Source organism: Arthrobacter sp. KUASC02, assembly GCF_059739395.1.
The window spans coordinates 57672-113995 of sequence record NZ_AP046053.1 but is presented as its reverse complement, the minus strand read 5'-3'; the positions used below and the strand labels follow the sequence as shown (position 1 = coordinate 113995).

The window sequence follows — 56324 nt, the reverse complement described above, 5'->3', positions numbered from 1 at the left end:
CGGGCGGTTCTGGATGGCACCGGGAAGCGGTGAGAACATGAACGAGCACATTACGGGCGATGCGTGGCCGGCCAAGGAAACACGCCAGCAGCGCTTGGAGGAGTGCGTTGACATCATCCGCCGCCTGCACAACGGCGAGGAGGTGACGCACCACGGCCTGGTCACGGTGGAGCAGGCCCGCATCTGGGACGTCCCCGCGACCAAGCCGCCGCTGATCGCGCCGGCGATCAGCGTGCAGACCGCCCGGCGCGCCGCCACCTGGGCTGACGGCCTGGTCACGGTGAACCAGCCGCACGCGAAGCTGAAAGAGATGCTCGACGTCTACCGGGACAACGGCGGCCGGGGGAAGGCCGTGCTGCAGATCCACCTGTCCTGGGCGCCGCGGCAGGAGGATGCGGTTTCGATTGCCCTGGACCAGTGGCGGTCCAACGTTTTCGCCCCGCCCATACCCTGGGACCTGCCCACCGCGGCCCACTTTGACGGCGTCAGCACCGACGTCGGCGAGGACCAGGTCCGGAAGGCGGTCAACATTTCCGCCAGCCTGGACCAGCACGCCACATGGCTGCAGGAGTATGCGGACCTGGGCTTCGATGAGCTCTACCTGCACTTCGTCGGCCAGGAGCAGAAACCCTTCATCGAGGCGTTCGGCGAACACGTCCTGCCCCGGCTGCAGGCCGGCAGTGCGATCCGGGAGGTGACGGCATGAGGATTGCGGAGACGTCCGATCTGTGGTGGAAGAACGCCGTGATCTACTGCCTGGACCCGGAAACCTTTTTCGACGACGACGGCGACGGCACCGGGGATTTCGGCGGCCTGATCCAGCGCGTGGACTACCTGGCGGCCCTGGGGGTCACGTGCATCTGGCTCATGCCGTTCTACCCCTCGCCGGACCGGGACGACGGTTACGACATCACCGACATGTACGGAGTGGACCCGCGCCTCGGCACCATGGGCGATGTGGTGGAGTTTGTCCGGACGGCCAAGGACCGGGGAATGCGGGTGATCGCGGACTTTGTCATCAACCACACGTCGGACAAACACCCCTGGTTCAGGGAATCCCGGAAGTCCGTGGACAACCCCTACCGCGACTACTACGTGTGGCGGAAGGACACTCCCCCGGACACATCGGAGCAGGTGGTGTTTCCCGGCGAGGAAACGTCCATCTGGACCCAGGACAAGGCCACCGGCGAGTGGTATCTGCACATGTTCGCCAAGCATCAGCCGGACCTGAACGTCGCCAACCCGAAGGTCCGGGACGAGATCGCCAAGTCGATGGGTTTCTGGCTGCAGCTGGGGCTGGACGGTTTCCGGCTGGATGCCGTGCCGTTCTTCCTGGAGCTGCAGGGCGTGTCCAAGGAGGACGCGGCGAAGATCGATCCGCACGACTACCTGGCGGCGCTTCGCAGCTTCGTCAACAGGCGGAACGGGAGTGCCGTTCTCCTCGGCGAAGTAAACCTTCCCTATAAGGACCAGCTGAAATACTTCGGCGGCCCGGACGGCAATGAGCTGAACATGCAGTTCGACTTCCTGAGCATGCAAAACCTGTACCTGTCCCTGGCCAGGGAGGACGCCCGCCCGCTGGCCAAGAGCCTCGCCGGCAGGCCGGCGATCCATCCTGACAACCAGTGGGCCATGTTCGTCCGCAACCACGATGAGCTGACGCTGGACAAGCTCACGGACGAGGAAAGGGCCGAGGTCTTCGCGGCCTTCGGGCCGGACCCGGACATGCAGATGTACGGCCGGGGGCTGCGGCGCCGCCTGCCGACGATGCTCGACGGCGATCCCGCCCGGATCCGCATGGTCTATTCCCTGATGTTTTCCCTCCCGGGAACACCGGTCCTGTTCTACGGCGAGGAGATCGGGATGGGTGAGGATCTGCGTGCCAAGGGCCGCTCCGCTGTGCGCTCCCCCATGCAATGGAATGACACGGCTAACGGCGGATTCTCCACGGCGCCGGCGGACAAGCTGGTGGCCCAGGTGGTTGACGGCTACTTCGGGCCGAAGAACATCAACGCTGCCCACGCCAAGCGGGACCCCGACTCGTTGTGGAATTTCATCGCGGCGCTCATCCGAAGCTACCGCGAAAGCCCGGAGCTGGCCTGGGGCGACTTCGAACTCATTAAGCAGCCCCATCCCGGCGTGCTCCTGCACAGCTGCACCCGCGCCGGTTCCACACTGGTCCTGGCACACAACATGGCCGCACAGCCCGCGTCCGTCACAGCAAAAGTCTCGTCCCCGGAAGATCCTGCGGAGAACTTCGCGGGGGCCACCCTGCTGGACCTGCTCGACGGCGACAACGTTCCGCTGGCGGACGACGGCGGCTTCGAGCTGGAGCTGGAGCGCTACGGCTACCGCTGGTTCAGGATCCAGCACCCCGCCGACCGGCGGATATAGCACCGGCGGATAGGTGCCGGCGGATATAGCACCGGCGGATCTAGCGCCGCCGGATAGGTGCCGGTGGGTGCTTTCCGGGCGGAAACAGGGTGGGCGCGGAAAACTAACGCGCCCATTACCGGCATGAAACGCGGCGGCAACAATGGCGCAGGACACTGGATGTGCCGGCAATTGCAGGCAACAGCACAAGCTCCAGCTCAGGAGGCCCCGCCATGTTGAAGGAAGCCAAAACCCATGTAACCCGTGTTCGTGCCCTGGACCAGTTGCATCGCGGCGACGAGATTGAAGCCCGCCTGTCCGTGGGCCCCAGCTATGACGACGTGGTGATCCGCCGGGGCCGCGTGCAGGAAACTGCGCCGGGCATCGGCGTCGTGTGGATCATGGACCGTCAGACCGGGATGCGCAAAGCAATCAATACGGATGAATGCAGCGTTTGGCGAGTAGCCTGAGCCCTTCAGCCGCCCGCCACGGACTGGATGATCACCACTTCCTGGCCGGCAGCCACTTCAGTTTCCAATCCCCGCAAGCGCCGGACCTCGTCCCCGTTCACGTAAATATTCACGTAACGGCGCAGGGCACCGGTTTCATCTCTCAACCGCCTCGCAAGGACCGGATAATCACCGGCCAGCGAGTCCAGCAAGATCCCCACAGTCACCGCCCCGTCGGCGGGCGTAGTCAGGATGGACTGCCCGCCGGCGAGCGGCTGGAGGATGCTGGGAAGCACCACGCTGATGTCAGCCACAACGGACCCTTAAGCGGGTACCGGGGCGCCAGGCACCAGGGCCGCGGACACCACGGCCGCGCGGACACACAGGACGTCCGGCAGATGTGACGCCACTTCGGTGAAGTGCTCGCCCTCGTCCGGGCTGGCGTAGACCGAGCCACCGCGCGTTCCGAAGTACACCCCGGCCGGTTCCGCGGAATCCACCGAGGCAGCGTCACGGAGCACCGCGTTGTATTCGCCCTGCGGCAGCCCGGAATCAAGGCGCTTCCACGTCTTCCCGGCATCGTCCGTCCGGTGCACGGCCAGCTTGGCATCCGGCGGGATGCGTTCGCCGTCGGCTTTGAGCGGGACCACCCACGCGGTGCCTGCCCGCCGCGGATGCGTCAGCATCACAAACCCAAAATCTGCCGGAAGGCCTTCCGCGATCGACTCCCAGGTCTCGCCGTTGTCATCGGTGCGGTACACGCCGTGGTGGTTCTGCGCGTAAAGGCGGCCCTCGACGGCGGCATCCGCGGCGATCTTGTGCACGCACTGGCCGAACTCGGGGTTGGGATCCGGCATGAAGTAGGCCGAAATACCCCTGTTCCGGGGCTCCCAGGAGGTTCCGCCGTCGAGCGACCGGTACACGCCGCCCGTGCTCATCGCGACGTGCACGTTCTCCCCGGAGGGATTAACCACGATCGAGTGTGCGGCCGCGCCGCCGTACCCGGCACCCCATTCGCTGCGGTGCGGATGGTCCCAGAGCCCGCGGTTGAGTTCGAAGTGTTCGCCGCCGTCGGTCGATTTCCACACGGAAATGGGCTCGGCGCCGGCCCAGACCACGCCGGGGCGGTCTTCGGCGTCGGGGTAGATCTGCCAGATGCGTTCCACCGCGGCGTCAGTGCCCTCCGGGAACTTGATGGCACCCTGCTCCGGCTCGGTCCAGGTGGCACCGAGGTCATCCGAATGCGCAACGGTGGGTCCCCAGTGCTCGGAGCGGACGCCCACCATGATCCGGGTACGCCCGTTGCGGGTGTCGATGCCGATGCTGGGGACTTCGCTCATCAGAAAATGCGGGCCGGACATGGACCATGCCTGCCGGTCGTGGCTGGTCGCCAGCCACAGCCCTTTTTTGGTTCCGATCGCTAGGACATAACTCTCTTCGGTGGCCATGCACCCCATGCAACCACTCCCGCCCGGAGGCTGCAATGGTTTTGACGCGGGTTTATGCGTGCTGGCGGTCAGTCCACGAATTCAGACTGGGTCTCGATGAAGTCCCAATCCGCGTTCGTGAGGACTCCGGTTGCGGTGTCAGGGTGCGGGCCGCCGGCCTCGGCAATCCCCTGCAGCACAGGCAACGGCAATTCCTCCATCCGCAGGTTCTCGCGCAGCCACTCCTTGCTGGCCAAGTCCAGATCAAGCCACCACATGTAGATTTCCACCGTGGACCACCTCTCCCTATGCCTCAACGTTATTCCGCGGCAAAGGGGTGTACAAGGGCCCAACGGCCGTGGCGCCCGCCTCCCCGGACACGCAGCCGCGCACCCCTTGTGCCGGCAGTCCCGCTGCGCCAATCTTGTCTTGTAGGGCTGTCCGGCACCGGAACAACCGGCACCGAACGACCCGAACCGAACGTCCGCTGTGGGGATGCCGCACTGCGCTGAGAAGGTTGCCATGGACGGTGACATAGAACTCGAACTTGCATCAGGCTCCGAGCGGGGCGAGTACACAGTGCGCGTGGTTCAGGCGCCGGCCGGGGGAAACGCGTCGGGGGTGTTCAGGCTGGACGTGGACCGGATCCTGGCACGCCGCACCGAATTGGAGTCCACCGTCCTGGCTTCCGCCGTGGCTGCCCGGCGCACCACGCCGGTGGCAGAGCTGCCAGTGCGGGGAGTGGGGCAGGAACTCTTCCAGGCCCTGTTTACCCGTGAGGTCTATGGAACTTACCGGGCCAGCCTGGGCGCCGCCCAGCACAGCGGCCAGCAGCTGAGGGTGGTGTTGCGGCTCGCTGCTCCTGAACTGGCGGCGATGCCGTGGGAAATGTTGTTTGATCCGGAAACCGAAAGCTACCTATGCCAGACGGAGCCGCTGCTCCGCCATATTCCCGCACCGGACTATCACCTGAACCCGCTGGAAATCGTCCCTCCGCTGAGGATCCTTGGCCTCATAGCCTCCCCGCGCGACCTTCCGCCGCTGGACGTCGAAGCGGAACGCGACCATCTTGCGGCGGCCTTGGCGGGCCCGGTTTCCGAAGGCAGGATTGAACTCGTGTGGGCGCCGGGCGGTGCGTGGGACGAGATCCAGTCGATGCTGCTGGACGGACCCTGGCACGCAGTCCATTTCATCGGCCACGGTGACTACGACGCCAGGAACGATGAAGGCCGGGTTGCCCTGGTGGGGGCCGACGGCCGGGCCTCGATGGTGCGGGCCATCCGCCTGATGGCCCTGCTGAGTGTTGCCGTACCCCGCCCTCGCCTGGTGGTCCTGAATTCCTGCTCCTCCGGCGAAACCGGCCGGGAGGATCTCTTCTCCGGCACAGCTTCCACCCTGGTCCGCAGCGGAATCAGTGCGGTGGCAGCGATGCAGTTCGCCATCAGCGACGGCGCCGCGATCGCCTTTGCCCAGGGCTTCTATGCCGCGATCGCCAACGGACGCGGCGTGGACGAGGCCGCCCGCGTCGGGCGGATCTCGGTCATGGGAAGCCCTGACGGAACCCTGGAATGGGTGACGCCGGCGCTGTACGTCAGGGGCGGCGACACCGCCCCGTTCAACTTAAAGGCACCGCCCCGCCCCGCCGTGGGGGAAAAGGCAGCAGCGAAGGAGCCGGCCACGGGCACCTCCGCAAACAGCACGGCCGGATCAGCGGAGCCGTCCAGTGCCCGGATCCGGCAGGCGGAGCTCCGCGCGCTGTACGTGCAGGCCTGCGCGGAACTCAGGACCAAGCATTATCCGGTGGCCATCGAGTTGTTCGATGACCTGCTGACGCTTGACGGCAGTTACCGCGACGCGGCCCTGCTCCGCGCTTCCGCTGCGCAGCACCTGGAACATTCCGAGGCGTACCGCCACGCCAGGGAAGCCGAAGACGCCGGAGATTGGACGGCCGCTGCCGACGGTTACGCCGCAGTGCAGGAGGATCCCGACTTCCCCGACGCCGCCGCCCGGGCCCGGGAATGCGCCAAACGGCTGCGGACAGCCGACCTGCAGGGTGAGATGGAGTATCACGCAGGCAGCCGAAACTGGCAGGCCGTTGTGGACGTGGCGGCGGAACTGTATGCCCTGGATCCCGCCGCGTCAGATCCGGCCGGACTGGCGACGAAGGCGCGCAACGAACTGCGCCGCGAAAACGACGCTTTACGGGCCGCGGAGAAAACAGCCCAGCGGACCGCCCGCCAGGCTGCACCGGCCCCGGGCAGCGCAGCCGGCCCTGCACCGGCACCACAGTCGAGGCCCGCGCCGGCGGCCTTGGATTCCAGGTTCCTTGCGGCCGGCGGGATTGTCCTGGCCCTGGCCGGGGCACTCCTGGCAGTCTTCTTCGCCTACCTCAAATGGGTCGACATGGACTGGTGGTATTCCGGCGGGGAAGTCAGCGTGCGTTTCGTCTACGCAATACTGGCGCCAGCGGGTTACCTCCTGCTCCTGCTCGCCGGCCTGCCTGATCGGACCGAAAGGGGGCGCGTGACGCTGGCGGTAGCGGCCGGAGCCGGTGCGCTGCTTGGCGTGGTGGGCGTGGAATCGGACCTTCTATGGGCTGCAACGGCCGCCACGTTGTTCCAAGCACTTTTCGGCGCATGGGCAGGCATTCTGGCCATCCGCGCTGCCAACACACCGGCCCTGGCCGGCTGGCTTCTCCTGGTCTGCCTTGCCACGCTGCCGCTGATGTGGCTCCCGGGCGATGACCTGTCGGCCAGGGCGCTGGTGCTAATGGTGCAGAGCGCAACAGTCGCCGCCGGCGGTGTGATTTTCCTGGGACTGGCCCTCAGACAGAATTGGAAGGACGAGAGATGACGCGCCTGGTGGAATTTCCGACGAACGACGGCGGAACCGTGCTCCTGGAAGTTTCAGACAACACCGGCGGGCTGGTGACGCGCGGCGGCGGACAGAGCAGCGTTTTCGCCCGGGCACAGCAGACCTTTGAGCGCGCCCTCAGCAACATCCGGCCAGCGGTCCAAGGCGTCATTGATGAGCTCACAAGCCTTCCCGACAAACCGGACGAGGTCTCGGTCAAGTTCGGCCTGGACCTGCATGCCGAGGCCGGCGCTTTCATTGCCGCGGCCAGCACCAGCTCAAACTTCACGGTAACGCTCACCTGGCGCCGCCCTAAGCCGGCGCGGGAGGCTGCGGACGAGGACGAACCGGACTAAGACCGCCCGGACTGAGGCGGCCCGGACCGGGAACCGTCCGGTGACCCGGCGGCCGGGGATGCTGTTCAAGGGATGCCCCCAGGGTCACAATGGAGTATGTCTCCAGAGCGCTTCAGCGGACCGCCTCCCCTGGTGGTCGGCGTACTGCCGGGCCAGCACGCCGAAGTGCTGCAGTCGGCCACCGGCCTCGCACAAAAGTTGGGCGCCCCCCTGCTGTGCGCCTACGTGGACGAGGCGAGCTACCTCGTCGAGTGGGATCCGGCCCGGTCGGCGCACCGGCTGTCCCTGCACCCGGACAAGGACGACGCCGATGTCCGCGCCGTGAGCCAAGAGCTCCGCGGCCTCGTGGGCGCTGCCTGCGATGCGAAGTCGGTGGAGTGGACGCTGCGGATACTGGCTGGAGACCCTGCCCGCGCCCTGGGCCGCGTGGCAGCGGAGGCAAATGCTTCCATGATCATCGTGGGGACGCCGGAGCGCGGGCTGGGGCACCGGCTCTCGGCAGCCCTCAACGGTTCTGTGGCCGCATGGCTGACCCATCACCAGGACCGGCCCGTCCTGGTGGTACCGGCCCACATGGGCGCCCACCGGGATACGTCCGGGTGAGCGCGGCTCCCGGGACTGTCCAGCACGGTTACGAGCGCAACCTCACGGAACTTGAGCGATGGCTGGCGGATGCATCCGATTCCGATCTGCGCCGCCGCAGCTCGGGCACCCGCTGGACCAACGAGGAACTCCTGTTCCATATGGTTTTCGGCTACATGGTGGTGCAGGCCCTGCTTCCCATGGTCCGCTTGTTCGGAGTCCTGCCGGCTCCGTTCAGCCGCGCGTTTGCGCGGCTGCTTAACGCCGGAACCGCACCGTTCGACGTCGTCAATTACCTGGGCTCCAAGGCTGCGGCCCGCGTGTTCAACCGAAAGCGGATGGCGGCGAAACTCCGGCGGGTGACGCGCTCCCTGGAGCGTCGGATGGGCCGCGAGTCGGCCACCGCGATGGCCCGGGGCATGTCCTTTCCTGATCGCTGGGATCCGTTCTTCACGCCGTGGATGTCGCTGGCAGATGTCTACGCCTACCCCATCGAGCATTTCGACTTCCATGCCACCCAGCTCAGTATGGGCACCCGCGGGGCGTTGTAACCAACGGCGCTGTGCATTAACGACGCTATGAATTAACACTGTGAAAAGAGGGCCGAAAGACCCTGTGAAAGTAAAGTGAAAGTAGTTATTCAAGGTGGTGGCGCTCACCGCTACCGCCAAGTAAGCTGGTACTCGCAGGAAGAAGTTGAACCTGCCCCATAAGCTGCTCCGGAGTGCGTATCCCCCAATAACGCACTCCGGAGCTTTTTAATGTCCGGCCGTACGTCAGGAGCGAATTCCGTGACCACAGCGCCAACCCCCACCGCTACCGCCGCCGTCACCGCGCCTCTGTACGCAGCAGGCTTCGTGACAGCCTTCGGCGCGCACAGCATCGCGGCGGGCATGGGTGCCCACAGTGGTGACATCGGATTGAGCCTGCTGAATCTGGGCATCCTGCTGGCTGTTTACGACCTTGCCGAGGTGGTGCTGAAGCCGGTGTTCGGAGCGCTCAGTGACCGTATTGGCGCCAAGCCGGTGGTGGTGGCGGGGCTCCTCGCCTTTGCCCTGACGTCACTGATCGGGCTGTGGGGCGCGAACCCGCTGATGCTCGGCCTCGCCAGGATCGGCCAGGGTGCGGCCGCCTCTGCGTTTTCACCGGCGTCCTCGGCGATGGTGGCGCGGCTCGCGGGCCGCAACGCAGGCACGTACTTTGGCCGATATGGTTCGTGGAAGAGCCTGGGCTACGTTGGCGGTCCCCTGATCGGTGCGGCCCTGATCTTCCTGGGCGGCTTCGCCCTCCTCTTTGCCACCCTGGGCATCCTCGCGGCAGCCACGGCAGTGTGGGCCATGGTGGCCCTGCCGCGGCTGGCCCCCTTGCCACGGCCCCGCTACACGTTGCTGGACCTTTCCCGCCAAGTGACTCACCGCAGCTTCCTCGTTCCTACGCTCGTCCTGGCGGCTGCCACCGGAGCCTTGGGAACGGCAATTGGCTTCCTCCCTGCACTGGCCACCGGGCACGGCCTCGATCCCGTGGCGGCAGTGGCCGCCGTCAGCCTGCTCGCACTCGCATCCGCTGCGACCCAACCCTGGATCGGCCGCCTGCGTGACCGGGGCAGGATCCAGGACGGGCCCGGCATGACGGCCGGCCTGCTGCTGACGGCGGCCGGAATCACCTGCGTGGCGCTGTTTCCCGGGCCCGTCACCATCTTCGGCGCGGCGGCGGCGATCGGTGTGGGGATAGGCACGGCGACACCGCTGGGCTTCGCTCACTTAGCTGCCACCACGCCACCTGAGCGGCTGGGCCGAACCATGGGATCAGCCGAACTGGGACGGGAACTGGGCGATGCCGGCGGCCCCCTCCTGGTGGGTGCCGTGGCCACAGCTTCCGCACTGCCCCTGGGGCTTGGAGTCCTCGCCGCGGCCGTCGCGGCCACGTCCCTGCTCGGCATGGGCAGCGTCAGGCCCGGGCCTCCTTCCCCGGGGCAGCCCGGGGAACGGTAACCGGCACAAGGCAGATACCCCCTAGGGGTACTTGTTTTATACCCCATAGGGGTATAGGTTGGGGATATGGATTCGCCAACAGACGCTCCCCTGGCCGAGGACGCTGTAACCGCTCCCCGGCACGGTTACAGCTCGAACAAAGACGCATACCTGCGCAGGCTCAAACGCATCGAAGGCCAGGTGCGCGGCATCGCACGGATGGTGGACGAGGACAAGTACTGCATCGACATCCTCACCCAGGTCGCCGCGGTAAACAAAGCCCTCCACGCCGTAAGCCTGGGCCTGGTGGAAGAGCACATCGGCCATTGTGTCGTCGGGGCCGCCTCTGAGCCCGACCCGGCCCTACGCGCGGAAACCATCGATTTCAAAGTCAAAGAGGCTACCGATGCCATCGGGCGCCTGCTGCGGTAGCGGCAATCCCACGCACCACACCATTCAGATGATCCAACCGGATCAATCTGGCAAGATCGGCACCATCGGAACGCCGAAGATCAGGAGCAAACCATGAGCCCCGTATCCACCATCGTGAACGTGTCCGGCATGACCTGCGGACACTGCATTTCCTCCGTGAGCGAGGAACTCGAAGCCCTCGAAGGCGTTGAAGCGGTCGACGTCGACCTCAACGCCGGCGGCATTTCCACCGTCACCATCACCTCAGAAAAGAAGCTCTCCCGCTCCGAGATCGGAGAAGCAGTGGCGGAGGCCGGCTACCTGGTGGTGGCCAACGAAGCCTGAACTCGTCCGCCCTCCGCATCCAGGGGCGGACAGCCAGACCCGCACCATTGACACGCACACCAAGGACACTCCGTGAGTAACGAGCAACTGCTTCACCAGCCGGGAAGCCGGGTGATTGAACTCGACATCGAAGGCATGACGTGCGCTTCGTGCGTGGGCCGGGTGGAACGGAAACTCGGAAAGCTCGAGGGCGTGGAAGCCTCGGTGAACCTGCCCCTGGAGTCAGCCCACGTCACGGTCCCGGCGGGCATCACTGACGAACAGATCACCGCCACCGTGGAAGCGGCAGGCTACAAGGCCAAGGTCCGCCCTCCCCGCTACCCGAACCGGGATGGCGGCGCTGAGACTTCGACCGGCTCAGCCACCGGGTACGGCGAGCTGCCCACCAGCGGCGACGCCGGGGGCATGCGGCAGCAAGCGTCTAAGCGAGGTACGAGCGAGCATGCAGAGCATGTCCCCGGTGGCGCCGCGGCCAAGTTGCGCCCCAGGCTCATCGTCGCTGCCATTCTGACCGTCCCGGTATTCGCAATTTCGATGCTTCCCTCCTTCCAGTTCCCCGACTGGGGCTGGGTGGCGGGGGTTCTTGCCTTGCCGGTGGTCACGTGGGCGGCCTGGCCGTTCCACCGGGCCGCGGCAGTCAACGCCCGGCACTTCGCCTCAACGATGGACACTTTGGTTTCCATCGGCGTTATTGCCGCGTATCTTTTCTCGGCCTGGCAGTTGTTCGCCGATCCCCGCATGACCCAACACCCCGGCATGGAGATGGGCAGCGGGGGCCTCTACTTCGAGGTGGCCGCGGTGGTCACCACCTTCCTGCTGCTGGGCCGCTACCTTGAGGCCAACGCCAAGCAGAAGGCGGGCGACGCCCTGAAGGCGCTGCTTGACCTGGGCGCAAAGGATGCCACTGTCCTGTCCGGCGGAACAGAGGTAAGGATTCCCGCCGATCAGCTGGCGGTTGGCGACGTTCTGGTGGTCCGCCCCGGGGAGAAGATCGCCACGGACGGCGTGGTGATCGACGGCGCATCGGCCGTTGACGCCTCCCTGGTCACGGGCGAATCGGTCCCTGTTGAGGTGGGTCCGGACAGCTTCGTCATAGGCGCCACCATCAACACTTCCGGCCGCCTGCTGGTTCGCGCCACCCGGGTTGGCTCCGAAACCACGTTGGCCCAGATGGCCCGGCTGGTTTCCCAGGCGCAGACCGGCAAGGCTCCCATCGCCCGGCTCGCGGACCGCATCAGCGCAGTGTTCGTTCCGATTGTGCTCGCGATCGCCGTTGCCACTTTCGCACTCTGGACCATCGTCAGCGGCCCGGTGATTGAGGCTGCCGAAATCCGGGCGGCCTTCACCGCCGCGGTGGCGGTGCTGGTCATCGCCTGCCCCTGCGCCCTGGGACTGGCAACTCCCGTCGGCCTCCTCACCGGCACGGGCCGCGGCGCCCAACTCGGGATCCTGATCAAGGGACCGCAGGTCCTTGAAGACACCCGCACCGTGGACACCATCCTGCTGGACAAGACCGGTACGGTGACCACCGGACACCTTGCCGTGGACAGCACCAGAGCCTTCGGCACGCACACCGACGCCGACGTGCTGCGGCTCGCCGGGGCGGTTGAGGCCGGTTCGGAACACCCCATCGCCCACGCCATTGCGGCCGCCGCGCTGTCCGCAGAGCGCCGGAACGACGACGGCGGGCGGCTGCCCGCCGTCGAACAGTTCCGTTCGGCGCCGGGCGGCGGAGTTTCCGGACACGTCGCCGGCCGGTACGTCCTCGCCGGACGGACGGGCTGGCTACGGGAAAACGGCATAAGTGTCACGCCGGAACAGGAGCAGGCGCTCCAGTCCGCCGAAGAATCCGGTGCCACCGCGATCTGGGTTGCCGTGGACGGCGCGCCGGCAGGCATCGTCTCTCTGCGGGACACCCTCAAGCCGGGTTCGGCTGCCGCGATTTCGCGGCTGAAGCAGCTTGGCCTCCGGCCGATCCTCCTGACCGGGGACAACGCCGCGGTGGCCGCGCAGGTGGCCGCCGCCGTCGGCATTGCGCCGGAAGACGTGTTCGCCGGCGTATTGCCGGAAGGCAAGGTGGAGGCAGTCCGGAAACTGCAGGCAGGCGGCGCCACGGTGGCCATGGCGGGCGACGGCGTGAATGACGCGGCCGCCCTGGCCCAGGCCGATCTTGGCATCGCCATGGGGTCGGGCACGGATGTTGCCATCGAGGCCGCGGACCTGACCGTGATGGGCAACGACCTGGGGCAGGTGGCCCAGGCCATCGAGCTGTCCCGGCGCACGCTGGCCACCATCAAGACCAACCTGTTCTGGGCCTTCTTTTACAACGCGGTCGGAATTCCCGTGGCGGCGCTCGGGTTGCTGAACCCCATGATCGCCGGCGCTGCCATGGCCGCCAGTTCGGTGCTGGTGGTTGCCAATTCGCTGCGGCTGCGAAGCTTCGGCAAGCCTGCCCCCGCTAGCCGGGCGGCCTAAGCGGCGCCGAACCGGACGGCGGCCTTCGCCCGGGCCTTGGCTGCTTCCTCGTCCCGGTCCTTGGCCGGGGCATGCGTCACCAACGAATCGAGCAGATGCTGGGTGGCATGGGCAATCTCATGCACGGCGCGGTTGAACGCCTCCTCGTTAGCCTTGGACGGCTTGGTGCTGCCGCTGATTTTGCGCACATACTGCAGTGCAGCGGCTTCCACCTCGGCCGTCGTGGCATGGGGCTCAAAATTATGCAGGGTCCTAATGTTGCGGCACATATTCCCATGCTAGGCTCTGGACCGCCTGGGATCGAGGCTCGAAGCCCGTCCGGTCACCGACACCCTGCAACTGTCCTGCCGTCCTTGCAAGGCAGCGGTGCATGGGGAGCGGTGCCCATCGACGGAACGTCGGGCCGCGGGATAGTTTCTAGGTAATGGATCTTCCGGATGAGCCGGGGGCCGCTGGGGATGCCGATCGGATCGGATCCGTTGACTGAAGGAGAAAACTAATGGCTATTTGGGGTGCAGACATTGTTCAGCTCAAGGCGCTCGGAACCAAGCTTCAGGCTGGTTCGTCGGAGATTGAGAAGCAGAAGTCGCTGCTGACGAAGGCTCTCAACGGCACGGACTGGAAGGGCCCGGATGCGGAGAAGTTCCGCAGCGAATGGTCCGGTTCGCACGTGACGGCGCTGGCCAAGGTGGCGCAGGCGCTGGAGGAAGCCGGCAAGCAGGCAACCAAGAACGCCGCCCAGCAGGAAGAGGCTTCCCGCTAGGAAGGCCGCCTGCCCGCCAGGGATGGACTTCGGGAAACCACCGTTTCCTGCCGGATGCCCCGGACGCAACCATGCGTCCGGGGCATCCGCGTGTCAACCGGTTATACGGGAATCGTGCGTCCGCTTAGGGAACGGGCTCGACGTAGTTGGCATGGTCCAGCGGCGCCCGCACCGGCACTGCCGGAATGCCGGCGCCGCGAAGCTCGTCCACCCGGACCAGCACCACGCCGCCCACAATCAGCACCCCGCCGAGCAACTGGACGGGACCGGGCAGTTCGCCGAGCAGGAGCCACGCCCAGATGACGGCGAAGAGCACCTCGGTGAGCGACACAAAGGATGCCACCTTTGAACCAAGTGCGCGGGCGGCCACAATGCCGGAAACATAGGCCAGCACCGTGGCCAGCACAATCAGTCCGCCCAGCGAGACCCACCATGGGGTGACCCATGGCCCCAGTTTGGTGTCCGTGGTGCTGAACGCCATGGGCAGGAGCCCCGTGGCGGCCGCCAGCCACATCACTGCGGCACCCACCATCAGGCCGCCGGACGCCAGGACGATCGGCGGCAGGCTGTCATTTTCCTTGGCGGTGATAAAGAAGTAGATCGCCAGACAGACCGCGGCGGCGATTCCCCACAGGACGCCGACGAAATCGATCTTCACGGCACCCGTCAGGTCGAGCACCAGGACGAGTCCGCCAAGCGACAGCAGCGTTCCGGCAATGGTGAGCGGCCGGGGACGCCTGCGGCTCGCGGCCCAGAGCCAGAGGACGATGATTACCGGGGCCAGATATTCCAGCAGCAGGGCAACGCCGACGGACAGGCGCTCGACGGCGTTGAAGTAGAAGAGCTGGCACGCCGCCACACCGATGAGGCCGAAGAGCAGGATGGTCAGCCAGTTGTTCTTCAATTGGCTCCAGCGGCCGCGCAAGGCAGGAATCGCAGGGATGGCGAGGATTATGGCCGCACCGGTGAGGCGGGCGGTCACCGCCGCGCCGGGTGTCCAGCCGGTTTCGAGCAGGGATTTGGCGAAGGATCCGGAAAGGCCGAAGACCGCCGAGGAAAACAGCGCCACGCCCAGCCCGGACGCCATGAAGCCTGCAGCGGACCGGCGGGCGAAGCCCTGCCGGGAAGCGGCGCCCGGGACGGACGCTTCGGCGCGTTTGCTTACGGCAGGCACGGCTGCCTCCTGTCAGGAGTAAAGTGGGGTAATGGTCATGACATTACGCCCGGACCCTGTAAGGAGTCAAGATGGTTTTTGCCCCTGACACTGAAGTTGCCCTTCGCACCGTGGTGGGGCTGATCAACAGCGCGGCTAACGGCGAGGAGCATCTGGCCACTATGGCGGACCTGGACCGCTTCCTCGAGACGGAAGGCTTCTCGGGCGCACGGTCGCGGGACGCGGCCGAACTGGCCAGCGTCCACAAACTGCGGAGCCAGCTTACTGAGCTGTGGACCATGGACGAGGACTCCGCCGTCGATACGGTGAACCGCCTGCTCCGCGACGCAAATGCACTTCCGCAGCTGATCAAGCACGACGAATGGGACTGGCACCTGCACGCCACCACCCGGGACGCTCCGCTGGCGGACAGAATGGGAACCGAGGCTGCCATGGCACTCGTGGACGTGATCCGAAGCAAGGAAATGGACCGGATGCTGGTGTGCGCGGCAGAGGATTGTGATGCCGTGGTGCTGGACCTTAGCCGGAACCGGTCCAAGCGCTATTGCGACACTGGAAACTGCGCAAACCGGGCCCACGTGGCCGCCTACCGCGCGCGGAAAGCCGCCTCATAGGAGCGATCTGCGGAAGTTTGGCCCAGGGGGAAGTGGCGCCGGGGGAAGCGGTGCGGGGAACCAGCGCCGGGGAAACGCGGAACCGGTCCGGCGGATCTAGCGGGAGTCGCCGGGGGCGGAATCCGGGGCGTCGGGAGCCTGGGCGTCGGGGCGTCCCGCCTCCGGCCGGGCTGAATATCCGCCGTGCCCGGAGGACCTCTTGGAACTCAGATTGACGCCGGACCCCTTGCCGAGGTGGTCTGCATTTTCCTTGTGGCTCATCGAGAGCATCGCCGCGATGACCAGCGTCACGATGAACGCTATTCCGGCCCCCGTGAGGGCGAGGTCGAAGCGCGGCGTCCGGGAGCTGCCGCCGGAGGCGAAAATGAGCACGGCGAAAAAGGCCAGGACAGCCCAGAATGCGGAGAACATCAGGGGTCCCTTGACCGAGGTCCGCAGCTTGCGCGGTTCTCCTGGTTTCCGTTGTGCCAAGGTGTTTCCTCCCATGCAGCGCGGCCGGGGCCGGGCAGCTTAAGTAAAGCCATTGTTCTACACGAAGTAGAACCGTTCCCTACTAGTTTACGGCCTCGCTGGAAACGGTCCGCGCATCGTGCCGCAGCGTCAGGGCGGCCAGGATCCAGAGGACGCCGGAAATGATCGCCCCGCCGCCCGCAACGCCGAGCAGGGCGTGCGCTCCGAGGCTAATGAAGAGGGGCAGCGCCACGGCAGTTCCCAGGCCGATGACACCCGAGGCCAGCCAGTCGCGCGCCAGGACGCTGCGGCCGCGGAAAAGGACTCCGAGGTAGAGTTCCGCCGCCCCCAGGAGTCCCAGGCCCAGGGCCGCCAGGACACCGAAGACCAGTTCACTGCCCAGGAACACAACCGCCACGCCGGCTCCGGTCATGATGGCCCCGGCCGCGGCCAGGACCTTGCCTGCAGGCGTTTTGGCGTCAAGGCCGAACTTTCCGATTCCGCGGAGCAGGGTCACGCCCACAGCGAGCAGGTACAGCCCGCCCGCCCAGCCCATTTCAGAGGCCGACGGCGACGCCCAGAAAACTGTCACCGCGCCGAAAGCGAGGGCAAGGACTGCCCTGGTGAGCACCGGTTTCCACAGGTCCGCGGCAGGAGCGGTCAGGGGAGCAGAATTGGGAGGAGATGCTGGGAGGGTCACGGGTCCAGTTTAGTGCGCAGCCGATTCGACGCGAACCGGCCGGCTTAAGGCCGGCCAGACCTGTTGGCCGGGCCTGAACGCCGACTACGTCGAACCAAGGACCATCCACCGGTCCGTTCTCGCTCGCAAACCTAGTGTCACCGCCCGGGCGCACATGTAGCCCAGCGAGAAGGCCGCCCACAGCCAGGTGAGCCCAGCTACTCCGTCGACGCCGGAGATCCGGACAGCGGCCAGCAGGGGCAGATACACCGCGAGGTTTACGACGCCGGCGATGGCTAGGTACTTGGCGTCGCCGGCGCCGATGAGGACGCCGTCCAGCACAAACACATAGCCGGCCACGGGCTGTCCGGCTGCCAGCACCCACAGGGCGAGCGTCAGCGCGGCCTGGACACCGGCGTCGGACGTGAACAAGGCGCCCGCCCACGGGGCCGCAACGGCCAGCAGCGCTCCGGTGACCACGCCGAATCCCGCTCCCCAGCGGATCATGGTCCGGGTCAGCTCACGGGCCGTGGCGGGATTGGCCGCCCCCAGTTCTTTGCCGATCAGGGCCTGGGCGGCGATGGCCAAAGCGTCCAGGGCGAATGCCAGGAAGGTGAAGATGGTCATGGCCAGCTGATGGGCTGCCAGGTTCACCGGCCCCTGGGCTGTGACCACCAGCACGGTTGCCAGGATCGCAATCCGCAGGCTCAGCGTCCGGAGCATGAGCCACGAACCCACCTTGGTCATGGAACGCACGCCGTGCCAGTCCGGCCGGAGGGAAACTCCGTGGTCGCGCGCATTTCGCCGGACGATCACCAGATACACCAGGGCCATCGCCCACTGGGCAATGCTGGTGCCCACAGCCGAGCCGGTCACGGACCAGCCCATGCCGTAAACCAGCGCCAGGTTGAGGAGGATGTTCAGGGTGAACCCCGCCGAGGCCACGGCCAGCGGGGTCCGGGTGTCCTGGAGGCCCCGCAGCACCCCGGTGCCGGCGAAAATCAGGAGCATGGCCACGAGCCCTGGCATGGACCAGCGGAGATAGTCGACGGCGAACTGGCGGACATCGCCCGTGGCGCCCATCAGATCGACCAGGAGCTCGGCGCCGGCGAACCCGGCCGCGGCGAGGACCAGGCCCAGCCCCAGTGCCAGCCAGACGCCGTCCCGGCCTGCCGCGAGGGCTTTGGAAAGGCTGCCTTCGCCAATAGCCCGGGCCACTGCCGGGGTGGTGGAGTACGCGAGGAACACCATAAGGCCCACGGCCGTGTGGAGTACCGCGGAAGCCAGGCCGACGCCGGCGAGCTGGGAAACGCCGAGGTGGCCCACTATGGCCGAATCCGCCAGCAGGAAAAGCGGTTCTGCGATGAGCGCGCCAAATGCCGGAACGGCGAGACGGAGGATTTCCCGGGAGTTCCTGCCGGGGGGAACAGTCCGGGCGGCGGCGCGTGATTCTGGCACGGAGCCAGCCTAACCGGAGAGAACCGTCACATGCCGCCATAATTAGTTGACTCTTCAAGTAATGAGATGGCAAGGTTAAGACTGAATCCTCAACCGCGCTGCTCCCGACGCGCGGTGACGTCCCACGATCCGAATGGCGAACCCCCATGAACCAGTCCACACTGACCACCACAGCACTCACCGTCCTCCGCGTCATTGCCGGATTCCTCTTTGCAGCCCACGGCTGGCAGAAGTTCAACGAGTGGACCATTGCCGGCACGCAGGCCGCGTTTAGCAAGATGGGCATCCCGGCAGCCGAACTGGCAGCCCCGGCAGTAGCCACCCTTGAGCTTGTTGGCGGCATCGCCCTGATCCTCGGTGTGCTGACCCGCGTCTTCGCACTCCTGCTCGCCCTGGACATGCTCGGCGCCCTGTTCCTGGTGCACGCCTCCGCGGGCGTTTTCGCGGCCACCGGCGGCTACGAACTGGTGCTGCTCCTGGCAGCGGGCGCCCTGGCCATTGCCCTGACCGGCGCCGGCAAGGTGGCCGTGGACAGGGCACTGTTCGGCCGCAGCAACTCCAAGCTCAGCGCCCTCGCCTAAAGCGAACACCAATACCCCGCGACGCCGGGCCGGTCACGCGAGTGGCCGGCCCGGCGTCGTCATATGCGTGGCTGGAAGTATTCCCAGTGGGGAATATTAACCGGAAACTCCGGTCAGTTCATTGGGTACGTGCCGGAGATCAGCGGATTTGGCCACCTTGCCTGAGGCAAGGTCCACTGCGTGGATCGCGCTGCTTGAGGGCTCGGTGACGTAGGCGGTGGCCCCCTGCACAAACAGCGCGGGGCGCGGGTCCTGCCATGTTTCGGATTCCTCCCAGGCAGCAACCACTGGAATCGTCGACGTGATGCTACCGGTCAGCGGGTCGATGATCCGCAAGGAACCATCGGTTCCCAGAACCAGGGCTTCGCCTGAGGGCCCCCTCCCCAGCGACCGAAACGAATAGCTTGTGCCAAGTTCAACGAGCCGAAGCGCCGCCGTCTCTGTGTTCACCAGGGAGACCCGAGTGGGCCGCTCCAGGATTGCATCCCTGTCCACCTTGTAGTCGCCCAGGACGACTGGCGATTCGGGCGTACCGGCCTGGTTGCCCATGCGTCCGTACGCATCGGGGCTGGGCACTTTGGTAATCCGCCCGTCCCGGTAGACAAGCATGCCGTCTTCGCAGCCCACCACAACAGCATCCGGCCCGGCCACCGCCTCTCCGTGCACACCCGGGCAGTCTTCATTGCGCAGCAGCTCCGCCCGGTCCTGCCCGGTTCCGGCAGCCAGCACGGCGAATCCCCGCCGGGACTCGTCGTTACCGAGGGTGACGAGCAGCTTTCCCTCCTCCAGCGGCACCGCCACGCCATGGTGGGCTTCCGGCGCAGTGTAGACGTCGCTTTCGGGACGTGCCGCTTCCGACGCCAGCCCGGACGGCTCGAAAATTTCGACCTGTCCGGAACCATCGCTGAACAGCGCGGTCCTGCCGGCATGGAAGACCGCGTGGCCGGACTTGCTGGCTTGGAACCCAACATCCGTCAGTGCGGGCCGGGCGGCGTAGGAGTGCCCGTGATCGCCATGTTTTTCGGTCCACACTCCGGCATCAAAGACCTTGAACTCGCTTCCGGTGGAGACCAGGACATGCCGGCCATCCCCCGCGGGGTTGAGCCTGTTGAAGCCGTCAAGGTCCGCCTCCCCCACCACTTCCAGCGAGGCGGCGTCGAGCACCGTGATCCCGCCGGCGTGCGTCAGCACCAGCCTGGGGGCGGGCCCCTGGATTTCCCGGGCCGCATCGGGCGAGGCCGCCGGATGCCCGCCGGCTTGCGGGTCGGTTTCTGCGCCCGGGGCGCCACCGCCCCGCCCGGGATCGGAGGCACAGCCGCTCAGCATGAGCGCGGCCACGGCGATTACCGCCACCCCTGACAGACGCATCGGGGTTGCCCGCGGGCTGGGGCTCCCCGCCGGATTCAGGGTTCCAGTGGAGGGCTTGAGGCAACGCAAAGCGTTAGTTCGAATCATCATAGGCTAAATGATAGTGATTCTCATTAGCTTGGCAAACCCGGCGACTCGCCAATGACAGCCATATGACTAAGTTGTGACATTGCATAACAAAATCTCACAGAAATGAAACAAAATCCTTGACCTTTGAAACGATCCACTGATAAACCTGTTCCGTACAACACGGATATACAGGCCTGACCGTGATGTAACTTCTGTAACATCGAACCGCTCACCGGGGCACCCCTCGCAGCCCAGGTTTGGCATTGCGCGGATCAGGTAAGGGGTGTCCACGATCGGACACCCCGGCCCGCCATCGGTTCACTGCACCCACTCGCTCCACGCCGACATGCCCGGCACCCCAGAAATTGAAACGATACAAGTTCACTTCGACCTGGTTGGTATGTCCACAGCTCATCAAAGGAGATGTTCGTGAGTTATCCCCCTCAAAGAAGCACCCCTCAAAGAGGCACCCGGCAGGACACCGGCTCCGGTGCCCCGCCAAGCGGAAAATCCGGGATAGGCGACGTCCGCGCCGCCAACGAAACCCGGTTGGCCGGCGTACGGTCGTCCTCCGGCGTCCGATTTCCCGGCGTACGGTCGTCCTCCGGCGTCCGATTTCCCGGCGCAAAGGCAGTCACGGCAGCAGTCGCCGCGGCTGCGGTGGCCTTCACCGGCCTGCCGGCGGTGCACGCCGAAACTGCCCTCCCGCCAGCCGGTTCGGGCTTCCGCTTCGACTTCGGCCCGGGTGCTACCGCCGACGGCTACACCCAGGTGAATGCCTCCCAGGCATACAGCGCCGCGGCGAGGTTCGGCTTCACTGACACCACCCTGACGTCCGGCGAAGACCGCGGCACCGCCGACCCGCTGCGGTCCGACTTCGTCCAGGCCCAGGGTGGAAGTTTCCTCGTTGATCTTCCCAACGGCGACTACACCGTCAAGCTCATTGCAGGCGACGCCGTCGCTGCCACCAATATCGCGATCACCGCCGAGAAGATCGCCAAGGTCCAGCTCACGGACAAGCCCGCGGGACAGTACCTGGAAATGGAATTCCCCATCTCCCTCGTGGACGGCCAGCTGAATCTTGATTTCAGCGGCACAGCGGCCAAGATCAACTCCCTGGTTATCGCTGCGCGTGCACCGAGGTCCGCCACTGCGGATCCCGCCGTCTACCTCGCCGGCGATTCCACTGTCCAGACCTATGACGCCGGCTACATCCCGCAGGCCGGTTGGGGCCAGATGATCGAACGGTACTTTGATGAGAAGGTCTCCTTCTTCAACCACGCGATCGGAGGACGCAGCTCCAAGAACTTCATCAGCCAGGGACGGCTGGATGAGATTCTCCGCGTCATCAACCCCGGCGACTACCTGATGGTGCAGTTCGGCCACAACGACGCCACCGTGGGCGTTGACGACCGGTACGCCTCCCCCGCCGACTACAAGGAATACCTGCGCACCTACGTCAACGGGACCCGCCAGCGCGGAGCCACCCCGGTGCTGGTCACACCGGTGGGGCGGCGTGATTTTGACGAAACCACCGGGAAATTCAACGTCAGCTTCCCCGAATACGTGGACAAGATGAAGGAACTGGCCGCCGAAGAAAACGTGGCACTGGTGGATCTGTCGGCGCTGAGCCGGGCCTACTTTGACGAAATCGGCCCCGAAGACACCAAGTCGGTCTTCCTCCACGTCGATGCCGGGGTCTACCCCAACCGTCCCACCGGAACCGTGGACAACACCCACTTCCAGGAGTACGGCGCCATCCAGATGGCACGCCTGCTGGCGGGCGGCATAAAGCAGCTCAACATCCCGCTGGCCGCACGCGCCAAAGAGATCGTCCCGCCGTCGGCCGTTCCTGCGAAGCCCCAGGGCCTGGTGGCCGGCAGCATCTCCAACGCCGGCGCGCTCCTGAAATGGCAGCCCACCGAGGGCGCGGACATCTACAAGGTATACCGGAAGCTGTTGTCCGAGCCGGACACCGCCTACAAGCTGGCCACCACGGCAACCGTCCCCACGGCAAACCTGGCGGGCCTTTCCGAAGGCACCGCCTACAGCGTGCGGATCGCAGCAATGAACGGCAAAGGCCTTTCCGAACCGGGCGACGCACTGTCCCTGACCACCAAGGAAGCCAAGTACAAGTTCGACTTCGGCCCGGTGGGTGCACCGGTTGAAGCCGGCTACGCCGAGGTCAACCGCACCATGGCATACAGCAAGGAACGCGGTTACGGCTTCAAGGACCTCTCCGTCCTCAGCGACCGGGACCGCGGCGCCGTCACCACCAACCTGCTTCGCGACTTCGTGCTCAGCGGCTCCAGTTTCGAATTCCAGCTGGACGTGCCCAACGGCACCTACGCGCTGAAGACTTACCACAGCGACTGGATCGGCTCCACGCGGACGGACGTGGCAGTAGAAGGCAAGGGCTATGGGCAGGTTTCTTCCGGCAAAGCCTCCTCGGCGGAAAAGATCGTCAACCAGGTCCTGGTGACCGACGGCCAGCTCAACGTGACCATCAGCGGTTCCGGCCAGCGGCTCAACGGCCTGGAAGTCACTCCACTCCTTGTGGGCCCCACCACCCTGCGCACCACCGCAGTGGACGCTTCGGCTGAACCGGCGGTGGTGGAACTCGCCTGGGACGCCGTGGCCGACGCCGCCAGCTACAAGGTGTTCCGGCAGGCAAACTTCGAGCCGCAGCCGCAGCTCGTTGCTGAGCACATCACGGAAACAACGTTCAAGGACACCACAGCGTTCGCAGGGCTGCCCTACAAGTACCACGTGGTTGCAGTGGACAGCACCGGCCTTGAGTCAGTACCTTCCAACACCGCGGAGGTCTCCCTCACGGACCCGAACACACCCGTACCCGCGGCACCTTCCAAGGTGGACGTCAAGGCAATCGAGAAGAGCAGCGTTAGCCTCAAGTGGCAGAAAGTCGGCGGCGCATCCGCCTACCACGTGTACCGCTCGACGTCGGCAGACGGCACCTTCTCCTACGCCGGGCGCGCCACCGAGGTGACGTTCACGGACACCACCGTGCCGACCACCATCAGGTACTACTACCGCGTCACTGCCATCAACAAGGGCGGGGAATCAGCAGCGTCGGCCGTGATCGGAACTGACAGGGTCACCGTGGTGAACCGGCAGGTGGAGAAGCTGGACCGCGCCCCCGTGGCCCTGCTCACCGGAGAAGGCGTCCGCGTGGGCTGGCGCATGCTGGGCCTGGATCCCGAACAGATCGGCTTCCATGTCATCCGCGACGGCGTTCAGCTCACCGTGGATCCGATCAGGAACAGCACGTCCTACCTCGATGCCGGCGGAACGGCCTCGTCCAAATACGTGATCAAGGCGGTGGGTGCCGGCGCAGACCAACTGACGGCCGAGTTCACGCCGATGTCCCGCAACTACCTGGCGATCAAGCTCGACAAGCCGGCGGACGACTACACCAAGGACGGACAGCCCTACAGCTACTCCGCCGGAGATGCGAGCGTGGCAGACGTCGACGGCGACGGCACGTACGAAATCATCCAGATGTGGTCCCCGTCCAACTCCAAGGACAACTCGCAGGCCGGTTACACCGGCACTGTCTACGTCGACGCCTACAGGACGGACGGCACCAAGCTCTGGCGCATCAACATGGGCCCGAACATCCGTGCCGGCGCCCACTACACCCAGCTGCTTGCGTACGACTTCGATGGCGACGGCAAGGCCGAGGTCGCTATGAAGACGGCGGACGGCACCCGGGACGCGGCCGGGACGGTGATCGGCAACCCGAACGCTGACTACCGGACCAGCAGCGGCTACGTCCTGACCGGCGATGAGTTCCTCACCGTCTTCCACGGCCTGACGGGCACCATCATGGACACCGTGAAGTACGATCCGCCGCGCGGCGACGTGGCGGCCTGGGGCGACGGCTACGGTAACCGCGTGGACCGCTTCCTCGGAGCGGTGGCCTACCTGGACGGCGAACACCCGTCCATGATGTTCAGCCGCGGCTACTACACCCGTGCCGTGCTGGCGACGTATGACCTCGTGGCGGGCAAGATCGTCAAGCGCTGGATCTTCGACTCCGACGTGTCCGGCACGCGGTACCGCGGGCAAGGCAACCACAACCTCTCTGTGGCGGACGTGGACGCCGACGGCAAGGACGAGTTCATTTTCGGGTCCATGACCATCGATGACAACGGCCAGCCGCTCTACACCACCGGGCTGGGCCACGGCGACGCGATCCACACCAGCGACCTCGATCCGTCGAGGCCCGGACTGGAGACCTTCGCGGTACACGAGGACATGGGCTCCAGCGGAAACCGCGGAGCGACGTTCCGCGATTCCCGGACCGGTGAGGTGCTGTGGAGCATTCCGGCGGTCAAGGACACCGGGCGCGGCGCGGCCGGGGACATCGACCCCCGCTACGCGGGGGCCGAAGGCTGGGCAATCGGCGGCACCGCAGCATGGAACTCGCCCGTGGGCCAGCTGATGTCCGCCAAGGGCGAGCTGATCGCTGAGAAGATCCCGGCCGCCAACTTCCTGGCCTGGTGGGACGGCGACCTGCTGCGCGAAATCGTAGACCACGATTTCGACGACGCCACGTACAGCGGGGTGCCGACCATCAGTAAGTGGAACTGGAACACCGAGTCCAGCGACAAGCTGCTGACAGCCACGGGCGCCAAATCCAATAACGGCACCAAGGGCACGCCTGCCATCCAGGCCGACCTCCTGGGTGACTGGCGCGAGGAAATCGCCTGGCCGTCGTCGGACAGCACGGAACTGCGGATCTACACCACCACAGCTTCCACCGACGTCCGGCTGCGGACCCTGATGCACGATTCCGTGTACCGGCTCTCGGTGGCCCGCGAGAACATCTCGTACAACCAGCCGCCGCACCCGGGCTTCTTCATCGGTGAGGGCATGGAGATGCCGTCCCAGCCGGACATCGTGTACACCGGGGCCCGCTAAGGATTCCGGACCCCCGGCGACGGACGCCGCCCCACCCCATATGGCGGGTGGGGCGGCGTTTGTGTCATCCGGACCCGTTAGTGCGCCCGGTGGTCAGTAAACTCTCAGCATGAGCGAGTCTGCCGCCAATTCAGTGACCCTCCGCTTCCTTGCGGCCCCCATGGACGTCGGCCACAGCGGTTCCGTGGACGCCGGAACCGTGCTCGAGTGGGTGGACAAGGCGGCCTATGCCGCAGCAGTCGGCTGGGCAAAGTCCTACTGCGTCACGGCTTACGTGGGCAACATCCACTTTGCGGACCCGGTCAACAGCGGCGACATGGTCGAAGTCACCGCCACGATCGTCTATACCGGGCGCTCTTCCATGCACATCCGCACCGTCGTGTCCTCGGGCGACCCGAAGGGCGGCCCCGCCACCATGCGCAGCCAGTGCATGGTGATTTTTGTGGCCGTGGGTGCGGACGGAAAACCGGTGCCGGTCCCGCAGTTCGAACCTTCCACGCCCGACGAGATTGAGCAGCGCGACCACGCCCTGGCCCGGATCAAGGTGCGCGAAGACATTGTGCAGGCGATGAACGCGCAGCAATATACCGACGCCGGCACCGCCGAACGGGTTGTCCTCCGGTTCATGGCCGCCCCTACCGACGTGAACTGGGGCGGCAAGGTGCACGGCGGCATCGTCATGAAGTGGATCGATGAGGCCGCCTATGTTTGTGCGTCCCGGTACTGCGGCAAGGACACCGTCGCGGTGTTCTCCGGCGGGGTGCGTTTCTACCGGCCGCTGTTGATCGGCCACGTGGTGGAAGTGGAGGCACGGCTCGTGTACACCGGCACCAAGGGCATGCATGTTGCCGTCCACGTCCGGTCCGGCGATCCCAAGGGCCGGGAGATGAACCTGACCACGTACTGCCTCACAGTCATGGTGGCCAGGGACGCGTCCGGGAACTCGGTGCCCATTCCGCCATGGGTTCCGGTTTCTGAAGAGGACAAGCGCCTGCACGCCCACGCCCGGGAACTGCTGGAGATCCGGGGCCGGGCCCCCGGAAACCGGCTACCCAACCACCTGCTGTCAGCTGGCGGAGTTCAGGTTGGCGGGGCTCCTGCCGGCGGGGCGCAGGCGACCTCGTAGTCCGGCCGGCTAGAAGCCGCCGCCGCCGGCGTCCGCCGCCATGTTGGCGAACCGCGAGTAATGCCCCTGGAAGGCCACCACAATGTCCTTCGTCGGGCCGTTACGGTGCTTGGCGATGAGAATGTCAGCTTCGCCGGCGCGCGGCGACTCCTTGTCGTAGACGTCCTCGCGGTGGAGCAGGATCACCATGTCGGCATCCTGCTCGATCGAGCCTGATTCACGGAGGTCCGAAACCATGGGCCGCTTGTCCTGGCGCTGTTCGGAGCCACGGTTCAGCTGTGACAGCGCAATCACCGGCACCTGGAGTTCCTTGGCCAGCAGCTTCAGGGCACGGGAGAACTCCGAGACTTCCTGCTGGCGGGATTCCACTTTTTTGCCGGAGCTCATGAGCTGCAGGTAGTCCAGGATGACCAGCTTGAGGTCGTGCTGCTGCTTGAGCCTGCGGCATTTGGCCCGGATTTCCATGAGCGACATGTTGGGGCTGTCATCAATGAACAGCGGGGCCTCGTTCATCCGACCCATGGTGGTGGCGATCTTGGACCATTGTTCGTCCTTGATGGTGCCCTTGCGGAGGTCCTGGAGGCCGATGGTGGCCTCCGCGGACAGGAGGCGCATGGCGATTTCGTTCCGGCCCATTTCCAGGGAGAACATCACCGTGGCGAGGTTGTTCTTGATGGCCGCGGACCGGGCAAAGTCCAGGGCGAACGTGGACTTACCGACAGCCGGGCGGGCCGCGATGACAATCATCTGCCCCGGGTGCAGGCCGTGTGTGAGCTCGTCCAGTTCGTAGAAGCCCGTGGGCACGCCCGTCATGCCTTCGTCGCGGTGGCCCGAAGCTTCAATCTCGTCCACCGTGGATTCCATGACGTCCTTGAGGACAACGTAGTCCTCAGCCGTCCGCCGTTCCGCCACCGCGTAAATCTCCGCCTGGGCTTGGTTGACGAGGTCTTCCACTTCGCCGTCCGAGCCGTAACCCAGCTGGACGATCTTGGTGCCGGCATTTACCAGCCGCCGCAGGACGGCACGTTCGGCAACGATCTCTGCGTAGTATCCTGCGTTGGCGGCAGTGGGTACGGTCTGAATAAGCTCGTGCAGGTAGGCGGGTCCGCCGATCCTGTTGATCTCTCCGCGCTTGGTCAGCTCGTCAGACACAGTTACGGCGTCGGCAGGTTCGCCGCGGCCGTAGAGGTCAATGACGGCCTCGTAGATGGTCTCGTGGGCGGGACGGTAGAAGTCCTGGCCCCGCAGGATCTCAACGACGTCGGCGATGGCGTCCTTGGACAGCATCATGCCGCCGAGAACTGATTGCTCGGCAGGGATGTCCTGGGGCGGCTTTCGGTTGCCTTCGGAACTCCGGGTGCCCTCGATTGAGTCCAGGTGCGTAACTGACAAAGCTGCCGTCCTCCGTTGTGTACCGCGGCGTATCTCTTTAAGCCGTCGGTGCTGTGTTGCCATCTGCCATTGGGCTGACCTGCGAAGCCGGGCCTCGCTGTGCGCCATGACCAGAACTACCACCCGGCACTGACAGTCTTCCCGTGCAGGAAGGTGCCTGCACCCGCAGTTCCTGCCGAATCCCTGGTTATCCCCAGTTTGCGGAGGTTATCCACAATTGCTTGTAGGACTCTGCATCCGGACCGCCCGCAGGGGCTCGGTCCGGACTGCGGAAATCAAGTACCAATGCCCCAAAACAGGTATCCCGCTACGTTAGTACCCCTGCCCGCGGCCACCAAGCCCACATACATGCACACCTGTGGATAAGTTGTGGATTAAGGGGTCCTGCTTGTGCACAGCCTGTGTGGCAACCTGTGGAAACAAAAAAACTTTGAGCCACAATAGGCGCCTGACCTGCGAAAACGTCCGAAATGCCATGTGGATGAAAAATACTTTTAAGGAACATTCATCCACAGCTTTCAGGTTCCCACTGGGGATACCGGCCGGTAACCCGGGCGGAAGTGACGAAAGATATACCCGGGCTGTGATCTACATCATCACGAAGGCGTCGAATTGACGGCCGCCCGGCCGGGCTGTATGCGAGCCGCAGAATATGCTGTGGATAACAGCGAACTGGCATAAGCTCTATGCATGGGCGATGTGTTGATAGTTATACTGCCTGCCCTCATCCTTGTGGCAGTCATCTGGGCCGTGACCACGGCCCTCAAGCCTCGGGACACCGGCATCTCAGACGCCGAGCGGTATCAACTTGAGCTGGCCCTGCGGTCGCAGGCACATTATGCCGCCCAGGTGAAAGCGGCCACCGCCGCCCGGGCGCGGGTTGATGCCGCCACCCGGCCAAGCCAAAACGAGCAACAGCAGTCACAACAGGCCGACCATGCGCGGGCGGCCCTGCACGCCCAGGCGGGGTCAAGCCCGGGCGTGGGAATGCACGGCTATCAGGGCCCGGTCCTGCCCGGAGGCCAATTGAACCCGCAGTTCGCCCTGCAACTGCAGTCCATGGCCCGCAACGGCCAGAAACTGCAAGCCATCAAGATGCTGCGGCAGGCAACGCATTCAGATCTTTTGACCGCCAAGAATTATGTAGATCGGCTATAGCAATGGAATCACTGGTGATCCCCGTCCTGATCCTTCTCCTCGTGGGAGCCGCAGTCCTGCTGGTGGCCCGCGCCGTGGGTCGCCGGACCTCCGGCCCGAAGGCTTCAGCCGCCACGGCAGCTGGCAGCACGCCGCCCGGCGAGCCGGTGGAACTGGCCCGGGCCGCGGCAGCGAAGCTCACTGAAGACCAGCACCGCAGGCTGTACGCCCTGATAGCGCAGGGGCAGGCCATGGCGGCCATCAAGCTCTACTACGAAGCCTCAGGCGAGGGCCTGCGGGCCTCCCGCGACGCCGTCGGCGCCCTGGCCGCCCACCCCCAGCCGTTTACCCCAGCGGCCCCTGAGGTGCCGGAACATGACGATGACGACGCACCCGAGCGTTTCCCGTACCGGTACCGCGCGATTGCCAGCAAGGGCGATGTCACCCGGGAGGTCAGCAGCAATATGCTTAACGACGAGATCTACGGTCGGATTCGCACGCTGGCCAAGAGCGGCGACACTGAGGCGGCCGCAACGGCCCTCACCAAGCATTCGGACATTTCACTTAAGCAGGCCCGCGAGTTTATCGCCCTGCTCGACGACTGAGCGGCCCGGACTCGCGCACTGCCGTAGGGCTGAGGGCACGCCGTTCGGGCGGGGCGCCTAGAAATCGAAGAGCTCGCCGAGCCAGCCTTCCTTTTTCTTGGGCCGCCGCCGGTCGTCATAGCGCCGGTCGTCATACCGGGGTTGATCGTAGCGGGGACGGTCCCGCCGGTCGTCATAGCGGCGATCATCCGGCCGCCTGTCGTCCCGGCGCGGATCCGGATTGTTGTACAGCGGCGGCGGAATAAGTCCGGGGACGGGGGGCGCGGCCGGCGCAGCCGGCGTTTGCGGCCCTGCCAACTCGGCGGCGCGGTCAATGATCTTGTCCAGTTCGCCGCGGTCAAGCCACACGCCCCGGCACTGCGGACAGTAATCGATCTCCACTCCGCTGCGCTCACTCATGACCAGGTCTATTGAATCCACAGGGCATTTCATGTTCCGCACAACGACTGGAACTGCGGAAAAGTTCGACATGCACCGGGCGGGTCCGCCGGAGGTTGCACCTAGCGGCCGTTCGAGATTCCCGCCAGGAGCTGTTCAAAGGGCAGCGACTCAGCGGCGTCCGTCTTCCGCCGCGTCGGCGCGGCCGCGACCAGGGCCGCGAATTCATCGGCGGCCCGGTCGATCCGCACCGAAAGGGGCGTGCCGCCGTCGTCCGTGTTGCCCCAGTCCTGGGGGCCGGCGAAAACGCCAGTAGCAGCCACCCGGGTCCGCAAGTAGCTGAACAGGGGACGCATGGCATAGTCCAGCACCATCTGGTGGCGGTCGGTGCCGCCGGTGGCCCCGAGGAGGACGGCCTTGCCCTCCAGGGACTTGGGATCCAGGACGTCGAAGAAGGACTTGAAAAGGCCGCTGTAGGAGGCGCTGAAGACCGGCGTGACAGCAATGATGCCGTCGGAATCCTCCACGCCGGCGATCACGTCGGCAAGCCGGGGTGCCGCGTAACCGGTGACGAAGTTGTTGGCAATATCCACAGCGAGGTCACGGAGTTCCACCACGTCAACGGCCACCGCGTACCCCGCGGCAGCCAGCTGGCGTTCGGCTGCGGCAGCGAGCTGATCGGCCAGCAACCTGCTCGACGACGGTACGCCAAGTCCGGCGGAGAGGACGGTAATGCGGCGGGTTTCCACGGTTTGCTCCTGAAGGTCATCGGTAAATCCAGAGTACATGCGTTTGCATCTATCGACTAAACCCGGCTGTGCCTGGGTTTATTCCGCAGCCCGGGATCACTGCCGTGCGGCCCTGCTGACAACAGTGGCGGCGTCTGCCAGACTGCCGTCATGGCTGAAAACAAGACCCAGGCGACGGACGCTTCCGTGGAGGAGTTCCTGGAGGGCGTGGAGAACGCGGCACGCCAGCGGGACGGCCTGCGGCTTCTGGCACTTATGAAGGAAAACACCGGCGAAGCGCCCGTGATGTGGGGTCCGAGCATCGTCGGTTTCGGCAGCTACCACTACCGTTATGAGAGCGGTCGCGAGGGGGACACGGTCGCCGTCGGGTTCTCCCCGCGGAAGGGGAGCCTTTCGCTGTACGGGCTTACTTACGCGCCGGAGGCGGCCGAGCTGCTGCCCCGTCTGGGAAAACACAAGGTCGGCGCGGGATGTCTCTACATCAACAAACTGGAGGACGTGGATGAGGCGGTCCTGGCCGAACTCATCCGGGCCGGGCACCGGCACTCCACCACCGTGATGCACCAGGAATAGGACCCGGAAGAAACCCTGCATTGCAGGCAGTACCCGGTGTTAAGAACAAAGGCCCCCGCGCCCGGTTCCCAAGGGAATCCGAATACGGGGGCCTCCAGCAGTTCAGGACTGCGTAGTGCTCTGGCGATAAGCCGGAGGAACTACTTGCCTGCGACTACGTCGAGTTCGATCACAGCGGCAACGTCGTCGTGCAGACGGACGTTGGCCTGGTAGGAACCGACCGACTTGATGTGTGCCGGCAGTTCAACCTTGCGCTTGTCGATCTTGCCAAGGCCAGCGGCCTCAACAGCGTCGGCCACGTCGCCCTGCTTGACGGTGCCGAACAGGCGTCCGGTCTCGCCAGCCTTGACAACGAGCTTGACCGGCTTGGCGGAGAGTGCAGCGGCCTGCTTCTGAGCGTCTTCCAGGGAAGCGTGCTCGCGGGCGGCGCGGGCAGCCTTGATGGACTCAACCTGCTTCTCGCCACCCTTCGACCAGGTCAGGGCGAAGTTGCGGGGCAGCAGGTAGTTACGTGCGTAACCGTCCTTGACCTCGACAACATCGCCAGCAGCACCGAGACCGGTTACTTCGTGGGTCAGAATGAGCTTTGCCATTTTAGTTAATCCCTTCCTTAGCCGCGGCCAGCGCCGGAGTAAGGCAGCAGAGCAACTTCGCGGGCGTTCTTGATTGCCTGGGCGATCTTGCGCTGTTCCTGCACCGTGACGCCGGTGACGCGACGGGCGCGGATCTTTCCGCGATCGGAGATGAACTTGCGCAGCAATGCTACGTCCTTGTAGTCGATGACAGTGATGTCAGCGGCCTTCAAGGGGTTGGACTTTGGTTTGGGCTTACGGAGTTCAGCCTTAGCCATCGTGGAGCTCCTATTCTAGGGAGCCCGTGGATATTGATCCACGGGATGGTGGTGGTTCGACGGCGGCACTCACCCGGGAGCCGTGAGGCATCCCGGCGGGTTCCGGCGCCGGACCTTAATTATTGGTTAGAAGGGAGGTTCGGAATCCGGGCCGTTGCCCCAGCCGCCGCCTGCATTACTGACCCCGGGCGTTGCCCAAGGGTCTTCCTGCGCTGCGGGCTGGTTGCCGCCCCAGTTTCCTCCGGTGTTGCCGCCCTGGTTTCCACCCTGGCCGCCACCGAATCCACCGCCGCTGTTGCCTCCGCCGAAGCCACCCTGACCACCCTGACCGCCGGAGCGCTGGGTGCGGTTGACCTTGGCGTTGGCGTAGCGCAGGCTCGGGCCGATTTCATCGACTTCGAGCTCGATAACGGTGCGCTTCTCGCCTTCTTTGGTTTCGTAGGAACGGCTCTTCAACCGGCCGGAAACGATAACCCGCATGCCCTTGGTGAGGGATTCTGCGACGTTTTCGGCTGCTTCACGCCACACGGATGCCCGGAGGAACAGGGTTTCCCCGTCCTTCCACTCATTCGACTGGCGATCAAAGGTGCGGGGCGTAGAAGCGATGGTGAAATTCGCTACTGCCGAACCTGACGGTGTGAACCTCAGTTCGGGGTCATTGGTGAGATTACCGATGACCGTAATAGTGGTTTCGCCTGCCATCTACTGCCTCCTTGTTCGTTCCTGCGGGGTAAAGATTGAATGCACGGAGCTGAAATTACTCAGCAACGACCTTCTGCTCTTCGGGGCGGGTGATCTTGGTGCGCATGATGGTCTCATTGAGACTCAGCTGGCGGTCAAGTTCCTTGGCGGTATCCGGCTTTGCGGTGAAGTTCACCACTGCGTAGATACCTTCAGACTTCTTCTTGATTTCGTAAGCCAGGCGACGACGGCCCCAGATGTCAACCTTTTCGATGGTTCCACCATCGTTGGTGATGACGTTCAGGAACTTCTGAAGCGACGGCTCAACGGTACGCTCTTCGACCTCGGGGTCGATGATTACCATCAATTCGTAAGGACGCATATGTGAACCCACCTCCTTTGGGCTAAGCGGTTACGGCATTTCCGTAACAGGAGGTTCATTTGCGGTGCCATGCTCATCCAGTCCCCCAAACGGAGGCAGGACGCAGCACAGACTTCAATATCTTAGTGCATTTAGGCCTGTTTCGGCGATTCGTGGCCCTTTCAGGCTAGTCCCGGGGCCATACAGGGCGGAAACGCTCCGGCCGCTATGTGGAAAAGCCGTGCGAAGCCGGGTCCGGCGTGTTTGTTTGGCTAGAGTAACGACACATGGACACCAGACCTCCGCCCGCCACGGTCAAACGCAGCCGGCTGCGGTTCTTTGCGATGGTCGCGGCAGGAACTGCGGCCGCTGCGGCAACCGGTTTTTCAGGACTGTGGGTGGAGGCGCCGGCGGTCGGATGGGGCAGCGCCGCCCTGGTTTACGTCGTGTGGGTCTGGCTTGTGGTGGGCAGGTTGGGACCTGCAGAAACACGCGCGCACGCGACCTCCGAGGATCCGTCCCGCAGCACCACCGACCTGCTGATCCTGGTGGCCAACGTCGCCAGCCTGGCTGCAGTTGCCGCAGTGGTGGTGGACTCCCACAGAGCCGACGGCGGCTCGCGGCTGAGCGGGGGGCTGCTGGCCCTGGCATGCGTCGCCTTGTCGTGGATCCTGGTGCAGACTCTCTTCACCCTCCGCTATGCCGAGCTGTACTACAGCCCTGGAAAGAGGGGCGTCTCCGACGCTGGCGGCATAGATTTCAACCAGGATCGGCCGCCGCAATACACGGATTTCGCCTACTTGGCCACGAGCCTTGGCATGACCTACCAGGTGTCCGACACCAACCTGCAGAATCACCTCATCAGGGCGGAAGCGCTCAAACACAGTCTGCTGTCCTACCTTTTCGGCACCGTCATCCTTGCCACGACCATCAACCTGGTGATCGGACTCGCCTGACGCCTGCGCTGCTGCCGGCGGGCGGCACGATGCCGCAGTGATCGGCGGCGGTCCTTGACCCGCACGACGCCGAAGAGGACCATGTCAAAAGTACCGGTCTCACCTCGGCGACATTAGGGGTAAGCCATGGAAAAAATCACTCCCCGCAGAACGGCATCAGCCAAACGCATTGGCCTCGGTATCCTTATTGGATCCGCTCTGCTTGCCTCAGGGCCGTCGCTGGTTTGGGATCAGACACCGTCCTCGGCTGCCCCCGCCCAGGCAGCGGCCGCCGCCGACCCCCTTCAATTGCGACAGGTTGACGGTGGCCCGGAGTATTTTGCGAAGTATCCCAAGTCATTGCCTGCCGATCCCTCGTATTTTCCAATTGGCGTTTGGCTGGAAAGCCTCATGGAGCCGACAGATGCTCCGAAGGATCATCTCGTCGGTATCAACCTTTATGTCGACCTGACCAGCAGTTCAGACATCACATTCGCCACCAACCAGGGAATGCGCGCCCTGACCAGCAACCCGGTATCCGGGGCCGTAGGGTGGGTCATCGCGGATGAACCGGATATGTGGGCCGGCCCCGGAGACGCTCCATGGACCCGCAACTGGCCGGGAGCGGGCCCGATTTGCACGCCGGAGACAGAGCGCTGCGGCTATACCATCCAGCGCGAAATGCGCAAAGGCATACCAACCGGACAACTCGTGTATGCCAATTACGGAAAAGGCGTGACCTTCTGGGAGACCAATGAGCAGGCGTCCATCTTCGTCAATGAATTCCAGGACGTGGTGTCCGCGGATAACTACTGGTTCACCGATCCGTATATCTGCGGCCCCTCCGAAGGCGGTGCCGTGCTTGCCGCCGGCGCGGAGCTGTCGCCCGAGAAATGCAGGCTTGCGGCCAACTACGGCTGGACCGTCGACCGCGTGCGTTCCTTGGTGCAGCCGGCCATGAGCAAACCCGTCTGGGCATTCGTGGAAGTCGGCCATCCGTTCACGGATCCTAAGGCTCCCACCATCTCGGGACCGGAAGTCCGTGCTGCTGTCTGGAGCAGCCTTATCCACGGGGCCAGGGGGATTGTTTACTTCAATCACAACTTCGGCGGCGCCTGCCTGTCCCAGCATGTGCTGAGGGAGTCTTGCGGGGACGCAGTCAGGCCGTGGGTGACGGATGTCAACGGACAGATCAACCGGCTGGCACCGGTGCTCAACGCACCATTCCTGGATAACGCGCTGTCGCATGGCGAGGGTGTCGACGCGGCCGTCAAAGTGCATGACGGATCACTGTATGTCCTTGCCGGTTCCGCGCAGGCAGGGCAGCAAGATGCCCTTTTCCAGATGAGCTGCCTGGCGGGCGCTGACGCGGCCGTCACGGTCCTGGACGAAAACCGGACTGTGGCAATGACCAAGGGCGTCTTTAGCGATCACTTTGCCGACGGCAACGCCGTCCACCTTTACCGGGTCGACGGAGCCGCTGCATCCTGCGTCAGATAGCAGGTATCCCGGGGCCTGCCTCCGCCGGGGTCCGGAAGGACCTACGCCGCTGTCCGGAAGAACAGTTCGGTCACCCGGGCCAGCCGGAACGGGTCCTCGACGCCGCAGAGTTCACGGGCGGAGTGCATCGACAGCAGCGGCACCCCCACGTCCACGGTCCTAATACCCAGGCGCGTCGCCGTCAGCGGCCCGATCGTGGACCCGCACGGCATCACATTGTTGGACACGAACTCCTGGTACGGGACGTCCGCCTCACCGCACAGCCGTGCCCAGAAGGCGGCACCGGGGGCGTCGGTCGCGTAGCGCTGATTGGCGTTGATCTTGAGCAACGGGCCGCCGTTGAGGACCGGGCGGTTCACGGGGTCGTGGCGCTCGGCGTAGTTCGGATGCACCGCGTGGCCAGCGTCGGCGGAGACGCAGAACGACGCCGCCAGGGCCTGCCGACGCTGGCTCACCGACGCGCCAAGGCCGTCCGAAACGCGCACCAGGACGTCCTCCAGGAGGGGTCCGCAGGCGCCCGAGCGCGAGTTGGAACCGATCTCCTCGTGGTCGAAAGCCGCGAGGACGGCGATCGGGCCGCCGTCCGCCTGCTCCCCGGCCTCAGCGTGGGCGATGATCGCGGCCAGGCCGGCATGGGTGGCGGACAGGTTGTCCAGCCGTCCGGACGCGAAAAATTCACCCTTGGCCCCGAAAACCGCGGCAGGCTGCGTGTCTGCCACAACGACGTCGTATCCGCCGATCTTTGACGGATCCACCGGCGCGGAGCCGGGATCCGCTGCCGTGGCCCGTTCGGCCAGCAGCGCCAGGAGGTCCTCGCCTGCCGGATCCCCCAGGCCGAAGACGGGGTTCATATGCTGCTGCTTGTCCAGCGCCAGGCCCTCGTTTACCGCCCTGTCCAGATGGATGGCGAGCTGGGGGAACCGGAGCAGCGGCCCGGTGGCGGTCAGGCACTGCGTGCCGTCCAGCATCACCAGCCGTCCGGCCAGCTGCAGTTCCCGGTCCAGCCAGGAGTTGAGCAGCGGGCCGCCGTAGACCTCCACGCCGGCCTGCAGCCACCCGAACTTTCCGGTGGTGGGCTTGGGCTTGAGCTTGAATGACGGCGAATCGGTGTGCGCCCCCAGGATATTAAAGCCCGTGGTGGGTCCGGCACTCTCCGGTGTCACCCAGGCGATCAGGGCCCCGTCGCGGACTACGTAGAACCGCCCGGCGGCGCCCGCACCGGGACCGCCGGCCGGCCACGCGGCCAGTTCATCGAGCCCGGTGAAGCCAGCCTCATCCAGCCGCCGCGCGGCTTCCTGGACTGCATGGAAGCTCGACGGCGACGCGCTGACATACGCGCCGAGGTCCTGGATGTGGTCTGCGGCAGTGGCGTGGGAAGGCATGGCTCCGAGTCTAGCGGGGCCGCGACGGCCCGCGCCGAACCCCGGTTCCGGGAGGCACCGCACCTACACCGTGACGTTGAGTCCGGCCGTGTAACCGGCGGCCGACGAACCGGACATGGTGGCCAACTGGTAGATGCCGCCGTCGTCGCCAAAGACGTTGTCTGAGGTGAGCGTGGTGTTGGGAAAGTTCCGGGCGCTGGTCTCATAGCCCGTCGTGGCGTAGACCTCGTTGCAGGCCGCCTCTGTCATGGCGATCTGGGAGACAGCCAGTACCTGCCCTGCCACCGTGGCATTGCTCATGGATTCGAAGACTTCGAAGTGGATATGCGGCCAGCGGCCGTTGTACGCCCCGGGATAGATGGTGGTGAACGTAACCTGGCCGTTGGCATCCGCTTCCTGCACCCCGCGGAGGAAGTTCTCGTTTTCGAGGCCGGCGTCGTACATGGAGTACTTGCCGTCGCGGTCGCAGTGCCAGGCGTACACGGCGGCTCCGGCGAGGGGTTTGCAGCCGTTGGCGTTGTCCAGGAGCGTCAGGGTGACCGTCAGCGGGATGCCTTCGGCCTTGGTGGTGGAAGTCCCGAAGCTGGCCGTGATGTCCTGCCGCACGACGCCGGACGCCTCCAGGACGTTCGGGCCGTTGGAACCGTCTCCCGGGTAAGGTCCCGCCGTTTCCTGCGGAATTTCCACCCCGCATTCCGCGATGGCCCGGGTCAGCGTGGGTGACGCCGTGGCGGACGCCGACGCTGAGGGCGTGGCAGTCGCCGGGGCAGACGGCGTCGCCGTCGCGGTGGTGGAACTGCTGGCGGTTCCCGGTGTGGAGCCCGGCGTGCAGGCTGCCAGCGCGGCGGCCGCTGTGCCGGCACCGAAGAACAGGCCCAGGGAACGGCGGCTCATCAAGGTGGAGAGGTCGAACTCCAAGCCGCGGTCGTGGTTAGGGTGGGGTTCGTGGGGCGGCTGCGGTGAAGTGGTCATGGACCCATAAAACTCCGAAGGGCTATGCCGCGCATAGGCCCTTCCTGTGTGCACGCTGTGTTGCTGTGGAGGATGCCGGAGACTGCGCTGCAGCTGTGTGGGCGTTGGCGGTCCGTGCCCTGACCGGCTCACTGATGGGAGGGCACAGGTTGCTGATCAATCCGGTGCCCGCGCATTCACGCATCGCCTCGATGCCGGCGGCCGCCGCCCTGGTGTCCGGAAATGACCGGGAAACGCCCAGTTCCGAACCGTCCGGCCCTATCATCCTGAATCGCACGCCCGATGCCTCGTCCACATAAAGTTCGAATCGTCCCGCCATGGTTTCCTTCCAAAAGGTGGTCGTGGGGATCCCAACCGATGCTGCCCGGTGGTGTCCGGCGGAAGAAGGGGCAAAAGTCCTTTACCCGTGAGTAACTCCGGTCCTGCGCCGACGTGCGCCATTGCGCCATTGCGACGGCGCGGACCATCCGGGGACTTTGGGCCCTGTTGGTCGTTCCGGGATGGGTATCTACTGGTCTGTGAGCCGGGCCGCTGCGTTGCTGCCTTGCCGAAGGAAAGCCCTGCCAGTAACCCGTCCTGCCAGGCAACAACCAGGAGAGAGCCATGTCCGGTGCGTTGAAATGGTCCCCGTTCGAATCGGCCCGATGGCCGTCTGCCCAGGATGGGTCAGACAGGAAACCGTCGCAGTTCACCGGCTCCAACGGGCGGTCCTTTGAAACCACCGACAGCCTGGTCCCCATCCTCGTCGAGGAGGTCAGCGTTGACGAGTACGTCGACCAGGAGGCACTCGTTGTCCGCGCCTACCTGCCCGGCGCTGACCCGGACACGGACATCCAAGTCTCCGTGGCCGGGGGTGTGCTGCACATCCGTGCGGGGCACGAGCACGCCGGCGGCCGATCCGAGGGCACCCGCATTCATTCCGGGCAACGGTACCGCCCCTTCGACCGCAACCTGCCTTTGCCGGAGGGCGTTACGGACGAGGACATCAAGGTGACCTTCAGGGACGGCGTCCTCGAAGTCAGGACCCCGCTTCCCGCGGTGCCCGGAACGGACGCTGCAGAGAAACGGCTCCCCATCAGCCGCGGTTAACGGCGGCTCCGCCAATCAACAGCCGGGCAACCGGGAAAGAGGCAAAATACACATGGAACGGCGCGCCCAATGGAACTGAAATCACAGTGGCACCTGCTAGATCCCGCCACCCGCAGGTGGCTCATGGACAACCCGGGCTGCGTCGTGCTGCCCCGGACGATCGCGACCCGCGTTGCGAGTGTTGCGGACGAACCGGTGGTCCGCGACCAGCACGGTGCAATTCAGCTCAGCGCGGCCGACGTCAGCTTCATCCGCACCCGGGTTCACAGTGCCGCGACCAGGGAGCACCGTTTCTTCGACGCCGTGCAGCCCGGCAGCCCGGCTCCGGCGGATGCCGGAAATCCGGAGAGCGCGGAGTCCGGGCACCTGGACTGACGGCACCCGGACTCCGGTTCGGGGGCGGCTGGTGCCGCACCTGCTGAGATGTAACCTTTGGTTTACGACGCCGGACCGGCACCAACGCCGGCTTCCTCTGCCGTTGCTTCCTCTGCCGCGGGCTGTTCCGTTCCGGCGCCGGTGGCGCCGAGACCCTTGCGGTAGCGCCAGACGCCGACACCGACCACCACTGCGGCCAGTGCCAGTGAGAGCAGCAGGGACTCCCGGGTGGATTCCAGGATCACCATGCCGATCAGGAGTGCAATGATGCTGGCAATGGCTACCCAGGTCAGGTACGGGAAGAGCCACATCTTGAGGGCCAGGTCCTTGGCGGCGGCACCCATGCGCCGGCGGAGGATCAGCTGTGACGACGCGATGACCAGCCAGACGAACAGCGCAATAGCACCCGAGGTGTTCACGAGGAACAGGAACACCGTGTCCGGCGCGATGTAGTTCAGGCCAACGGTGATGAAGCCCACCACGGTTGAGGCCAGCACGGCAGCGGCCGGCACGCCGCGCTTGGAAATCTTCGTCCATGCCCTCGGTGCGTCACCGCGGCGGGAAAGTGAGAAGAGCATGCGGCTGGCCGTGTAGAGCCCGGAGTTCAGGCAGGAGAGCACCGAAGTCAGCACCACGACGTCCATGATGGTGCCGGCGCCAGGAATCCCGAAGAGTTCGATCACTGCGACGTAGGGGCTCTTTGCCACGGAGGCGGAGTTCCACGGGAGGAGGGTGACCACAATGGCGATGGAGCCGATGTAGAACACCAGGATGCGCCACACGGTGGACTTCACGGCCTTCTTGACGGCGTCCACCGGATTCTCGGATTCGCCGGCAGCGATCGTGGCGATTTCAGCGCCGAAGAACGAGAACACCACCACCAGGATGCCGGCCAGGACCGCACCCGGGCCGTTGGGGAGGAAGCCGCCGTTATTGACCAGGTTGTCCAGTCCGGGGGCGGGAACTCCCGGGATGAGGCCCAGGATGGCGGCAACGCCGAAGAGCAGGAACAGCACGATCGCGGCCACCTTGATGGAGGCAAACCAGAATTCGAATTCTCCGTACGATTTCACCGATCCCAGATTGGTGAGCGTCAGCAGCACCATAAGCACCAGCGCCCATACCCATTGGTCGATGCCGGGAACCCAGCGGTGCATGATGGCGGCACCGGCCGTGGCTTCGATCCCGAGCACAATGATCCAGAACCACGCGTACAGCCAGCCGATGCTGAAGCCTGCCCACCGGCCCAGGGCCTTGTCTGCATAGGTGGAGAAGGATCCGGTTTCGGGGTTGGCTGCAGCCATTTCGCCGAGCATCCGCATCACCAGGATCACCACGATACCTGCGGCCATGTAGGCGAGCAGAATGCCGGGGCCGGCCTGCTGGATGGCAGCACCGGAACCCACAAAGAGTCCGGCTCCGATCACGCCGGCAATGGCGATCATGGAAAGGTGCCTTGGTTTCAGGGACTTGGAGAGCTGTTGGTCAGCGTGCATGGAAGCGCCGTCCTTCGTTGAGGGTGTGGGCCCCGGACGGACACGGATTCCGTGTGTCAGGCCACATTTCTTTTTCACCCTAGACCGGATGCCGGAGGACAGATCTTGTGCAGTCGAACATTTTGACGGCCCCCGAAAAGGAGCTTCCCACAATGCCGAGCATCAATGGGCAACAAAAGTGGCTTACCGAGCAACTTTGAAATGTGCTCGAAATCTACCTCTGAGTAGCTAATAGTCCGGATTGCTGGGCACTACCAACCCCGTCTCGTAGGCGTAAACCACGGCCTGCACCCTGTCCCGGAGATGCAGTTTGGCGAGGATGCGGCGCACGTGCGTTTTCACCGTGGCCTCGGACAGGAAGAACCTGTGGGCGATCTCGGCGTTGGACAGTCCTTCGGCCATGGCTCCCAGCATTTCCCTTTCGCGGGGCGTCAGGGCTTCCAGCAGGGGGTCCTTTTGCTGCTCTTCGCCATGCGGATTCCTGCCTTTGCCAACTGCCGGCACGGAGGCGGCCGTTCGGTGTCCGCCAGTCATAATGTCAGCCGTGGCCGCAGGGCGTCCGTTCACCGCAAAGTCTCCGGGGACGGCCGAGGGATGGTCTCCGCGGACATACGCTTCCAGCAGTCGGCGCGTGACGCGGGGGGCCACCACGGCATCTCCGCTCGCCACGACCCGCACCGCGCTAACCAGTTCAGCAGGGGCCACGTCTTTGAGCAGGAACGCGGAAGCGCCCGCCTGCAGGCCGGCGAAGGCGTATTCATCGAGGTCGAAGGTGGTCAGGATGATCACCTTCGCGGCGGACCCCGAGGAGGCCACCGCCCGGGTCGCTTCGATGCCGTCCAAGACCGGCATCCGAACATCCATCAGCACCACGTCGGGGTTCACCTCCCTGACCTGCCGGATTGCCTCCGCCCCATCGGAGGCTTCTCCCACCACCCGAAGGTCATCCTCACCCTCAAGGATCAGGCGGAAGCCCATCCTCAGCAGCGGCTGGTCATCCACCAGCAGGACTGTGATCGGTGCATTGCCGTTCATGTTTTTCCTTGGTCCCCATTCCAATTCAACACTGCCCTGACGCGCCATCCGCCCCCGGCGGGGCGTCCGGCTTCCACCGTACCGCCGTAAATCCCGGCCCGCTCGCGCATGCCCGTCAGGCCCTGCCCCGACCCCAGGGGCCTGGCACCGCCGGCCGCTGCCATCGGCGCGGCGGCGGCCGCGTGACCCACGGTGCCTTTGCCGTCGTCGAGCACTTCAATGGTGACGGTACCGTCAGTGCGCGCCATATTCACATCCACCCGGCCCAGCGCCCGGCCGTAGCGGAGGACGTTGGTGAGTGACTCCTGCACAATCCGGTAGACGGTCAGTTGGAAGGCCGCGTCCTCAGGCAGGGCAGGTCCGGTGTGCGAGTAGTGCAGCGGCAGCCCCGCGGTGCGGAAGCCCTCCAAAAGTTTGGCCAGGCTGTTCCCTGCGCTCAGCGGCTGCCGGGGTGCCTGGCCTACCGGTGATTCGTCGCGCAGGACGCCCAGCACGCGACGCATGTCCGCCAGAGCGGTTCGTCCGGTCCGGGAAATTTCCGCCAGGACCTCGGCGGCGCGGTCCGGGCTCTTCCTGACCACCACTGCGGCGCCGTCGGACAAGGTGAGCATCACCGTCAGGGAGTGCGCCACGACGTCGTGCATCTCCCTGGCGATCCGGTTGCGTTCGGTGACCGAGCCAAGTTCGGCGGTCCGGGCCGCCCACGCGGCGATTTCCTGTTCGTGTTCCTGCCGCTGCCGGACGGAGATGCCGATTCCGGTGGCAATGATGTTGGACAGCGTGATGGTGATGCCGGCAACGATTCCAAACACCAGCTGCGAATTCTCGGGTGCCGCCGGTCCGCCGCTGGGAAGGGCACGTTCCAGCGGGCCGACGAGGGTCAGGAAATACAGCAGGGACAGCGGGGTGTTGGATAATGCCAGGGCGGTGATGGAGAACCTGCGGGGCCGCTGCACCGCCAGTGCATAGAGGGCAAACCACAGGCCAGCGGAAACATTGGAGCCCCAGGGGTGCAGGAGCGTGATGCCCACTTCCAGCACCGCCACGGCGGCAACAACGGCCACCGGACGGGTCCGGCGGAAAGAGAGCGCAGCGGCGACGGCGGCAAGCAGCGCGGTGGCTGCCCAGCCGCCGTCGAGCACGGCGTCCACCGCGGTGGGCGTGACCAGGAGCAGGTAGCACAGCACCACCACCGCATCCATCGCCCGCGGGTGCCGGTGGAGGTACCGGCGGAGCCGGCCCCGGCGGCGGTCGGCGAGTGCGGCAAAGGACACATCAACCTGAGTGAGGGCTGATGCGTCCTTTGCCGGCAGTACTTCATGCATGTGTTGAGCCTAGACGGCGGACCGGCCGCCCTGCCCGCTCAAACGTCCCGCTTCTTCAGCAGGACCATGGCAAGGACCGCCGGAACCACCACCCAGGCGCCGAGCACCAAGGCAGCCTGCCACGCCTCGAGGTTCCCGTCCACGTGTTCAACGGCGGTCAGCGGCGTCACGGTGTTGCCGGGAAGGTACTTGCGGGCTTCTTCGAAGAAGTCGCCCGGAATCAGCTGGAAGGCGATCGGCGCCACGAAGAACAGCCCCACCAGGCTCATGATCCCGCCCGCGGAATTGCGGATGATGCTGCCGAGCGACATGCCGATGGAGGCCACTGCGGCCACGTAGAGACTGTTGACCACCAGCAGTTTGACGGACTGGGAGCTGGCCAGGTCCAGGCTCAGGCCGTAGTTGTCCAGGATCGGAACGGACACCAGGCCGGCGATGAGGGTGGAAACACCGGTCAGGACGAAAGACACCACCACTACCACGAGGAACTTCGCCACGAAGGCCGGGATCCTCTTGGGCACGGCCGCGAACGTGGAACGCGCCATTCCGGTGGTGAATTCTGAGCTCATCAGCAGCACGCCCAGGGACCCGAGGATCAGCTGGGCAAAAGCGATACCGGAGGTGGGGGCACTCACCGCGATGTCACCGCCCTGGGCCGCCATCTGGGCTGCGGCCTCCGGGTCGGAGGCCATCTGCTCGCGGAACTGACCGGTGGACCACGCCGCCAGGGCCCCAAAGCCCACCATCACCAGCATGGTGGAGCCGAGCAGGATCAGCGTGGAGAGCAGCGTGCGGAACTTGATGAATTCCGAGTTCAGCACGCGCAGGAAACTGGGACCGGGACCCGGGGAAACAGGACCGCCGGCTGAATGGGCGGCCTGCCCGGAGGGCGCCCCGGCCTGGGGTGCTGCGCCGCCCTGGGCCCTGCGGCCCGAAGGGTTGGGTTCCAAAGTAGTTGAGCTCATGGCTTATTTGCCTCCGGTCTGGGCGGGAACGGGGGCTCCCGTAGTAATGAGCGAGTGGTATTCGACCTCGTCCTTGGTCAGCTCCATGTAGGCCTCTTCCAGGCTGGCCTGGAGCGGGGTTAGTTCGTAGATCATGACGTGGTTCTCAAGGGCGGTCCGGGCGATCTGCCGCGGATCCAGTCCCTTGACCTCCAGCAGTTCGTGGTCCTGGGCCTCTATGGAAACTCCGGTTCCGGCAAGGAGGTGCATCAGCTGGTCCGGCTCGTCGGTGCGGACGCGGGTGCGGCTCGCGCCCTTCCCGGTGATGATGTCCTTGATGGGGGCGTCGGCGATGATTTTTCCGCGGCCGATCACAATCAGGTGGTCCGCCGTCACCGCCATTTCGCTCATAAGGTGGCTGGACAGGAAGACGGTCCGGCCCTCCGAGGCCAGGTACTTCACCAGGTTCCGGACCCACACCACGCCCTCCGGGTCCAGCCCGTTGACCGGCTCGTCCAGGATGATGGTCTGCGGATCCCCCAGCAGTGCCGCGGCAATACCCAGCCGCTGGCCCATGCCGAGCGAAAAGCCCTTGACCTTTTTCCTTGCGACGTCGGCCAGACCGGTCATTTCGATGACCTCGCTGACACGCTTTTTGGGAATGCTGTGGGTGGCGGCCATGGCCAGCAGGTGGTTGTAGGCAGAACGGCCCGTGTGGACGGCCTTGGCGTCCAGCAGGGCGCCCACCTCACGCAACGGAGCCGCGTGCTTGGTGAACGGGACCCCGTTGACGGTGACGGAGCCCGACGTCGGCGTGTCCAGTCCCATGATCATCCTCATGGTGGTGGATTTGCCGGCTCCGTTGGGGCCGAGGAAGCCGGTGACCTGGCCGGCCTGGACAGTGAAATCCACTCCGCCCACGGCGGTTTTATCGCCATAGACCTTGGACAGGCCTCTTGCTTCAATCATGGAAGCGTTCCTTTGCGTAGCTGCGGATGCGGTGACGGCTTCTGCATGCCGCAGATCCGTTCGTACCACCCACGCTACAGACGCAACGTTCCCATTTCGCCGGTCTCAGGGATGATTCAGGGTGGAATCAGGGTAGTCCCAAGGGATGACCACCAGGCGGCGGACAGTAGTAGGTGAGCGCTCCGGGCAACACGGAAAATTCGACGCGGCGCACACCCGGCAGGGCTTCACCGTCCACCGCCAGCGCCATGGGGGACTCTGCAGCGTCCACGGTTACCGTGGTCGATTCGCTCAGGTGGGTGATCCGTGACGTGGCCACGGTGCCAGTCAGCACGGACCAGAGCAGCCGTAGCCGCGCGAAGGACTCATCCGCGGTGATCATCCGCAGGTCCAGCACGCCGTCGTCCATCACCGGGCGCACCAGCGGTGCATGGTCGCGGGGGTAGTAGCGGCCGCGGCCAATGTAGAGGATCCACAGCTTGTGGCGGACGCCGTTCACAATCATGGTGGTGGGGGTGCCGGCCGCGAACGTCCTGAACATGGCAGCCACCCCGGCCAGCGGTTTTCCCAGGGCAGGCTGAAGCTGTTCGCGCCGCCGGACCAGGTTGGGATAGAGGCCGATGCTGGCCGTATTGAGCATGATCCGTTCCAGCTTTTCGGGGTTTCCGGCGAGGCCCCGTTCCACGTGGACATGCCCCACATCAGCCCGGGCGGCCGAACCGGCGGACGCCGCCTCCACGGCATCCTCAAGGGTGGAAGTTCCGGCGTCCCGGGCAAAGTGGTTCAGCGTTCCGCCGGGGAGCACCAGGAGGGGGAGGGACAGTTCGACGGCGGCCGCCGCGGCCGTACCCACGGTACCGTCGCCGCCCCACACACCGAGCGCCTTGACTCCCTGGCCCTTGGCCGCAGCCCTGATCTCGGCGGCTACATCGCCATCCTCATCAATCTCGTGTATATGCGCTAAAGGGAATACATCCTGGAGAGCCTGGACGGTTTCCGGCGCATAGGAGCCGCCCAAGGTGTTGACGGCGATGCTCAGGCCTTCGCCGCCGGGCAGCTGTGCCGCCTGGACTGCGTCGCGGGTGGTCGCCGGGAACGGCGGACGGACGGGCCACCACTTCCGGGTGATCATGGCTGCGCCGGCACCTAGGGCGGACCCGAACAACACATCCGTAGGCCAGTGGGCGCCGGTATGGACCCGGGAGTAGGCAACACCGGCGGCAAGGGGCGCCAGCGCGGCTCCGATGGCAGGCTGGACGAGGCCCACCCCCACGGCAAAGGCCGCCGCGGATGCCGAGTGGCCGGACGGCATCGACGAGCTGGTGGGCTGCGGGTTGACGAACCTGAACACGGGAAGATGCTCCGGCAGCGGTCTGGCCCGCGGCAGCAGTGTTTTGAACACCACATTGGTGACCGCCGATGCCACGCCCTGGGCAATCAGCCCGTGCAGCGCCGCACGGCGGGGTTTGCCCGGGATGAGGGCCAGTCCTCCGGCCACCGCAAACCACAGCTTTCCATGGTTTGCCGCCGCCGAGAGCCGGCGGAACAGGACATCATGGTTTCCGCCGGGCAGGTTGGAGACGGCTTTGAGCAACGTCCGGTCCAGCCCGGCCAGCATGCCCGGGCCTTTCCTCAGCATCCTTCGCATTTCCCCACCCTACCTCCGGCGCTGCGGAACACCGGGTTGGCTGCAGGGGTGGCTGGGTTGGCTGCACGGTGGCTGCCCAGTGGCTGCCGGTGGCTGCGGCGGGTGCTACTCGTTGCGGAGCGGCGCACCGGGCAAGGGTTTCGCGGCGCCCGCGAGGAGGAGCGCCACAAGGATGGGCACCATGATGGCGAGCAGGGCGAGATGGATCCCGGTGAGGTCACCGAGGTAACCGAGGAGCGGCGGTCCGGCCAGGAAGGAGATGTAGCCCAGCGTGGACACCACGGACACCCGGGCAGCAGCCTTCTTGGGGTCGTCCGCCGCGGCGGACATGCCCATCGGGAAGGCCAGCGCCGCCCCGATTCCCCACAGTGCCGCGCCCGCCGTCGCGAGCCACACATTGCCTGCCAGGACGAAGAGGCCAAGTCCCGCGGCTGCCGCGGCCATGCTGGCCCGCAATACGGCAACACGGCCATATTTGTCGATCACGAACCCGCCGCAGAACCGCATCGCCGTCATGGCCAGGACAAAGACTGCGAACATCAGCGCGCCGGTGGATTCGCTGGTGCCGAGACCGTCCACGGATGCTTTGGCGATCCAGTCGTTCCCGGCCCCTTCGGTGAGGGTGGCACCGAGGACCACAACGCCGATCAGCAGTGTGCGGCTGTCCCGCCAGGCAGAGTCACCCTTCGGCGTTGCGGCTTCCCCGTCGGAAGGGATCTCGGCGGCGATGTGCGGCAGGAAGTAGCGGGGAGCCACCATGGTGAGCACCGCAACGACGGCGGCGATGACCAGCAGGTGGGCAGGCAGCCCCACTCCCAGGCCGGAGAGGCCGGCGCCGATCAGGGCTCCCACAAAGGCGCCGCCGCTGAACGCCGCGTGAAACTGCGGCATGATGGTGCGCTTAAGCCGGTGTTCGACGTCGGCCCCTTCAATGTTCTGCGAAACGTCCCACAGTCCCACGCCAATTCCGAAGAAGAACAAGGCGACGGCGGTGCCGGGCACCGACTCGGCGAGCAGCGAAAGGGCGATGCCCACCCCGGCCAGCGCTGCCAGCAGCCCGCTGGCGCGGACGGCATTGGCCGTACCGATCCGCCCCACCACCCACCCTGCCGTGGGAAGGGCGATCAGCGAACCGACCGCAGTGCAGAGCAGCAGCGTTCCCATTTGTCCGGAGGTCACGTGCAGGATTTCGGTGACGGCGGGGATGCGTGCGGCCCAGCTGGCAAACACGAGTCCGTTGATCCCGAAAACGAGGAACGTGGCGGCGGCCGCGGCGTTCAGCTTTTGGGTGGTGACGGCGATGCTCATACGTTCACTACTTTCACTGAGTGTTTTCCAAGTTGTGTGAGTTCCTGCGGGCTGAACACCCGGTCCGTGACGATGACGTCCACGGTTTCCAGCGCGGCCACGAGCGCCACCGCGGCGGCATTCCATTTGGAGCCTGCGCAGGCGGCGATCACCCGTCCGGCAGATTCGAGGCCGGCGCGTTTGACGGCGGCATCGTCGAGGTCGTGGGCCAGCAGTCCGTCTTTGAGGTTTACTGCGCAGGGCGTCACCACTGCGGTGTCAAAACGCAGGGAGCGGATGTTGGCCTCGGCCAGCGGCCCCCGGAAGCACAGCTCGCCGGGGATCAGGCTTCCGCCCGGTACCAGGAGGGCGGGGCGGTGCCCGGCCTGGCCCTCCGCTGTTAATGCGTTGAGGGCGGGCAAAGACATGGGCATCAGCGTCAGTTCACGTTGCCGCAGGTGACGGGCGATTCCGGTGGCGGTGGTTCCGCTGTCGAGCCACACGTGTTCCCGGTCCTGGAGGAGACCCGCCACGCCGGCGGCGATCCGGGCTTTGGCGTCCTGTTCTTCCAGGTCCCGCTGCCCGTAGCCGGGATTTTCGCCGCGGAGCACCAGGCTCTTCGCCCCGCCGTGCACCCGCCGGAGTACGCCGTGGACTGCAAGGACATCCAGGTCGCGGCGGATGGTGGCGCCGGACGCTCCGCACTCGGCCATCAGCTCGTCCACGGTCACCTCTTCACGGCTCCGCAGCAGTTCACCGATCAACCGGTGCCGCTCTTCAGTCCTCATGTACAAATGCTAACCGGAAATGATCATTTAATCAGAATCCATGAGCGTATGGACTCGAGCGGATCCAACGCTCCCTCACCTTTCGCGCCCAAACCACCAACGCTCTCTCACAGGGTGAAAGAGCGTTGGTGGAAAACCCGCAGGAAGTGAGAGAGCGCCCGGCTTACCGGGTGACTTCCTCCAGCAGCTCCAGCACGTGCCGGTACTGGGCGCCCGTGGCGCGCGTCATGCCCAGCTCGCAGGTGCGGTTGCACGAGGCGTGGGCGGCTGCACCCATCTCCGCCACCTCCGCAGCCTGCCTGGCCGTCGCCGACTCCGTCAGTTCGGGGTGCAGCATGCCCCGGTCCCCCGCGAACGCGCAGCAGCCCCAGTTTTCCGGGATCTCAACACGGTCGGCCACTGCTCCGGCAACGGTGCCCAGGGCATCGTTGAGGCCCATCCGGGTGGACGAACAGGTGGGGTGCAGTGCCAGGGACTCCAGCTTCCCGTGGTCCGGCAGCCGCGGCAGGATCTGTTCCGCGGCGAAATCGACGGCGTCCACCATGCGCAGCTCACGTTGGCCCGGCGCGGGCGTGTCCGATTCGACGGCCTGCCGCAGCCCTTCGGTGCACGAGGACGCGTCGCAGACGATGGGAAGTTCACCGTCCCGGGTGGCTTCCCTGAGGGCGGCCAGGGTCTTTTCCCGCATCGTTGCCTGGCCTGCGGACATGCCCTTCGAGGACCAGGGGGTGCCGCAGCAGAGCCCGTCGATGCCTTCCGGGACGAGGAGGGTGAGCCCGGCGCGGTCGCACAGCTGTTCAAAGCTGTACTGGACACCGCGTCCTTCGGTTCCGCGTCCTTCGGTGCCGTGTTCCCCGGTGTAGGGGCCCGCGCCGGCGGGTCCGAACATGGTCCCCACGCACGCCGGGAAGTAGACCGCGTCAACGTCACCTGCCGGCGTCGGGCGCTTCCGCGCAGAACCGCCGCCGGGCAGTTCGGCGGAGTACAGCGGCACGGTGTCCTTCCCGAGGACGGCCCGGGCCGCCTTGTTGGGCGGCGTGATGGCGGCTGCCGGGAGCTTGTCCACCACCGTCAACGCCAGCGAGGCCCCGCGCGTCACGCCTTCCCAGTGCTTGGCCGCGGCGTTCCACGCACCGTTGGCGAGCGGACCGGCGTCGGCCTTCCGCAGGCGTTTCACGAGCGATCCCGTGTTGATGTCCACCGGGCAGGCAGTCTGGCACATCCCGTCCACGGCGCAGGTGTCCACGGATTCGTAGTCGTAGTCCTTTTCCAGTTCCCGCACCAGTGCCGTATCCCCGGCCAGCCTGGCTGATTCGATGGCGCGCAGTGTCACGATCCGCTGGCGCGGCGTGAGCGTGATGTCCTTGCTGGGGCACACCGGCTCGCAGTAGCCGCACGAGACGCAGCGGTCCACTTCCTCGGCCACGGGCGGCGCCGTTTTGATGTGCCGGAGGTGAGCCAGCGGATCCTCGTCCATCAGCACGCCCGGGTTGAGCATCGCGACGGGGTCGAAGAGGCGCTTGATGGTTCGCATGACCTCGTACAGCTCATCGCCGTACTGCCGGCGCACGAAGGGAGCCATCACACGCCCTGTCCCGTGCTCGGCCTTCAGCGATCCACCCTCGGCCAGCACCAGCTCCACCATGTCCTCCGTGAACGCGCTGTAGCGGTCCAGTTCGGCCGGGCTGGCGAAGCCGTCGGTCAGCATGAAGTGGACGTTGCCGTCCTTGGCGTGGCCGAAGATCACGCTGTTGCTGTAGCTGTATTTGTCGAAGAGCCGGATCAGCTCACGGCACGTCCTGCCCAGCACCGGAACCGGAACCACGATGTCCTCCAGCAAAGCGGTGGTGCCCTGGGGGCGGGCGCCGGCCACGGAGGCGTAGAGTCCCTTGCGCAACTGCCAGAGCTGCCCGCGTTCCCGCGCGTCTCCGGTGAACCGGGCCGGGGCGGACAGCCCCAGCGCCGGGAGGACGCCTTCGCCGTTGAGCTGCAGTTCCGCGAGGTCACCGGCACTGCCGGCGGAGTACTCCACGAGCAGGGCGGCATGCTCGCGGACTGCCAGGTCATGCACGACGGCGGGCGTCCCCTTCAGGGACTGCCCCACCTTCAGGGACAACGCATCCATGAGCTCGATGGTCGCGGCGCCCGTTTCGACGAGGGCCGGCAGCGCCGCGTTGGCGGCCTCAAGGTCGGGGAACACCAGCAGGCCGGCGGCGGCGTGCTGGAGCCGCGGAATAGTGCGGAAAACAGCCTCTGCCACAAAGCCCAGGGTGCCTTCGCTGCCGACGATCAGGTGGGCCATGATGTCCACCGGGGACTGGAAGTCCAACAGGGAGTTGAGGCCGTAACCCATGGTGTTCTTCATGGAGAACTGCTGCCGGATTTTGCGCACGGAGTCCGCGTTGTTCCGTACCCGCCCGGCCAGCCGGGCCACGCCTGCGTAGAGCTCCGGTTCCAGGGCGCGGAGCTTCCGGTCCGCGTCTGGCGCTCCGGTGTCGATCACGGTGCCGGAGGGCAGCACCACGGTGAGGGATTCCAGGGTGCGGTAGGTGTTGTCCACGGTGCCGCAGTTCATCCCGGAGGAGTTGTTGGCCACCACGCCGCCGACGGTGCACGCCGCCTCGCTGGCCGGATCCGGTCCGAACTTCCGGCCGTAGCGGGCGAGCCTCGCATTGAGCGCCCGCACGGTGACGCCGGGCTGAACGCGGACGCGCGCGCCGCCGTCGAGCACTTCAATCTCCCGGAAGTTGCGGCGGACATCCACCAGCACGCCGTCGGTGACCGCCTGGCCGCTCAGGCTGGTGCCGCCGGAGCGGAAGGTCAGCGGCACGCCCTGGGCGGCACTGGCCCGCAGCAGCCCGCCCACTTCCGCTGCACTCCCCGCCGTCACCACGGCCTGCGGTATCAAGAGGAAATGCGAAGCGTCATGGGCGTTCGCGTGCAGGTCGATGGCGCGGGTCCTCACCTGCGCGGGATCCTTCACCGCCGCACGGAGGCCGGCCGTGTCCAGCGGCGCCATCAGGGGACCATCCAGCCGAGTACGGGGGTGGACTGGAGGAAGATCAGCACGGTGATGAGCGCCAGCAGGCCCAGGCTCCAGCCCAGGAGCTTCCGGAAGAGGGTCCCCTCCGCGCCGTCAAGGCCTACGGCGGCCGAGGCCACGGCGAGGTTCTGCAGCGAAAGCATCTTGCCCATCACACCGGCGGAGGAGTTGGAGGCGGCCATCAGCACCGGTGAAAGGCCGGTCTGCGCGGCCGCGGTGGCCTGCATCTGGCCGAACAGCGAGTTGGAGGACGTGTCCGAGCCGGTGAGGGCCACACCAATCCATCCGATCAGCGGTGAAAGGATGGCGAAGAAGCCGCCCGCGGAGGCCAGCGCGAAGCCGAGGGTGGTGGTCTGGCCGGACAGGTTCATTACGAAGGAGAGCCCCAGGACGGCGGTGACGGTGACAATCGTCCAACGCAGCTGGACCACGGTGTCCCGGTAGATCCGCAGGCCCTGTGATGCAGTGATTTTGTACAGCGCCATGGTCAGCAGGCCGGAGAACATGAGCAGGGTGCCGGTCGCCTTGAGGTGGTCCAGCTTGAATTTGGTGGCTGCGACCGGCTTGCCGGCGGAATCGGTGATGTCCAGGCCGGGCCAGGCGAACGTCACGCTGCCCACCTGGCTGAGCCAGGTCTTGACGGCCGGAATCTGTGCCACCGAGAACACCGCGATGATGATCAGGTAGGGAGCGATCGCCATCCAGATCTTCCGCGGTTCGGGCCGCGAGTTGTCGGCGGGCACCGCGGTACCCCGGTCGGGCGCAGGAGCCGCCTGTTCGGCGCCGGTCACGGAACCGGCGGCGGTCATGGAACCGGCACCGGGGCGGCCGTCGCGTGCGGCGGTGCCGGCCACAACGACGGCGGCAGCGGCGTGCGCAGCTTCCGGTGCGGCGTCGACGGTGCCGCCCATTCCGACGGTTTCTTTCGGCTGCCAGACCTTCAGCATCAGCAGCACGGCGGCCACAGTCACGACGGCGGCTACAACGTCAGTGAGTTCCACGGCGAAGTAGTTGGAGGTCACGAACTGGGCCGCTCCGAAGGCGACGCCTGCCACCAGGGCCACGGGCCAGGTCTGTTTCACCCCGCGCCGGCCGTCAACGATGAACACCAGCAGCAGCGGCACGATCAGTGCAATGAACGGCGTCTGGCGTCCGGCCATCGAGGACAGGTCGTGCAGCGGCAGGCCCGTCACACCGTTCAGGGCGATGATGGGCGCAGCCATGGCGCCGAAAGCCACGGGAGCGGTGTTGGCCAGCAGCGAGACAACGGCCGACTTCAGCGGCTTCATGCCGGCTGCCATCAGCATGGCCGCGGAGATCGCCACGGGTGCGCCGAATCCAGCGAGGGATTCCAGCAGCGCGCCAAAGCAGAAGGCGATCAGGATGGACAGGATGCGGAGGTCGTTGGAGATGGAGCGGATGGTCCGACCCAGCACTTCGAACCACGGGGTGGCCACGGTGAGCCGGTAAATCCACAGCGCGTTGACCAGGATCCAGAGGATCGGGAACAAGCCGTAGAAGATGCCGGCCGCGGTGGCGCTCAGGGCCTGGTTGACCGGCATCTGCCAGCCGACGATGGCTAGCACCAGGGACAAAGCAAGGCTGGCGAGGGCGGCCTTGGGTGCCTTGACCTTGAAGACACCCAGGAGGACGAAGAGCAGGACGAGGGGAAGCGCAGCGCAAAGGGCTGAAATCACTAGGGACCCGGCAATGGGGTCGAGGATCTGCTGAAACATGTGTCTCCAGATTTGTGTTAGGCGTCACAACACCGTGGCGCCCTTCGATTGTCTAACAAGTACACATGCTGGTCAAGAGAGTCTTGTTGACTTGTCTGGCAAGATTGAGGTGAATCAAGAAACTTTTGGCGGGAATGGAGCTTCGGTGGCCGGGCGAATCACAGCAGTTTCGATCGTGGACGCGATCGCCGCGGATCTGCGGGCGCGGATTTTCTCCGGTGATCTCGGTTCCGGCCATACGCTCACCGAAACAGACGTGGCCTCCACCTACGAGGTGGCGCGTCCCACGGCGAAGGCGTCCATTGAGAAGCTTGTGGCCGAAGGTCTGCTGGACCGCGGGACGCACAAGACCGCCCGCGTGGTGGAACTCGGCCCGGATTCCGTGCGGGACATCTATCTGGCCCGCGCCTATTTGGAAAGCGAAGTGCTCCGGCGGCTCGCGCGCACCAAGGACGTGCCGGAAGGGGCCGTGCAGGCCAACCGGGACATTGCTGCACTGCAGACCGGAGCCCCGCTCGACGTCATCGAACCTGACATGCGGTTCCACACCAGCCTGATCGACGCCGTCGGCAACGAACGCATCAGCAGGATGTACCGCTCGCTCGTGGGCGAGGTGAAGCTGTGCATGGTCCGCATCCAGTCCCTGCACCTCCTGGACACTGCGCTGATCCAGGCAGAACACCAGAGAATCCTCGAACTGATCGAGGCTGGCCAGGGGGACGCCGCCGCCGAACTGCTCGACGAGCACCTGGGTCGCGCGCGGGAACGGCTGGTCTCCGCCATGGGGGGAACTGCCGGACCGGAAGCCGACCTTCCCTCGGATCTGCTGCCCGAGTAGCCCGTCCCGCGGCTACCGGACGCGTTCCACGCGCTTCTCGTCCCAGACCGGCTCGGCGGATTCGTACACCTTGCCGTCGGAGCCGAACACCAGGAAACGGTCGAACGTCCGGGCGAACCAGCGGTCGTGCGTCACGGCCAGGACCGTTCCTTCAAAGTGGTCGATCGCCCGTTCCAGGGCCTCGGCCGAGTGCAGGTCCAGGTTGTCCGTGGGCTCGTCGAGGAGCAGGAGGGTTGCTCCGGAAAGCTGCAGCAGCAGGATCTGTAACCGCGCCTGCTGGCCGCCGGACAGGGATTCGTACTTCTGCTCCGACTGTGACGCCAGGCCGTATCCGTCCAGGGCACCGGCTGCAGCCTCGCGGCCCAGCCCCGAGCGGTGTTCGTCGCCGCGGTGCAGGATCTCGAGCAGCGTCTTGCCCAGAAGGTCGGGCCGGACGTGCGTCTGCGCGAAGAAGCCGGGACGGATGCGGGCGCCAAGTTTCACGGTGCCTTCGTGCGGCACTTCGGCGATGTCGACGTCGGACACCGGCAGGTGTTCCCGCTCGGGATCCGTTCCGCCGGTGGCGAGCAGGCGCAGGAAGTGGCTCTTGCCGGAGCCGTTGGAACCCAGTACGCCCACGCGGTCGCCGAACCACACCTCGGTGGAAAACGGCTTCATCAGCCCGGTCAGTTCCAGCCTTTCGGCCACAATCGCACGCTTGGCGGTGCGGCCGCCCTTGAGCCGCATCTGCACGTTCTGCTCGATCGGCAGGGCCTCGGGCGGGCCTGCTTCGAGGAACTTCGCCAGCCTGGTCTGGGCGGCGTGGTACCGGTTGGCCATGTCGGAGCGGAACGCGGCCTTGTTCTTGTACATGTTGACGAGTTCCTTGAGCTTCACGTGCTCCTCGTCCCAGCGTTTGCGCAGCTCCTCGAAGCGGGCATTGCGGTCCGCGCGGGCCTCGACGTAGGAGCCGAAGCCGCCGCCGTGGACCCAGGCCCCTGCCCCGTTGATACCGGGTTCAAGCGTCACGATACGGCTCGCGGCGTTGTTGAGGAGTTCGCGGTCGTGGCTGATGAAGAACACGGTCTTCTTCGACTCGTTGAGCTTGGCCTCGAGCCAGCGCTTGCCCGGGACGTCAAGGTAGTTGTCCGGTTCGTCGAGGAGCAGCAGTTCGTCCGGGCCGGCAAAGAGTGCCTCCAGCACCAGCCGCTTCTGCTCGCCGCCGGAAAGGCTCGACGCCGGGCGGTGCTGCGCGCGGTCGAACGGGAGCCCCAGCGCGGCCATGCAGACCTCGTCCCAGACGGTTTCGACGTCGTACCCGCCGGCGTCTCCCCAGTCCACGATGGCCTGGGCGTACTGCATCTGGGTGGGCTCGTCGTCGTGCTCCATCATGGCCAGCTCGGCTTCGTCGACGGCCCGGGCGGCGGCGGCCAGGGCGGGCGGCGCAGCGGAGACCAGCAGGTCGCGGACCGTGGATTCGTCCCGGACCTGGCCCACGAACTGGCGCATGATGCCCATGTTGCCGGACCGGCCGATTACGCCTTCATCCGGGACCAGGTCGCCGGAGATGATGCGGAAGAGCGTCGTTTTTCCCGTTCCGTTGGGTCCGATCAGCGCCGTCTTGGTGCCGTCCGGGACCTTGAAGGTCACCCCGTTGAGCAGCTGCGTGCCGTCGGAGAGGAAGTAGTCGATGCCGGAAACGTCAATATGAGCCACGCGTTCAATCTTCCCATGCCTGCGTGGGGGCTAGGCGGGGCGGCAGCCTCCGTTGGCATCCTGGTAGGTGTCCA

Annotated in this window: 54 protein-coding genes (2 of these 54 cut by a window edge); 24 read left to right on the top strand and 30 right to left on the bottom strand. The window is 65.7% G+C overall.

From position 1 onward, the window contains the following. From AC6JAC_RS00510 to AC6JAC_RS00500, 3 genes are all read left to right on the top strand, one after another. Positions 1–706: the 3' portion of a TIGR03885 family FMN-dependent LLM class oxidoreductase gene (locus AC6JAC_RS00510; protein ID WP_028271408.1), read on the top strand. 281 nt of this gene lie to the left of the window's left edge; only the last 706 of its 987 coding nucleotides appear in the window; the start codon falls outside the window, past its left edge; it ends in the stop codon at positions 704–706. Beyond that, a complete protein-coding gene (locus AC6JAC_RS00505; protein ID WP_028271407.1) occupies positions 703–2394 on the top strand; it encodes an alpha-amylase family protein in 1692 nt (563 codons plus the stop codon). The genes AC6JAC_RS00510 and AC6JAC_RS00505 overlap by 4 nt, the downstream gene beginning before the upstream one ends. 212 nt (positions 2395–2606) lie before the next feature. Next, positions 2607–2843, top strand: a complete 237-nt coding sequence (locus AC6JAC_RS00500; RefSeq protein WP_028271406.1) for a hypothetical protein — start codon at positions 2607–2609, stop codon at positions 2841–2843. Positions 2844–2848: 5 nt separating this feature from the next. Here AC6JAC_RS00500 and AC6JAC_RS00495 read toward each other — a convergent pair whose 3' ends face one another. The 3 genes from AC6JAC_RS00495 to AC6JAC_RS00485 are packed head-to-tail and all read right to left on the bottom strand — an operon-like array spanning position 2849 to position 4539. After that, on the bottom strand, positions 2849–3136 hold the full coding sequence (locus AC6JAC_RS00495; protein WP_028271405.1) for a MoaD/ThiS family protein: 288 nt from the start codon (positions 3134–3136) through the stop codon (positions 2849–2851). A 9-nt stretch (positions 3137–3145) separates the two neighbouring features. Further along, positions 3146–4279: a WD40/YVTN/BNR-like repeat-containing protein gene (locus AC6JAC_RS00490; protein WP_028271404.1), complete on the bottom strand. Its 1134-nt coding sequence runs from the start codon at positions 4277–4279 to the stop codon at positions 3146–3148. A gap of 59 nt (positions 4280–4338) precedes the next feature. Then, positions 4339–4539, bottom strand: a complete 201-nt coding sequence (locus AC6JAC_RS00485) for a hypothetical protein (RefSeq protein ID WP_028271403.1) — start codon at positions 4537–4539, stop codon at positions 4339–4341. A gap of 232 nt (positions 4540–4771) precedes the next feature. Between AC6JAC_RS00485 and AC6JAC_RS00480 the strand changes: the two genes are divergently transcribed. The 8 genes from AC6JAC_RS00480 to AC6JAC_RS00445 all read left to right on the top strand — a co-directional run bounded on the left by AC6JAC_RS00480 (position 4772) and on the right by AC6JAC_RS00445 (position 13241). Further along, positions 4772–7102: a CHAT domain-containing protein gene (locus AC6JAC_RS00480; protein ID WP_497963033.1), complete on the top strand. Its 2331-nt coding sequence runs from the start codon at positions 4772–4774 to the stop codon at positions 7100–7102. Continuing rightward, on the top strand, positions 7099–7458 hold the full coding sequence (locus AC6JAC_RS00475; RefSeq protein WP_051628915.1) for a CU044_2847 family protein: 360 nt from the start codon (positions 7099–7101) through the stop codon (positions 7456–7458). Before AC6JAC_RS00480 ends, AC6JAC_RS00475 begins: the two co-directional genes overlap by 4 nt. Positions 7459–7554: 96 nt before the next feature. Beyond that, entirely contained in the window at positions 7555–8061 is a 507-nt protein-coding gene (locus tag AC6JAC_RS00470) for a universal stress protein (protein WP_028271401.1), read from the top strand. After that, the gene (locus AC6JAC_RS00465; RefSeq protein WP_497963031.1) at positions 8058–8591 is read left to right on the top strand and encodes a DinB family protein; all 534 of its coding nucleotides are present in this window, start codon (positions 8058–8060) and stop codon (positions 8589–8591) included. The genes AC6JAC_RS00470 and AC6JAC_RS00465 overlap by 4 nt, the downstream gene beginning before the upstream one ends. 240 nt (positions 8592–8831) lie before the next feature. Continuing rightward, entirely contained in the window at positions 8832–10031 is a 1200-nt protein-coding gene (locus AC6JAC_RS00460) for an MFS transporter (protein ID WP_497963030.1), read from the top strand. Between the two features lie 66 nt (positions 10032–10097). Further along, positions 10098–10442: a metal-sensitive transcriptional regulator gene (locus AC6JAC_RS00455; protein WP_497963028.1), complete on the top strand. Its 345-nt coding sequence runs from the start codon at positions 10098–10100 to the stop codon at positions 10440–10442. Between the two features lie 93 nt (positions 10443–10535). After that, positions 10536–10766, top strand: coding sequence for a heavy-metal-associated domain-containing protein (locus AC6JAC_RS00450; RefSeq protein WP_028271397.1), 231 nt, complete (start codon positions 10536–10538; stop codon positions 10764–10766). A 135-nt stretch (positions 10767–10901) separates the two neighbouring features. Next, a complete protein-coding gene (locus AC6JAC_RS00445; protein ID WP_497966734.1) occupies positions 10902–13241 on the top strand; it encodes a heavy metal translocating P-type ATPase in 2340 nt (779 codons plus the stop codon). On the opposite strand, the gene AC6JAC_RS00440 is transcribed toward AC6JAC_RS00445, so the two are convergent. Next, positions 13238–13510 carry a DUF2277 domain-containing protein gene (locus tag AC6JAC_RS00440; protein ID WP_028271395.1) on the bottom strand — a complete coding sequence of 91 codons (273 nt, stop codon included), beginning with the start codon at positions 13508–13510 and terminating at the stop codon, positions 13238–13240. The genes AC6JAC_RS00445 and AC6JAC_RS00440 overlap by 4 nt on opposite strands. A gap of 230 nt (positions 13511–13740) precedes the next feature. On the opposite strand from AC6JAC_RS00440, the gene AC6JAC_RS00435 reads away from it, so the two are divergent. Then, positions 13741–14004: a hypothetical protein gene (locus AC6JAC_RS00435; protein WP_028271826.1), complete on the top strand. Its 264-nt coding sequence runs from the start codon at positions 13741–13743 to the stop codon at positions 14002–14004. Positions 14005–14128: 124 nt separating this feature from the next. Here the strand turns inward: AC6JAC_RS00435 and AC6JAC_RS00430 are convergent, their stop codons facing one another. Beyond that, entirely contained in the window at positions 14129–15091 is a 963-nt protein-coding gene (locus tag AC6JAC_RS00430) for an EamA family transporter (protein WP_497966732.1), read from the bottom strand. A 158-nt stretch (positions 15092–15249) separates the two neighbouring features. On the opposite strand from AC6JAC_RS00430, the gene AC6JAC_RS00425 reads away from it, so the two are divergent. Then, positions 15250–15792 carry a CGNR zinc finger domain-containing protein gene (locus tag AC6JAC_RS00425; protein WP_028271828.1) on the top strand — a complete coding sequence of 181 codons (543 nt, stop codon included), beginning with the start codon at positions 15250–15252 and terminating at the stop codon, positions 15790–15792. Positions 15793–15888: 96 nt separating this feature from the next. Here AC6JAC_RS00425 and AC6JAC_RS00420 read toward each other — a convergent pair whose 3' ends face one another. From AC6JAC_RS00420 to AC6JAC_RS00410, 3 genes are all read right to left on the bottom strand, one after another. Beyond that, a complete protein-coding gene (locus tag AC6JAC_RS00420; RefSeq protein ID WP_028271829.1) occupies positions 15889–16263 on the bottom strand; it encodes a hypothetical protein in 375 nt (124 codons plus the stop codon). Positions 16264–16345: 82 nt separating this feature from the next. Next, positions 16346–16942 carry a hypothetical protein gene (locus AC6JAC_RS00415; RefSeq protein WP_497963025.1) on the bottom strand — a complete coding sequence of 199 codons (597 nt, stop codon included), beginning with the start codon at positions 16940–16942 and terminating at the stop codon, positions 16346–16348. A gap of 84 nt (positions 16943–17026) precedes the next feature. After that, complete coding sequence (locus tag AC6JAC_RS00410; protein ID WP_028271831.1) at positions 17027–18379, bottom strand: MATE family efflux transporter; 1353 nt, start codon at positions 18377–18379, stop codon at positions 17027–17029. A gap of 146 nt (positions 18380–18525) precedes the next feature. On the opposite strand from AC6JAC_RS00410, the gene AC6JAC_RS00405 reads away from it, so the two are divergent. Then, positions 18526–18960, top strand: coding sequence for a DoxX family protein (locus tag AC6JAC_RS00405; RefSeq protein WP_028271832.1), 435 nt, complete (start codon positions 18526–18528; stop codon positions 18958–18960). Positions 18961–19056: 96 nt separating this feature from the next. Here AC6JAC_RS00405 and aztD read toward each other — a convergent pair whose 3' ends face one another. Continuing rightward, entirely contained in the window at positions 19057–20418 is a 1362-nt protein-coding gene (gene aztD, locus AC6JAC_RS00400; RefSeq protein ID WP_497963023.1) for a zinc metallochaperone AztD, read from the bottom strand. Positions 20419–20826: 408 nt separating this feature from the next. Between aztD and AC6JAC_RS00395 the strand changes: the two genes are divergently transcribed. Further along, positions 20827–25341: a rhamnogalacturonan lyase family protein gene (locus AC6JAC_RS00395; protein WP_497963021.1), complete on the top strand. Its 4515-nt coding sequence runs from the start codon at positions 20827–20829 to the stop codon at positions 25339–25341. 109 nt (positions 25342–25450) lie between these two features. Beyond that, positions 25451–26467 (top strand): acyl-CoA thioesterase, encoded by a 1017-nt coding sequence (locus tag AC6JAC_RS00390; protein ID WP_454699851.1) that lies wholly within the window; start codon positions 25451–25453, stop codon positions 26465–26467. A 9-nt stretch (positions 26468–26476) separates the two neighbouring features. Here AC6JAC_RS00390 and dnaB read toward each other — a convergent pair whose 3' ends face one another. Further along, positions 26477–27859 (bottom strand): replicative DNA helicase, encoded by a 1383-nt coding sequence (gene dnaB / locus AC6JAC_RS00385; RefSeq protein WP_028271834.1) that lies wholly within the window; start codon positions 27857–27859, stop codon positions 26477–26479. A gap of 690 nt (positions 27860–28549) precedes the next feature. Between dnaB and AC6JAC_RS00380 the strand changes: the two genes are divergently transcribed. Together AC6JAC_RS00380 and AC6JAC_RS00375 are read left to right on the top strand one after the other, a co-directional pair. Continuing rightward, on the top strand, positions 28550–29017 hold the full coding sequence (locus tag AC6JAC_RS00380) for a hypothetical protein (protein WP_028271835.1): 468 nt from the start codon (positions 28550–28552) through the stop codon (positions 29015–29017). 2 nt (positions 29018–29019) lie between these two features. Next, complete coding sequence (locus AC6JAC_RS00375; RefSeq protein WP_454699855.1) at positions 29020–29601, top strand: hypothetical protein; 582 nt, start codon at positions 29020–29022, stop codon at positions 29599–29601. A 57-nt stretch (positions 29602–29658) separates the two neighbouring features. Here AC6JAC_RS00375 and AC6JAC_RS00370 read toward each other — a convergent pair whose 3' ends face one another. Both AC6JAC_RS00370 and AC6JAC_RS00365 read right to left on the bottom strand, forming a co-directional pair. Further along, complete coding sequence (locus tag AC6JAC_RS00370) at positions 29659–30033, bottom strand: TFIIB-type zinc ribbon-containing protein (protein ID WP_043439048.1); 375 nt, start codon at positions 30031–30033, stop codon at positions 29659–29661. A 68-nt stretch (positions 30034–30101) separates the two neighbouring features. Continuing rightward, the gene (locus AC6JAC_RS00365) at positions 30102–30728 is read right to left on the bottom strand and encodes an FMN reductase (RefSeq protein WP_028271838.1); all 627 of its coding nucleotides are present in this window, start codon (positions 30726–30728) and stop codon (positions 30102–30104) included. Positions 30729–30878: 150 nt separating this feature from the next. Between AC6JAC_RS00365 and AC6JAC_RS00360 the strand changes: the two genes are divergently transcribed. Further along, positions 30879–31301 carry a DUF1801 domain-containing protein gene (locus AC6JAC_RS00360; protein ID WP_028271839.1) on the top strand — a complete coding sequence of 141 codons (423 nt, stop codon included), beginning with the start codon at positions 30879–30881 and terminating at the stop codon, positions 31299–31301. A 140-nt stretch (positions 31302–31441) separates the two neighbouring features. Here the strand turns inward: AC6JAC_RS00360 and rplI are convergent, their stop codons facing one another. From rplI to rpsF, 4 genes are all read right to left on the bottom strand, one after another. Beyond that, positions 31442–31894 carry a 50S ribosomal protein L9 gene (gene rplI, locus AC6JAC_RS00355; RefSeq protein WP_028271840.1) on the bottom strand — a complete coding sequence of 151 codons (453 nt, stop codon included), beginning with the start codon at positions 31892–31894 and terminating at the stop codon, positions 31442–31444. 17 nt (positions 31895–31911) lie between these two features. Next, positions 31912–32151: a 30S ribosomal protein S18 gene (gene rpsR / locus AC6JAC_RS00350; protein WP_003800144.1), complete on the bottom strand. Its 240-nt coding sequence runs from the start codon at positions 32149–32151 to the stop codon at positions 31912–31914. 126 nt (positions 32152–32277) lie between these two features. After that, complete coding sequence (locus tag AC6JAC_RS00345) at positions 32278–32853, bottom strand: single-stranded DNA-binding protein (RefSeq protein WP_028271841.1); 576 nt, start codon at positions 32851–32853, stop codon at positions 32278–32280. A 55-nt stretch (positions 32854–32908) separates the two neighbouring features. Continuing rightward, the gene (gene rpsF, locus AC6JAC_RS00340; protein WP_011693941.1) at positions 32909–33214 is read right to left on the bottom strand and encodes a 30S ribosomal protein S6; all 306 of its coding nucleotides are present in this window, start codon (positions 33212–33214) and stop codon (positions 32909–32911) included. Positions 33215–33480: 266 nt separating this feature from the next. Between rpsF and AC6JAC_RS00335 the strand changes: the two genes are divergently transcribed. Both AC6JAC_RS00335 and AC6JAC_RS00330 read left to right on the top strand, forming a co-directional pair. Continuing rightward, the gene (locus tag AC6JAC_RS00335) at positions 33481–34149 is read left to right on the top strand and encodes a DUF1345 domain-containing protein (protein ID WP_028271842.1); all 669 of its coding nucleotides are present in this window, start codon (positions 33481–33483) and stop codon (positions 34147–34149) included. A 126-nt stretch (positions 34150–34275) separates the two neighbouring features. Beyond that, the gene (locus AC6JAC_RS00330) at positions 34276–35628 is read left to right on the top strand and encodes a hypothetical protein (RefSeq protein WP_497963017.1); all 1353 of its coding nucleotides are present in this window, start codon (positions 34276–34278) and stop codon (positions 35626–35628) included. A 41-nt stretch (positions 35629–35669) separates the two neighbouring features. Here the strand turns inward: AC6JAC_RS00330 and AC6JAC_RS00325 are convergent, their stop codons facing one another. Both AC6JAC_RS00325 and AC6JAC_RS00320 read right to left on the bottom strand, forming a co-directional pair. Further along, the gene (locus AC6JAC_RS00325) at positions 35670–37010 is read right to left on the bottom strand and encodes a M18 family aminopeptidase (RefSeq protein ID WP_497963015.1); all 1341 of its coding nucleotides are present in this window, start codon (positions 37008–37010) and stop codon (positions 35670–35672) included. Positions 37011–37073: 63 nt separating this feature from the next. Continuing rightward, positions 37074–37982 carry an intradiol ring-cleavage dioxygenase gene (locus tag AC6JAC_RS00320; protein WP_028271844.1) on the bottom strand — a complete coding sequence of 303 codons (909 nt, stop codon included), beginning with the start codon at positions 37980–37982 and terminating at the stop codon, positions 37074–37076. Between the two features lie 603 nt (positions 37983–38585). Here AC6JAC_RS00320 and AC6JAC_RS00315 point away from each other — a divergent pair. Next, positions 38586–39071 (top strand): Hsp20/alpha crystallin family protein, encoded by a 486-nt coding sequence (locus tag AC6JAC_RS00315; protein WP_497963013.1) that lies wholly within the window; start codon positions 38586–38588, stop codon positions 39069–39071. 69 nt (positions 39072–39140) lie between these two features. Further along, entirely contained in the window at positions 39141–39446 is a 306-nt protein-coding gene (locus AC6JAC_RS00310; RefSeq protein WP_197024969.1) for a hypothetical protein, read from the top strand. 62 nt (positions 39447–39508) lie between these two features. On the opposite strand, the gene AC6JAC_RS00305 is transcribed toward AC6JAC_RS00310, so the two are convergent. From AC6JAC_RS00305 to AC6JAC_RS00260, 10 genes are all read right to left on the bottom strand, one after another. Further along, positions 39509–40942 carry an amino acid permease gene (locus tag AC6JAC_RS00305; protein WP_028271847.1) on the bottom strand — a complete coding sequence of 478 codons (1434 nt, stop codon included), beginning with the start codon at positions 40940–40942 and terminating at the stop codon, positions 39509–39511. A gap of 228 nt (positions 40943–41170) precedes the next feature. Then, the gene (locus AC6JAC_RS00300) at positions 41171–41977 is read right to left on the bottom strand and encodes a response regulator (protein WP_028271848.1); all 807 of its coding nucleotides are present in this window, start codon (positions 41975–41977) and stop codon (positions 41171–41173) included. After that, complete coding sequence (locus AC6JAC_RS00295) at positions 41974–43302, bottom strand: sensor histidine kinase (RefSeq protein WP_497963010.1); 1329 nt, start codon at positions 43300–43302, stop codon at positions 41974–41976. Before AC6JAC_RS00295 ends, AC6JAC_RS00300 begins: the two co-directional genes overlap by 4 nt. 38 nt (positions 43303–43340) lie before the next feature. Beyond that, complete coding sequence (locus AC6JAC_RS00290) at positions 43341–44267, bottom strand: ABC transporter permease (RefSeq protein ID WP_497963009.1); 927 nt, start codon at positions 44265–44267, stop codon at positions 43341–43343. A gap of 3 nt (positions 44268–44270) precedes the next feature. Beyond that, on the bottom strand, positions 44271–45215 hold the full coding sequence (locus tag AC6JAC_RS00285; RefSeq protein WP_028271851.1) for an ABC transporter ATP-binding protein: 945 nt from the start codon (positions 45213–45215) through the stop codon (positions 44271–44273). A 127-nt stretch (positions 45216–45342) separates the two neighbouring features. Beyond that, positions 45343–46863 (bottom strand): bifunctional phosphatase PAP2/diacylglycerol kinase family protein, encoded by a 1521-nt coding sequence (locus tag AC6JAC_RS00280; protein ID WP_497963007.1) that lies wholly within the window; start codon positions 46861–46863, stop codon positions 45343–45345. A 105-nt stretch (positions 46864–46968) separates the two neighbouring features. Continuing rightward, positions 46969–48171, bottom strand: a complete 1203-nt coding sequence (locus tag AC6JAC_RS00275) for an MFS transporter (protein WP_347897715.1) — start codon at positions 48169–48171, stop codon at positions 46969–46971. Next, the gene (locus tag AC6JAC_RS00270) at positions 48168–48938 is read right to left on the bottom strand and encodes a DeoR/GlpR family DNA-binding transcription regulator (protein WP_028271854.1); all 771 of its coding nucleotides are present in this window, start codon (positions 48936–48938) and stop codon (positions 48168–48170) included. Before AC6JAC_RS00270 ends, AC6JAC_RS00275 begins: the two co-directional genes overlap by 4 nt. Positions 48939–49101: 163 nt before the next feature. Next, positions 49102–51957 (bottom strand): FAD-binding and (Fe-S)-binding domain-containing protein, encoded by a 2856-nt coding sequence (locus AC6JAC_RS00265; protein WP_497963006.1) that lies wholly within the window; start codon positions 51955–51957, stop codon positions 49102–49104. Next, positions 51957–53717, bottom strand: coding sequence for an L-lactate permease (locus AC6JAC_RS00260; protein ID WP_497963004.1), 1761 nt, complete (start codon positions 53715–53717; stop codon positions 51957–51959). The genes AC6JAC_RS00265 and AC6JAC_RS00260 overlap by 1 nt, the downstream gene beginning before the upstream one ends. A gap of 145 nt (positions 53718–53862) precedes the next feature. Here AC6JAC_RS00260 and AC6JAC_RS00255 point away from each other — a divergent pair, with 145 nt between their 5' ends. Next, a complete protein-coding gene (locus AC6JAC_RS00255) occupies positions 53863–54555 on the top strand; it encodes a GntR family transcriptional regulator (RefSeq protein ID WP_028271857.1) in 693 nt (230 codons plus the stop codon). 12 nt (positions 54556–54567) lie between these two features. Here the strand turns inward: AC6JAC_RS00255 and AC6JAC_RS00250 are convergent, their stop codons facing one another. Together AC6JAC_RS00250 and AC6JAC_RS00245 are read right to left on the bottom strand one after the other, a co-directional pair. Continuing rightward, positions 54568–56250 carry an ABC-F family ATP-binding cassette domain-containing protein gene (locus AC6JAC_RS00250; protein ID WP_497963002.1) on the bottom strand — a complete coding sequence of 561 codons (1683 nt, stop codon included), beginning with the start codon at positions 56248–56250 and terminating at the stop codon, positions 54568–54570. Positions 56251–56280: 30 nt separating this feature from the next. Beyond that, positions 56281–56324: the final stretch of an S-layer homology domain-containing protein gene (locus AC6JAC_RS00245; protein ID WP_497963001.1), read on the bottom strand. 1762 nt of this gene lie beyond the right edge of the window; 44 of the gene's 1806 nt are visible here — the last part of the coding sequence; the start codon falls outside the window, past its right edge; it ends in the stop codon at positions 56281–56283.

Excerpts from the sequence above, each read along its gene's own strand:
- AC6JAC_RS00505 (WP_028271407.1), top strand. The coding sequence starts at position 703 with ATGAGGATTGCGGAGACGTCCGATCTGTGGTGGAAGAACGCCGTGATC.
- AC6JAC_RS00500 (WP_028271406.1), top strand. The coding sequence starts at position 2,607 with ATGTTGAAGGAAGCCAAAACCCATGTAACCCGTGTTCGTGCCCTGGAC.
- AC6JAC_RS00490 (WP_028271404.1), bottom strand. The coding sequence starts at position 4,279 with ATGGGGTGCATGGCCACCGAAGAGAGTTATGTCCTAGCGATCGGAACC.
- AC6JAC_RS00480 (WP_497963033.1), top strand. The coding sequence starts at position 4,772 with ATGGACGGTGACATAGAACTCGAACTTGCATCAGGCTCCGAGCGGGGC.
- AC6JAC_RS00475 (WP_051628915.1), top strand. The coding sequence starts at position 7,099 with ATGACGCGCCTGGTGGAATTTCCGACGAACGACGGCGGAACCGTGCTC.
- AC6JAC_RS00470 (WP_028271401.1), top strand. The coding sequence starts at position 7,555 with ATGTCTCCAGAGCGCTTCAGCGGACCGCCTCCCCTGGTGGTCGGCGTA.
- AC6JAC_RS00455 (WP_497963028.1), top strand. The coding sequence starts at position 10,098 with ATGGATTCGCCAACAGACGCTCCCCTGGCCGAGGACGCTGTAACCGCT.
- AC6JAC_RS00450 (WP_028271397.1), top strand. The coding sequence starts at position 10,536 with ATGAGCCCCGTATCCACCATCGTGAACGTGTCCGGCATGACCTGCGGA.
- AC6JAC_RS00445 (WP_497966734.1), top strand. The coding sequence starts at position 10,902 with ATGACGTGCGCTTCGTGCGTGGGCCGGGTGGAACGGAAACTCGGAAAG.
- AC6JAC_RS00440 (WP_028271395.1), bottom strand. The coding sequence starts at position 13,510 with ATGTGCCGCAACATTAGGACCCTGCATAATTTTGAGCCCCATGCCACG.
- AC6JAC_RS00435 (WP_028271826.1), top strand. The coding sequence starts at position 13,741 with ATGGCTATTTGGGGTGCAGACATTGTTCAGCTCAAGGCGCTCGGAACC.
- AC6JAC_RS00430 (WP_497966732.1), bottom strand. The coding sequence starts at position 15,091 with ATGGCGTCCGGGCTGGGCGTGGCGCTGTTTTCCTCGGCGGTCTTCGGC.
- AC6JAC_RS00425 (WP_028271828.1), top strand. The coding sequence starts at position 15,250 with ATGGTTTTTGCCCCTGACACTGAAGTTGCCCTTCGCACCGTGGTGGGG.
- AC6JAC_RS00405 (WP_028271832.1), top strand. The coding sequence starts at position 18,526 with ATGAACCAGTCCACACTGACCACCACAGCACTCACCGTCCTCCGCGTC.
- aztD (WP_497963023.1), bottom strand. The coding sequence starts at position 20,418 with ATGATGATTCGAACTAACGCTTTGCGTTGCCTCAAGCCCTCCACTGGA.
- AC6JAC_RS00390 (WP_454699851.1), top strand. The coding sequence starts at position 25,451 with ATGAGCGAGTCTGCCGCCAATTCAGTGACCCTCCGCTTCCTTGCGGCC.
- AC6JAC_RS00380 (WP_028271835.1), top strand. The coding sequence starts at position 28,550 with ATGGGCGATGTGTTGATAGTTATACTGCCTGCCCTCATCCTTGTGGCA.
- AC6JAC_RS00375 (WP_454699855.1), top strand. The coding sequence starts at position 29,020 with ATGGAATCACTGGTGATCCCCGTCCTGATCCTTCTCCTCGTGGGAGCC.
- AC6JAC_RS00370 (WP_043439048.1), bottom strand. The coding sequence starts at position 30,033 with ATGAAATGCCCTGTGGATTCAATAGACCTGGTCATGAGTGAGCGCAGC.
- AC6JAC_RS00360 (WP_028271839.1), top strand. The coding sequence starts at position 30,879 with ATGGCTGAAAACAAGACCCAGGCGACGGACGCTTCCGTGGAGGAGTTC.
- rplI (WP_028271840.1), bottom strand. The coding sequence starts at position 31,894 with ATGGCAAAGCTCATTCTGACCCACGAAGTAACCGGTCTCGGTGCTGCT.
- rpsR (WP_003800144.1), bottom strand. The coding sequence starts at position 32,151 with ATGGCTAAGGCTGAACTCCGTAAGCCCAAACCAAAGTCCAACCCCTTG.
- AC6JAC_RS00345 (WP_028271841.1), bottom strand. The coding sequence starts at position 32,853 with ATGGCAGGCGAAACCACTATTACGGTCATCGGTAATCTCACCAATGAC.
- rpsF (WP_011693941.1), bottom strand. The coding sequence starts at position 33,214 with ATGCGTCCTTACGAATTGATGGTAATCATCGACCCCGAGGTCGAAGAG.
- AC6JAC_RS00335 (WP_028271842.1), top strand. The coding sequence starts at position 33,481 with ATGGACACCAGACCTCCGCCCGCCACGGTCAAACGCAGCCGGCTGCGG.
- AC6JAC_RS00330 (WP_497963017.1), top strand. The coding sequence starts at position 34,276 with ATGGAAAAAATCACTCCCCGCAGAACGGCATCAGCCAAACGCATTGGC.
- AC6JAC_RS00325 (WP_497963015.1), bottom strand. The coding sequence starts at position 37,010 with ATGCCTTCCCACGCCACTGCCGCAGACCACATCCAGGACCTCGGCGCG.
- AC6JAC_RS00320 (WP_028271844.1), bottom strand. The coding sequence starts at position 37,982 with ATGACCACTTCACCGCAGCCGCCCCACGAACCCCACCCTAACCACGAC.
- AC6JAC_RS00315 (WP_497963013.1), top strand. The coding sequence starts at position 38,586 with ATGTCCGGTGCGTTGAAATGGTCCCCGTTCGAATCGGCCCGATGGCCG.
- AC6JAC_RS00310 (WP_197024969.1), top strand. The coding sequence starts at position 39,141 with ATGGAACTGAAATCACAGTGGCACCTGCTAGATCCCGCCACCCGCAGG.
- AC6JAC_RS00305 (WP_028271847.1), bottom strand. The coding sequence starts at position 40,942 with ATGCACGCTGACCAACAGCTCTCCAAGTCCCTGAAACCAAGGCACCTT.
- AC6JAC_RS00300 (WP_028271848.1), bottom strand. The coding sequence starts at position 41,977 with ATGAACGGCAATGCACCGATCACAGTCCTGCTGGTGGATGACCAGCCG.
- AC6JAC_RS00295 (WP_497963010.1), bottom strand. The coding sequence starts at position 43,302 with ATGCATGAAGTACTGCCGGCAAAGGACGCATCAGCCCTCACTCAGGTT.
- AC6JAC_RS00290 (WP_497963009.1), bottom strand. The coding sequence starts at position 44,267 with ATGAGCTCAACTACTTTGGAACCCAACCCTTCGGGCCGCAGGGCCCAG.
- AC6JAC_RS00285 (WP_028271851.1), bottom strand. The coding sequence starts at position 45,215 with ATGATTGAAGCAAGAGGCCTGTCCAAGGTCTATGGCGATAAAACCGCC.
- AC6JAC_RS00280 (WP_497963007.1), bottom strand. The coding sequence starts at position 46,863 with ATGCGAAGGATGCTGAGGAAAGGCCCGGGCATGCTGGCCGGGCTGGAC.
- AC6JAC_RS00275 (WP_347897715.1), bottom strand. The coding sequence starts at position 48,171 with ATGAGCATCGCCGTCACCACCCAAAAGCTGAACGCCGCGGCCGCCGCC.
- AC6JAC_RS00270 (WP_028271854.1), bottom strand. The coding sequence starts at position 48,938 with ATGAGGACTGAAGAGCGGCACCGGTTGATCGGTGAACTGCTGCGGAGC.
- AC6JAC_RS00265 (WP_497963006.1), bottom strand. The coding sequence starts at position 51,957 with ATGGCGCCGCTGGACACGGCCGGCCTCCGTGCGGCGGTGAAGGATCCC.
- AC6JAC_RS00260 (WP_497963004.1), bottom strand. The coding sequence starts at position 53,717 with ATGTTTCAGCAGATCCTCGACCCCATTGCCGGGTCCCTAGTGATTTCA.